Consider the following 57671-nt stretch of genomic DNA (forward strand, 5'->3'; position numbering starts at 1 on the left):
ATGCGTCATGATATCACGAGCATTTTTCCCACTGTACTGCAGCACATTCTTGATCATTCGCACTTCGTTTTCTTCAAGGTATCCCTGACTGCCGCACTCTTCTACCACATATTCAACCGCTTCCTGCACTTCTTCTTTGCTCTCCGGACTCTCTCCAGATACTATCTGCTTCAAATTTTTCCACAGACGCCTCTCTTCTTCCATCGTCTACTCCTTTACTATGTATGAAGCTCCAGACTGATTTTCAGTGCTTCATTAATTTTTTTCATTAGTTCTTGATCTAGATGACAAACCTGCTCCCTGAGCCTCTGTTTGTCGATTGTACGGATCTGCTCTAACAGTACGACTGAATTCTTTACCAGCCTGCATTTTTTTGCATCAATCTCAATATGCGTTGGCAGTTTCGCCTTATTCATCTTCGATGTGATGGCGGCACAGATGACTGTTGGACTATGTTTGTTCCCAATATCATTCTGTATGATCAATACTGGTCTGATACCTCCCTGTTCCGATCCGACAACTGGACTTAAATCTGCATAAAAAATATCCCCTCGTTTTACAACCACTCTATTCACACTCCGATTCTTCAAGATGCAAAAAGTATTTCCTCTTTTCTCGGATGTATTCTTTAGAGCTTTATTTTATTTAAGCAAAATAATCTACCTGTTCTTCAACCTTCCCATCCTGCACATAGACACGCGGGATCCGCTTCCCAAGATCACAGACAAACTCATAATTAAACCTGCCAGATAACTCGCTTAACTTTTCCACCGGAAGATACTCCTCCTGATCTCTTCCGATCAACGTCACCTTATCCCCAAATTTCACCTCTGGGATATCTGATACGTCCACCATGAACTGATCCATGCAGATTCTTCCGATAATTGGAGCTTTTTTACCGCGAATCAACACGTATCCGGTATCCGAAAGGCTTCTCGGATACCCATCACCATATCCGATCGGAATGGTCGCAATCCGCATCTGATGCTCTGACACAAAATCACCACCATAGCTTACCGGCGTCCCTGCCGGGATGTCTTTTACAAATGCAATATGGCTTTTCAAAGACAATGCCGGTTTTAACTGTACCTTTTCCTTATCGACTTCCTCCGAAGGATAGAGCCCATAAATTGCGATCCCGGCGCGTACCAGATTATAATCAGCCCTGCGAACATCTATAATTCCTGCACTGTTTGACGCATGAACATACGGGAAAATAACCCCTTCTTCTTCCAGTCTCTGTGTCATCCACTCAAACTTTTCCAATTGCATCATTGTAAACGTCTTATCTTCTTCGTCCGCTTTAGCGAAATGGGTAAAAACTCCCTCCAGCACTAAATTCGGAAGTTCTGCAATCTCCTTGATTTCTTCAATACTGCTTTCTTCGGCAGAAAATCCAAGTCTCGCCATCCCGGTATCCAGTTTGATATGTACATATGCCTGCTCCCCTTTTTCGACCGCCAGAGCTGAAATCGCCTCTGCCATCTCTTTTGTATAAACATTCATACGGATTTCATATTTCAACATCTCCCAATATTGATCTGGGAAAATACATCCCAACACCAAAATCGGCTTTTGAATCTCTGCCGCACGGAGCACAACCGCCTCATCTAATGTTGCCACGGCATATCCCCACACATAATCATATGATTCCAGCATCGATGCAACCTGCACAGCTCCATGCCCATATCCGTCTGTTTTGATCACAGCAACCATCTCAGTTCCTTCTTTGAGATTTTTTTTCATCTGTTCCATATTCCATGCTACTGCATCTAGATCTATCTTTGCATACACTCTGCTATAAGTTTTCATTTATCTGCCCCTTACTACTTTTTATTCTGTTCTTTTAACACTTTTCACGCAAAATCATCTCTGTGCTTTCCGCGGTCAGCACTTCTGCAATCCCATCAAGAATATCACTTGCCAGAACACTATAACTGCCTTTTTTCTTCTGTGCAGCATCTCCCGCCAAACCATGCAAAAACACCCCGAGTGTTCCCGCTTCATACGGCTCTATTTTCTGTGCAAGTAACCCCGTGATCATGCCGCCAAGGACATCACCGGCTCCCCCTTTTGCCATCGACTGATTGCCGGAAGTATTCACATATACTGGCCGTCCATCTCTTCCTACAAGTGTTCGTGCATCTTTCATCACACAGACAGACGGAATCGATCCGAGAAATTCCTGAAAATACCGAAAACGTTCTTCTTTTAATTCCTTCACGGAATGCCCGCATAGCCCTGCCATTTCTTTCATGTGGGGAGTCAATATACAATCCGGTGTCAATTTCTCAAAAAGTGCCCTGTCTTTTGACAAAATGTTCAATCCATCCGCATCGATCATGCACGGCTTTTTTACACAGCGAACGGTAGTTGAAAGAAGGTGCTGTGCGGTCTCACTCATCGAAAGTCCTGAACCGATTCCAACAACATCCGCCCATTCCAGCAGTTCCTTTAGCTTTTCTTCCTCATACCTTTCATATGTGGTAATGATCGCCTCCGGAAGCAGTTGCTGCAAGTTCGACTGATTCTCTTTTGCTGTATAAATCTGTACAAGTCCGGCACCTGTCAGATATGCCGCCTTTGCACTAAAGTAAGCAGCACCTGCCATTCCCGGACTTCCCACGATCAAAAGCACTTTCCCGTAGTTACCCTTGTGAGCATCCGGATCACGCGCAGGAAGCAGATTTTTCAAATCCGTCCTATCGTAAGTATAGCACACATCTCCCCTCTCATCATATACAGAAGGTTCAATTCCAATGGAGGCCGTCACAAGCTTTCCGACAAGCTTGCGCGCCATACCAAACAACATCCCAATCTTTTGAAATGCAAATGTGACTGTAAAATCTGCTGCGAATGCAATTCCCAGTACATCTCCGGTATCTGCCGAAAGTCCCGATGGAATGTCTACAGCGACTTTTATGGCATCCATCTGATTTAAGTTTTCAATCACATTATAATATGTCCCGGAAACCTGTCTTGATAATCCAATTCCAAAAATTGCATCCACGATCACCGTATAACAATCTTCTCCTACCCGTTCTTTTACAGGTACTCCATAGTGGACCGCGATCTGTTTCTGAAGCCTTGTCTCCTCTGTCATAGAAGATTCCTTCCCGACAAACCAGACATCCACAGCATATCCTTTTAGATGCAAAAGTCTTGCGACAGCAAAACCATCTCCTCCATTATTTCCGGAACCACAGACAACGAGCACCTTTTTTAAATCTAGTTGCTCAGACTCCATCATCTCCACAACAGAAAGTGCCGCCCGCTCCATCAGAACCATCGACGGCATGCCCATCTCTGTGATCGTCTTTTGGTCTCCCTGTTTCATCTGCGCTCCAGTCGGCAGATATCTCATATTATTCCCCCTCTCCCACTGCAAATGCAACAGCATAACAATCAGTATTCGTAATGGAAACATGTATTTTTACAATACCGGCAGATACTGCCGCCTCCTTTGCCCCTCGCAAAAGATTCACATAAGGTTTGCCTCTCTCATCCCGCAATACCTCGATATCTCCAGGACGAAATCCTGAAAATCCGGTTCCAAATACTTTCGCCACAGCCTCTTTGACTGCAAAATTGCCTGCTGCTTTGTCCATCTGCCCGCGAATCATCTCCTGTTCCCGCACGGAAAAACAACGCGTAAAAAAAGCCTGCTTTCCACACGCTTTCCTTACACGTTCTATTTCTATCATATCGGTTCCAACTCCAATGATCATCGTTTCTTATTCCTTTGCATTAAAGTAATTATAGCGATTTACATTGTAAGATAAACGCATTAAGCTTTCTGAAAGATGTACATTTTCCACAATAACATTCTTTGGAAGATTTAGATCAGTATGTGCAAAGTTCCAAATCGCCCTTACTCCGTTGTCTACAAGAAGTTCTGCCACTTCCACTGCTTTCGTCTTCGGAATCGTAAGTGCTGCAATCTCAATGTCATTGTTTTGTACAAACTCCGGAAGTTCTTCCATCATTCGAATCGGAACATCGCGAATCGTCATTCCTTTTAATGTTGGATTAATATCAAAAATTCCTTTCAGCAAAAACCCGCTTCTTTCAAATGCCGCATAATTTGCAAGCGCCTGTCCGAGATTTCCTGCACCGATGATCACAATATTATGTGTCTTATCGAGCCCTAAGATCTTACCAATCTCTGTGTATAAATATTTCACGTTGTATCCATAGCCCTGCTGGCCAAATCCACCAAAATTATTCAGATCTTGACGAATCTGGGAAGCGGTCACTTTCATTTTCTTGCTCAGGTCATTTGAGGAAATGCGTTCCACTCCATTTTCCAGAAGTTCGCCTAAATACCGATAGTATCTTGGCAAACGTCTGATGACCGCCTGAGAAATCTGTCTTTCTGTCACAAATGTTCACCATCCCCATTGTTTATTACATCTTATTATATAAAATTGTTCTAGTAAAGTCAAACTTTTCATTTCTTTTTAGTTGTATTTTCTTTGATATCCGCTATAATTGAAAAGAGAGTAAAGGAAGATTCTGGGGAAATGGTCACATTTTTTCAGCATGGAAATAACAACTCAACAATTGATTTAGGAGGAAACAACATGGTTTTAGCATGCCATAATCTAAAAAAAGCCTTTTTGGAGCAAGTGATTGTCAAAAATGGCTCTTTTCATATAGAAGAACACGAAAAAGCGGCGTTAGTTGGTTTAAATGGTGCCGGGAAATCAACCATCTTAAAAATGATCATGCGAGAGATTCCCGCTGATGATGGAGAAATCATCCTTGCCAAAGGGAAGACCATCGGATATCTTGCGCAGCATCAAGCGCTATTGTCCGGCAACACGATCTATCAGGAAGTAGAAAGCGCAAAAGCCGACCTGATTCAGATGGAGACACAACTTCGCCGCTTAGAAGAAGAAATGCAGAAAAAAAGCGGGGAAGGACTTGAGCAGCTTTTGCATACCTATCACAAATTAAGTGCAGCCTTTGAGCGGGCAGATGGATATGCCTACAAAAGCGAGATTATCGGCGTATTAAAAGGTCTTGGATTTGCAGAGACAGAGTTTGACAAATGTGTGGACAACCTCTCCGGAGGTCAAAAAACCCGAGTAGCTCTAGGAAAACTGCTTCTTACCAAACCTGATATTTTACTTCTTGATGAGCCTACGAACCACTTAGATCTGAATTCTATCGCATGGCTTGAGACTTACCTCTCAAATTATCCAGGTGCCGTACTTTTAGTCTCCCACGACCGCTATTTCATCAACCGCGTTGTAACAAAAGTCATTGAAATTGAATTTGGCGAGATTATGATGTTCAACGGCAATTATTCTGAATTTGCCGAGAAAAAGAAACTGATCCGGGAAGCGAAGTTAAAAGAATATCTGAATCAACAACAGGAAATCCGCCATCAAGAAGAAGTAATTCGAAAACTTCGTTCTTTCAATCGCGAAAAATCGATCCGCCGTGCAGAAAGCCGCGAAAAAATGCTTGAGAAAATGGATCGGATTGAAAAGCCATTGGAACATCATGCCGAATTGAAGCTTCATTTAGAACCGACCGTCGTCAGCGGAAATGATGTTCTTCGTGTAGAAGGGTTAGGAAAATCTTTTGGCACACACACGCTCTTTCAAAATATCAACTTTGAAATCAAGCGTGGAGAGCATGTTGCGGTCATCGGGGATAATGGAACCGGCAAGACAACCTTACTAAAAATTTTAAACGAAGTGATTCCTGCAGATCACGGAACCTTTACACTTGGTTCCAATGTCCATATCGGTTATTATGATCAGGAACATCATGTTCTGCACATGGAAAAGACTATTTTCGAAGAGATTTCTGACGACTATCCGTCACTGACAAATACCGAGATCCGTAACACTCTTGCCGCATTTCTCTTTACGGGAGAGGATGTCTTTAAACGGATCGGCGATCTCAGTGGTGGGGAAAGAGGACGGGTGTCTCTCGCGAAGCTGATGTTGTCGGAAGCTAATTTTTTGATTCTTGACGAGCCGACAAACCACTTGGATATTGCCTCAAAAGAAATCTTAGAACAAGCGCTTAACAACTACACTGGAACGGTTCTGTATGTTTCGCATGACCGTTATTTCATCAACCAAACTGCCACAAGGATTCTGGATCTCGTTAACCAAAGTTTTGTGAACTACATCGGAAACTATGATTATTATCTAGAAAAAAAGGAAGAGCTTACTGCCGCCTACACCGAATCTGCTGCGCAAACAGATGCTTCCTCTGAAGAAACAGCATCTGAATCGAAATTAGACTGGCAGGCGCAAAAGGAACTTCAGGCAAAAGAGCGGAAACGGCAGAATGATCTTAAAAAATTAGAAGAGAAAATTCAAAAACTGGAAGAGGCTTCCGCTAAACTCGATGAAGAGCTTGCAAAACCAGAGTATGCAATGAACTCAAAAAAGCTAATGGACATCACAAATGAAAAAGCCGAAATTGACACAAAACTATGGGATCTTTATGAACAATGGGAATCCCTCGCGGAATAAATAGTCGTCTGGTGTGCCATCCATCATGCTTACACTCCGCTCTTTCGGAAACGATTCATAAACAGACAAACGGAACGATTGCAACATACCTTTTTCTTGCAATCGTTCCATTTTTTATAAAACTGTATCTACTTCTCTATTTCTCACTGTATTGAGAAAGTTTCTCCGCGATTTCTTTAATAAACGCTTCGCTATTCAGCACGACTGGATTCGGAATCGATGTGATCATCGCAAGATCCTTCGTCATCTTTCCAGACTCGATCGTATCGAGCGTCGCCTGCTCCAGCTTTTCTGCAAATGCTGTCAGTTCTTTATTGCCATCCAGTTCTCCTCTCTTTTTCAACGCACCTGTCCATGCAAAGATAGTAGCTACCGAGTTTGTAGAAGTTTCTTCTCCTTTTAGGTGTTTATAGTAGTGGCGCTGTACTGTCCCATGTGCCGCCTCATACTCATAGTAACCATCCGGAGATACCAGCACGGAAGTCATCATGGCAAGAGATCCAAATGCGGAAGATACCATGTCACTCATCACATCACCATCATAATTTTTGCATGCCCAGATAAATCCTCCTTCCGATTTCATCACACGTGCCACAGCATCATCAATCAACGTGTAGAAATATGTAATACCTGCTTCCTGAAATTTTTCCTGATATTCTGTATCATAAATTTCCTGAAAAATGTCTTTGAACGTATGATCATATTTTTTTGAAATGGTATCTTTTGTAGCAAACCAGAGATCCTGCTTTGTATCCAGCGCATAGTTCATGCAACTTCTCGCAAAGCTTGTGATTGACTCGTCAGTGTTATGCATTCCCTGTATAATACCCGGTCCCGAAAAATCGTGGATCAGCTCTCGCATTTCAGTGCCATCTTCTCCAGTATAGACAAGTTCTGCCTTTCCAGCCCCCGGAATCTTCATCTCCACACCTTTGTACACATCTCCATAGGCATGTCTCGCCAGTGTGATCGGTTTCTTCCAGTTCCGAACACACGGCTCAATTCCTTTTACAACAATCGGCTGACGAAATACCGTTCCATCTAACATAGCTCGGATTGTCCCATTTGGACTTTTCCACATCTCTTTCAGATTGTACTCTTCCATTCTGGCAGCATTCGGTGTAATCGTCGCACACTTTACGGCAACCCCATATTTTTTTGTTGCATTTGCAGACTCTACTGTAACCCTGTCCTCCGTTTCATTACGGTATTCCAACCCCAGGTCATAATATTCTGTCTTCAAATCCACATAAGGCAAAATCAAATGCTCTTTGATCATCTGCCACAAAATCCTCGTCATCTCATCGCCATCCATCTCCACAAGCGGTGTCGTCATCTGAATTTTCTCCATAGTAAGTTCCTCCTTCCACAGCTCCATCCAAAACACTTGAGAAATATTCTGAATATCTTTTTGAATTTCAAATTATTCTAAATATTTTACATTTTAATACAGATTATGTCAATAATTATTTGCTCTTTTTCCTTTTGTTAGAAGATTTTTGTTTCATAGTATCTTAAAAATACTTTTATAGGCAAAAAACAAGGATGTTCATAGGAACACCCCTGTTTTGTCTATGTTTTCAATATAATTTCACAAAAACAATCGTTAGTCTTCTTTTTTGATTTTCTGAAGTTCCGTATTGATATATGCCATTACAGCCATCTTCTTTTCATCTCCACTGTTTGCACCCATATCCATTGCCGGACGGTCTCCCATAACTTCAAGCATCGATTTCTTAATATTAATTCCCATCGTACTGCTGAGACCATTTAACAGAACCTGGCATGCCTCTGTATTCTTTAAAATATCTTTCACAAGATCTTTCAAAGAAAAATATCCTTCTTTAAATTCCATCGGACGTACTACTGATAAATCTACATTGTCAAACCAGTTTGTTACACCTGCTACTTTATCATCTTCGCTTTCTTCAAAAATATAAGATGGATTTGCCTCTGCAACCTTTTCCAGAGTGATTGTATCCGTACAATTTCCGGCTTTTGCCACAATTGTTGTAAACCCTTCCTGTAACGGTACATTTTCAAATGTAAACACTTTATTTCCTGCCTGTTTCTCAATTACCCTTCCGCCGATAGAAAGTGTAACTTCCGGACAATTCGTGTAAACTTTGATTGTCACAGTGTCTGTTGTACGCTGTGCATAGCGCTTGCTGCAAATATGAACAAATTCTTCCTCTGTCCAATATGCCTTATACAGGTAAAATGCATCTTTGCGGATCAGACGATCAATTGTCATAAGACCTTTGTTGTTACGTCCTTTGACACCACCTTCATTTCTTGCATCACATCCAAAATCAAACATATTCCATACATGTGTTGCCCAAAGCCACGGACGTTCCTCAATGATTTTCGCCATATGCTCATGGTACACTGCCTGAAATTCTTCGCTGTAATCTCCGCCTTTTGGATTATCATTATGATATGTTGTAATTCCTTCGCATCCATATTCAGAAATTCCGATCGGTCTTTCTGGGTGCATCTCATGGAACGCATCCAGCCATGCCTCATTATCTTCCAGCTTTCCGCCATACCATCCGAAATAATGGTTATAACTTACCACATCGGTAATGTCATTTTGCTCATTTTCCATCGGAAGGTTGGACACTTGAGCCATCGTTGTCATCCTTGTATCATCCAGTTCATGGACAAGCGCATGTAGATCTTTCAGATTTTCTACCAGTCCCGGCACTTCTCCTCCAATCGTAATCTCATTTGAGATACCCCAAAAACAGATGGATGGATGATTAAAATTCTGGAAAATCAACTCTCTCATCTGGCTTCTGCAATTTTCGTGGGCATCCGGATCTGCGTTCATCGCTGAAATAAACGGAATCTCTGCCCAAATAATAAATCCTGCTTCGTCGCAAAGATCATAAAAATCCTGGCTGTGCTGATAATGTGCAAGGCGGATAGTATTTGCTCCCACTTCTTTGATCAACAGAATATCTTCGTAATGCTCCTCAAATGTCAATGCATTTCCAAGATCATATCTATCCTGATGTCTGGATACTCCGCGAAGCGGCATACTTTTTCCGTTTAAGAAAAATCCTTTTTGCGGATCCACTGTATATTCACGAATACCTATTCTCGTTTCAATTTCATCCAGTACTTCATTGTGTCGTACCAGTCTCGCAGAAACGGTATAAAGATATGGATCTTCGACTCCCTGCCACAGATGTGCATCAAGAAGCTCTACAGCTACCTGTGTCTCCTGTGTCGCCGGACGAACTGCAAATACTTTTGTCTCTCCATCTTCATCATAAATCTCAAACTCTACACGGTCACCTTCCAAAGGATTTGTCACATAAGAATGAATATCTACAAGCGCATTCTCTCCTTGGATTTTAGAGGAAACTTTGATACCCGGCGCTCCATAATAATCCAGGTCAAAGTGAGATTCATTTACAATCACGAGATTCACATCTCTGTACAGACCTCCATAAAATGTAAAGTCTGCCATCTGCGGATAAACATTTGATTTCGGTGCATTGTCCACGCATACGGCGATCAGATTTTCTCCGTTTTCATCTAATTGCTCCGTGATATCCGCACGGAAAATGCTGAATCCACCTTCATGACTGCACACTTTCTTTCCATTTACATAAGCCGCGCATACATTTGCTGCTGCCTGGAATTCCAGGTAAATGCGGCTATGCGGCTTCACTGTATATGGCCCTAATTCCTTTACATACCAGCAGGCTCCACGATAGTAGTCCGAACCCCCATCTTGCCCGTCATACTGGTTCCATGTATGTGGAAGATCGACTACTTCCCAACTTTCTTCGCACGCGGTTGGCAGTTCTTTCTGCTCTTTACTGAAATACCATCCTTCATTGATATTAATAATTTCTCTCACGTTGCTTCCTCCTTTTTCTTTCAAATGACTTATTCGGAAAGATTCTTCTGAAACTCCTTAATTCTTTCTTCTTGGTATTTTCCTGAATATGTTCCTGAAAGGAATTTTTCCAGTCCCTCTGACAGAAACCGCTCCCAGGAACTTTTTTCCTTTTTCACCAGAATCGGATAGTACAGCACTCCGTTGTCCTCCGCCGCTTTCTGGTCTCCCGGTGCATCACCAATCATCAGTACATGGTCTTTTTCATACCCTTTCTGTAAAAGCTGACCGATACAGTAAGCTTTTGTTCCTGCATCCTGCGCCAGCATAATGTCCGTATGCTCAATCAGGTTATGCCTTGTCCACTCTTCTCTGACTGCTCCTGCATTTGCAGAAGACACAATCGCTACATCTGCTGCAGCATGAGCAGCTGCAAGTCCTGCTTTCGCACCTTCAAATGGAAGATTTTCCTCTTCCGGAAGATTTTTAATTGCCACATTAACCCGCTCTGACCACTCCAGCGCCATCCGAAGTGACTTGCTCTCTTTCTGAGCAAGCACGTCCTCAATCGCACGGTTTGAAAGTTCTTTTGTTATTTCTGTCCAACGAAGAAATGTCTCCAGATCATCAATCTGCACATCATCGTAGGTTTCCTCTGCCTCTTTCAATGCGATCGCAAGTCCTTTGAACCGATTGATCCCTCTTGTCATTGTATAAAGATTTATTTCATTCCAACGTGCAAGAAGCTCTTGTTCGTGAGCATGGAGTCCCCAGACTTCGATCATACATGGGCCAAAACAGCGAAAATGCTTGATATCCATTGTATCCATTGCGCATCCGTCTGAATCGACGCAGATTAAAAAGTCATGTTTTCTTTCAAAAGAATCAAATATCGTTGACATCTATGCCTCCTAAAATCCGAAATACTCCATTGCGTTATTGTAACAAATATTTTCTACCATTTGTCCGAGGAATTCCATATCTGCCGGATATTCTCCATTCTCAACAAGATTTCCGATGTAGTTGCAGAGGATACGGCGGAAGTATTCGTGTCTTGGGAAAGAAAGGAAACTTCTTGAGTCTGTAAGCATTCCAACAAATGCAGACAGGAGACCAATCTGGCTCAATACGTCTAACTGTGCTTCCATACCGCGTTTCTGATCAAGGAACCACCATGCAGCACCAAACTGTACTTTTCCTTTGCAGGAACCATCCTGGAAGTTTCCAGCCATACTTGCAAGCATCTCATTATCTTTTGCATTCAGGCAGTAAAGGATTGTCTTTGGAAGTTCTGCATTGTAATCCATTGCATTTAAAAGTGCGCTTAATTCTTTTGCATAGCAGATATCATCGATAGAGTCAAATCCTGCATCCGGTCCTAACTTTTCAAACATTCTTGTAGAGTTGTTACGAACTGCTCCAATGTGAAGCTGCATTGTCCAATTTCTCTTGTGATAATGGCTTCCTAAAAATACAAGAACGTTTCCTTTAAATTTCTTGATCTCTTCTGCTGTCAGTTTCTCCCCTGCCAATGCTTTTTTAAAGATTGCATCTACTTCTTCTTCAGATGCTTTGATGTAGAGATTTTCATCTAATCCATGGTCGCTGACACGGCATCCAACTTCTGCAAAGTAGTTAATTCTCTCTTCCAGTGCTTTCTTTAATGTTTCGATGGAATCGATCTCATATCCTACAACTTCTGAAAGTTTTGCAATATATTCTGCAAAATCAGCTTTATCGATTCCAAGCGCTTTGTCCGGACGGAATGTCGGAAGTACCTGAATTTCAAATCCATCTTCTTTTAATGCTTTGTGGTATCTCAGATCGTCTGCCGGATCATCTGTCGAGCAAAGTACTGTGATATTCATCATGCGGAGAAGATTTCGAACAGAGAATTCTTTTGTATTGAGCATTTGGTTACACTTTTCGTAAATCTCTTTCTCTGTCTTCGGGCTTAACGGCTCTTCAATTCCAAAATAACGCTGCAATTCCAGATGTGTCCAGTGATACAGTGGATTCCCGAATGTATATGGAATTGTTTCAGCCCATTTGCTGAATTTTTCCTGGAAAGAAACTTCCTTTCCTGTCACATACTCTTCCTGGATTCCGTTTGTCCTAAGTGCACGCCACTTGTAGTGATCTCCCCCAAGCCAGATTTCTCCGATGTCGTTAAACACTTTATCTTCATAAATTTCCTGTACATTTAAGTGGTTATGGAAATCACAGATCGGCATTTTTGCCGCATGGTCATGATATAATACTTTTGCTGTCTCTGTCTCTAAGAGGAAATCTTTATCCATAAATTTTTTCATTTTTATTTTCTCCTTATCCTATCTTTTTTGTGCGCTCTGGAAGATTGTATGCTTGCCAAAGCATCTGTCATTTCACTTTTTCTATGATAAAGAACGCCAATGCAGAAAAACAGACTCTGCATGTTCTTCTGCATTGGCAATGTGTCTTTTCTATCTGATTACTATTATACGCCTGAGTAAGCAGAGAACCCTCCGTCTACCGGAATTACTACACCATTTACGAAGCTGGAAGCATCTTCGCACATTAAGTATAATAAAGTACCGATCAACTCTTCTGATTTACCAAAACGATCCATAGGTGTGTTTCTTAAAATCTTCTCTGTACGTGCTGTCGGTGTTCCGTCATCGTTAAATAATAATTTTTCATTCTGTTTTGAAACGAAGAATCCTGGTGCGATTGCGTTGCAACGAATTCCAACTTTTGAGAAGTGTACTGCAAGCCACTGTGTAAAGTTAGAAATAGCAGCCTTTGCTCCGCTGTATGCAGGAATCTTTGTCAGTGGTGTAAATGCATTCATGCTGGAAATGTTGATGATGCTCGCACCTTTTTTGTCCATCATGTCCTGAGCAAATACCTGTGTTGGAAGCAGTGTGCCAAGGTAGTTTAAGTTAAATACGAATTCTACTCCAGAAACATCAAGATCAAAGAATGTCTTCATCTGATTTAAATCTTCTTTGTGGAAGAATTCATTGTCTGTTGTTGCTCTCGGATTGTTTCCTCCTGCTCCGTTGATCAGGATGTCACATGTTCCGAAATCTGCAAGGATCGCATCTCTTGCTGCTTCGATGCTTTCTCTCTGAAGTACATTACATGCATATCCTTTTGCGATTCCTCCGTCTTTGACGATTGCTTCAGCATTTGCTTTTGCTGCTTCTTCGTTCAGGTCAAGAAGCGCAACTTTCGCTCCTGTCTCAGCAACAGCTGCTGCGAACATAGAACAAAGTACACCGCCGGCTCCTGTTACAACTACTACTTTATCTTTCAGATCAATTTGAAATGGAAGTTTCATATTTTTCCACGCTCCAATCTTTTTATTTTTTCGAACTATTTGTCTAATTTATCAAGGGTTTCCCAGATTCCTGTCATATACATTGCACCTAATGCTCTGTCATACAGTCCATATCCCGGTTTTCCAGTCTCTCCCCAGATCATTCTTCCGTGATCCGGTCTTAAATATCCTTCAAATCCAGCATCGTGATATGCTTTTAATATTTCAACGATATCTAATGATCCACACGGAGAATAGTGCGCACTCTCCTCAAAGGATCCGTCCTCCAGAATCTTAACATTTCTTACATGAGCGAAGTGAATCCGTCCCATTGCCGCATATTTTTTTACCATCTCTGCGTAGTTGTTAAATGTCGCACATCCAAGACTTCCGCTGCAAAGTGTCAGTCCGTGATGTTTATCATCGTAGAGACTTAAGAAACGATCAATGTTCTCCTCGCATGTAATGATTCTCGGAATTCCAAAAATAGACCACGGTGGATCATCCGGATGAATTCCCATGTTGACATCAAATTCGATTGCTGTAGGCATGATCTCGTTGATGAAATAAGCCAGGTTCTCCCACAGTCCTTCTTCACCAAGATCTTTGTACGCCTGGATCAGCTCTGCCATCTCTTCTGTTGAGTAGGAAGAATCCCATCCCGGAAGAGCCAATTTTGTCGGATCCATCTGTGCCACATGCTCTTTGTAGTATACAAGTGCGTTAGATCCATCCGGAAGTTCTCTGTCAAGCTGTGATCTTGTCCAGTCAAATACTGGCATGAAGTTGTAACAAATGCACTTCACGCCTGCTTTTGCAAGACGTCTGATGTTCTCTTTATAGTTCTCGATATACTGTTGATAGTTTCCTCTTCTCAACTTGATATCCTCGTGAACCGGAACACTTTCAATCACTTCCATCTCAAGTCCTTTAGCTTCTACCTGAGCTTTCAATTTCAGAATTTCTTCTTCCGGCCATACTTCTCCGACAGGAACACTGTAAACAGCTGTCACGACACCTGTCATTCCCGGAATCTGACGAATATTGTCCAGAGTTACCGGATCGTCTGGTCCATACCAGCGAAATGTCATTTTCATACACATTTCTCCTTTCGTTTCATTTATATATTTTATTATGCGTTATAAGGAACGCAAAATATCTCTTCTCGTACCGACAGGCAGCCATATTGCTGACTGCCGGATGTATCTAGCGCAAATTATTTTGCTGCTCTTTTATCTAATTCTTCTCTGATTTCTTCCAGTTTCTTCTTAGAAAGAGGATACCAGAAAATCAAGATCAATGCAATGATAAGATATCCGATTGCCGGAACACCTGTTGCCACCGCATAGATAGAGTTCTTTACAGCTTCTGTCTGGTCAATACCTGCACCTGACTGATATCCGATCAGTGCAAGCGCATATCCGCCAAGTCCTCCTGCAAGAGCCTGTCCAAGCTTTCTTGCAAAAGAGTAAACGCCATAAACAGTACCACCATCTTCAGAACCTGTCATCACAGTCTGGTAATCAATGATGTCTGTGATAAATGCCCAGATCATCAAGTTAAAAAGACCGCTTCCAAGGTTTCCTAATAAAATGATTCCGCAGAATACCCATGGATTTTTAATCTTTGCAACAAATAAGAATACATATACTGCAGATGCAAAAAGTAATGCCACACTAGATGCTTCTTTCTTTCCAAATCTCTTAGTAATTTTACCAGAAAATGGAGCTAAAATCAATGTACATGCAGTACCTAATAAACTTGCAATTGACATTGCCTTTGTATTTTTGAAGTAATCCTGATACAGATATACGTTCATAGACTGTGCAAGAAGCATTGCAAGAAGTAATACGATTGCCGCAACAATGATAGATACGAGTGCACGGTTTCCAACAAGTCCTTTTACAAGGTCTTTTGCAGAAGCCTTCTTTTCTACTGTTTTTGTCTCTGTCACAACACGCTCTGTAGACCATTTGTAACAGATTGTGTAGCAGATGAATGCACATACAGCGAAAATAAGTGAGAGAATAAACATACGCTCCCCAACTAATACCTGATTTCCCGCCTCATCTTTTACGTATACGATCATCGGCGCTACGAATCCAACGATAACTCCTGCAAGTGCTGCACCCACGCTTCTGAATGTAGAAAGCTGTGCACGTTCTACCGGATCAGTAGAGATTGCGGAAGCCATAGAACCATATGGGATATTGATTGCTGTGTAACAGAAGCTTCCCCATAAAATGTAAGTTACAAAAATATAGACAATCTTCAGTGCATACGGAAGGTTTGCTACCCATGGAATAAATACAAGTACTCCCGCAAGGATTACTGGAATACGCATTCTTCTGATCCATGGACGGTATCTTCCTTCCTTTCCAGGTTTGGAACTATCTACAATTCGTCCCATTCCAATATCTGTGAACGCATCAACAAAACGCGCTACTAAAAACAAAGTTCCTACCACACCTGCGTTGATTCCCAACACGCTTGTGTAGAACACCATTAAAAATTGACTAATCAGAATAAAGAAGAAATCGTTACCAAAGTCTCCACACATGTAAGCGATTTTATCTTTGATTCCGAAAGGTTGATTGTTGTTTGTTGAACTTGCCATTGTCATCCTCCTAAAATCTTTTTCTTTCGGCATGTTTTGCTTTTTGTTCCTCTCCCAGCAACAAGCAGATTTTGGTATACACCTGTGTAACTGTCGGATGGGCAAAAAGACTTTTAGCATTCGGTCTGTCCTGACCTTGTTATTACTTTAACACATATTTTTTTTGAGCGAGAGTAGAATTCTCATTGATTTTCGTACTATTTTCATGTATTTTATTATTATATAGAATAATTTTAAGGAGATGAGTATGAAACAACCGAATATTTTTGCATTCCTCACAGACCTTTTGTACGCTACACTCAAAGTGCACTCTGCCGTCCTGATACCTCCATTTGAATCTTTGGAGCAGATTGACTTCGGACTGCGCAGAAAGATTTGGAGCGATTTTGACTACCAGACTCTACTCTACGGAGCACCAAATGTAACATTTGATAATTCTATTTATTTCATGGAAGATAATTTTTATTCACATTATATCATTTTTAAGCACCCTGAGATTGCCAACAGTTATTATTATGTAGGCCCATTTCTCACCCGAACTGCGGACGATACCTTTCTTTCGGAAATTCTTCAGAAAAATCAGCTTTCCGAAAATATGCGTGATTCGCTCCGTACTTACTATGACACAATTCCACAGTTGGAAATGCGAACGATGATCGCCACACTCAACACAATAGGCAGTTATCTATACGGCGGCCCAGAATCTTACCTTGTCCATTTCATCACTGAAAACTGGGGAACAAATGACGTAAGCTACGAATCTTCTTCCACGCCGGAACTCTATCTTTCCATGGATGTCATGGAAGAACGTTACCGGATGGAGAACGAACTTCTAGAAGCGATTTCCAGAGGAGACCGGAGAAATGCACTAAAGTCTTTTCACGCATTTAGCTGCACTCGCTTTGAGAATCGGACAAAAGATCTTCTGCGTGATGCTAAGAATCGACTTGTAATCTTAAATACGCTGTGCCGAAAAGCAGCTGAAAAGAGTTTTGTCCATCCTATCTATTTAAATGAAATTTCGACATCTTATGCCTTACAAATTGAAGACTCTTCTTCTGTTGAAAATTTAAATGCCTTGATGCTCGATATGATCCGGAGATATTGTCTGCTTGTTCAAAATCAGTCCATGATGAATTATAGCCCCGTCATTCGCAAAGCATTAAATTATATCCATTTTAATTTGCATCATCCACTCTCATTAAAATCAATTGCAGAAGTGCTGAATGTAAATCCAAACTACCTGTCAACCATTTTCAAAAAGGAACTTGAAATTACATTGACAGAATTTATCAACCAGCAAAGAATACACATTGCAGTGAAATTATTAAATACCACCGATCTGCAAATTCAGGATGTGGCATGGAATGTAGGAATGAATGATGTCAATTATTTTACCAAACTGTTCAAAAAGGCGGTTGGTGTAACCCCAAGCTGCTATAAGAAAAATATCAAGCGGACCACACCTTATGATAATCAACCTTCATCTATCACACAGATTTTAATATAACAATGGAGCGGGAATTTTTCAATCCCGCTCCATCTATCTTTTATTCTTCTGTCGCAAACAATGCATTTACAAACTCATCTGGATCAAATTTTTGAAGATCCTCGATATGTTCTCCGACACCAATATATTTCACCGGAATGCCAAGTTCTGCCTGGATTGCCACAGCAATTCCCCCTTTAGCTGTTCCGTCTAATTTAGTCAAAACAATTCCTGTAATATCTGCTGCTTCTTTAAATTCTCTTGCCTGTGCGAGCGCATTCTGTCCGGTTGTTCCGTCCAATACAACAAGTGTTTCACGATATGCTTCCGGAAATTCCCGGTCAATGATCCGATTGATCTTTTTTAACTCTTCCATCAGATTTTTCTTGTTGTGCAAACGCCCTGCCGTGTCACATAGCAGTACATCCGCCTTTCTTGCTTTTGCAGCCTGTACTGCATCATAAACAATCGCCGCCGGATCTGCTCCTTCCTGACCTCCGATCATATAGGCATCTGCTCTTCTCGCCCACTCGGTAAGTTGTTCCCCTGCTGCTGCACGGAAAGTATCTGCCGCTGCTAAAACAACTTTCTTTCCTTCTTCTCGAAGTTTTCCTGCAAGTTTTCCAACTGTTGTCGTCTTTCCAACACCGTTTACTCCGATGACAAGAACAACGGAAGTACGATTTTCAAATTCATATGCCGTATCTCCGATGCTCATCTGCTCTTTGATACTGTCAATCAGAAGCTGCTTGCATTCTGCCGGCTCCTTAATATGGTTCTCTTTTACCTTCGCCTTCAGATCTTCAATGATCTGCATCGTCGCATGGATTCCCAAGTCTCCCATGATCAGTATCTCTTCCAGTTCTTCATAGAAATCTTCATCAATACTTGAAAATCCATTAAAAATGCTGTCAATTCCTGATACAATGTTATCTCTTGTCTTTGCAAGTCCAGATACCAGTCGTTTAAAAAATCCTTTTTTTTCTCCCATATCTATTTCCTCCTACTTTTCTAACTCATCTTCCAAAAGATTTACCGACACCAATGTCGATACCCCTTTCTCCTGCATCGTAATTCCGTATAGACGGTCTGCCGCTGTCATCGTACCACGCCTGTGCGTAATTACGATAAATTGTGTATGTTTGGTCAGTTTATGTAAATACTTTGCAAAACGCGTCACATTCGAATCGTCAAGCGCAGCCTCAATCTCATCAAGAAGACAAAATGGGGATGGCTTTAAATTTTGGATAGCAAACAAAAGTGCAATGGCCGTCAGCGCCTTTTCTCCACCAGAAAGCTGCATCATATTTTGCAGTTTTTTCCCTGGCGGCTGTGCAATAATGCGAATACCCGCTTCTAGAATGTCTTCGTCTTCTAACAATTCGAGCGTTCCCTTTCCTCCGCCAAAAAGCTGTTTGAATACACTGTCGAACTCCTTTGCGATCTTTGCAAACTGTTCTTCAAATTGTTTCCGCATCGCAATATCCAGTTCTTCAATAATCTGAACCAAAGTCTTTTCTGCCTCCACAAGGTCATCATGCTGTCCTTTTAAGAATTCGTAGCGCTCAAGCACATTTTTGTAATCCTCAATCGCATTGACATTGACTGTGCCAAGCGCCTTGATCTCTGTTTTTAATCTTTGAATTTCTTTCTTTAGAAGCACAGGATCAATCAGCTCTTCTTTTCTCATTTCCAGTGCATGAGAATAGGTCAGTTCATATTCTTCCCACATGTAATTCATCAACTTTTCAGTCTGCTCTTCCAAAGCAGTCTTTTTGCTGTCCAAGCGAAAAGTTTCTTTGTCCAGATCAGAAAGATGACGGGATAATTCTTCCCGGCTCTGGAAAATTTCTTTCTGTACAAGCTGAAGTTTCTCTTTCTGCTCCATATAAGACGTCAGTTCCTCTTTTGCTGCATGAAGTTCTTCACTCAGCTGTACGATCGTTTGACGTAGTTTTAAAATCTGCCCTTCCCGATCCGCAATCTCATTTGCCGCATGTTCTTTTCCGGCTTGAAGTGTTTCCTCCTCGTGTGATCTGCGAAACATTTCTTCTTCCATTCGTTTCACATTTTCCTGCAAAAATAGATTTTTTTGATCCAGTGCAGCACTCTCGAGATGTGCTGCCTCTGCACTTTTCAGATAGATTGCTTCCTTCTCTTTCTTCTGCTCAACTTCTTTCTGCAATTGTTGGATTCTGCGCTGAAATTCTTTCTCAAGTAATTCAGACGTTTCAAGTTCCATCTGGATTGACTCTTTGTTTTCAAAAATTTCTGCCATTTGACGTTCCAGCCGCATTCCCTCCTGATGAATATCGGTAAATGCCTGGCTCGTTTCTCCCTGTCGCTCTTTTGCCTGTGCAAGATTCATCTTTACCGTATTTTGTTTCACATACAGGTTTTGAAGAATTTCTCGATTTTTTTCAAGATCTGCATAGCAAGCTGTCCGCTTCTCTTTATCCCGAATCACAGCAGATTGCATCTGCTGCATCTCCTGATACAGCCTTCTTACCGCTTTCTCATACTCTTCAATCTCGCGCCTTCTACTCAAAAGATTGCTTGTATTTTTAAAAGATCCTCCTGTCATGGAACCGCCGGGGTTCATCAGTTCTCCTTCCAGTGTCACAATCCGCAGAGACTGTCTGTATTTTCTTGCCAGTGCAATTCCATCCTCAATGGTATGAACAACAACTGTTCTGCCAAGTAAATGGTCAATAAGTTTTTGATACTTAGGATCTGCTGCTACCAGTGTGCTTGCAAGTCCTATAACCCCTTTCTCTTGTAATGCCTCTGGTTGTCGAATCCCGGAGGTTCCGTTGATTGCAGTCAATGGTAAAAAGGTCGCACGTCCATACTTGTTCCTTTTCAGAAAATCGATCATGCGTTTTGCAGTCTCCTCACAATCCGTAACAATATTCTGAATGTTCCCCCCAAGCGCTGTCTCAATCGCGATCTCATAGGTTTTATCAACTTTGATCAAGTCCGCCACTACCCCAAGAAGCCCTTTTTCTTCCTCTTTTCGTTCCATAATTTTGCGGATACTTCCTCCATAACCATCGTACCGCTCCGTCAAGTTTCTAAGAGATTCCAGTCTTGACTTCTCTCTGTGAAATGTTGTCTGACCGATCTGCAATTGCTCATTTTGATCTTTCAGTTGTTTTTGAAGCTGTTCGATCTCATCTTCCAGACGATTGCTCTCCGCCTGATGCTTTTCGATTTCCGCCTGGACTGCAAGAAAATCTTCCTCATATTTCTTTAATTGTGCTTCCTGCTCTCCGGAGTTACTTTTCATCTCGATCAGTCGCTGATTCATCTGCGCCCTCTGAACTTTTGTCTGCTCCATCATCGTATCATAATGTTGCAGCTTTGCTTTTGTTGAAGCACGATTTTCCAATAACTGCATCGTATCATTTTTCTTTTCTTCTACCGCCACAAGAAGTTCTGCAATCTGCGTCTGGATTTCCTTTAGATTTTCTTCTGCCTGACGCTCTTCTCTCTTTGCGCCAGAAATCTTTTCTCCCAATTGCTCCTGCTCTTTTGCGAACGCTGCTTTCTGTTCCTGATACTCTTTTAATTCTTTTGTAATTGCCAGAAGACGCTGATCATAATGGCTATCGCTCATCTTCGCAGTCCGGATCTGTTCCTCCAATACCTGGATCTGACTTTCCGTCTGCTGTTTTGCCAATGTTTTTTCATCTCGCTTTGTGCGACACCCATCCATCTCCAATTCAGCTTCAGCAAGTTTCTGTTCTTGTTTCTCATAGGCATGTTTCAACGCTTCCTGCTTTTCCTTTGCTTCTGTCAGTTCTCTGTTGGCATCATCAAAAGATCGCTGAGCGGTTTCCATCTGTTCTTTCAGCCGAATCGTATCCATTAAAAACATATTAATATCATAAATTTTTAATTCTTCTTTTTTCTTCAGATAGATTCTAGCTGTTTCTGACTGCCTTCTCAGTGGCTCCACTTGTTTCTCAAGTTCTGACAAAATATCATTGACACGAACGAGATTCTGTCTCTCGTCTTCCAGCTTTCTGACAGAAAGATATTTTCGTCTCTTAAATTTGACAATCCCTGCCGCTTCATCAAAAAGCTCTCTCCGCTCTTCCGGCTTTCCACTTAAAATCTTATCAATCTGGCCCTGCCCGATGATCGAATATCCTTCTTTCCCAATCCCAGTGTCATAAAAAAGCTCATTCACATCTTTCAGCCTGCAAGCAGTTCCATTGATCAGATATTCACTTTCCCCAGAACGGTATAACTTTCTTGTGACAGTCACTTCATGATAGTCAACCGGGAGCTGATGATCCGCATTGTCCAATGTGATTGCAACCGAAGCATAACTTAAGGGTCTGCGGTTCTCTGTCCCTGAAAAAATAACATCCTGCATCGATCCTCCACGCAGCTGCTTTGCCCTCTGCTCTCCAAGCACCCAGCGCACTGCATCAGCGACATTACTTTTTCCACTTCCATTTGGTCCTACAATCCCTGTAATTCCATTATGGAACTCAAACAAAATCTTATTCGCAAAAGACTTAAATCCCTGCACTTCGATACTTTTTAAATACATCTTCCACCTACTGTTCTTTCTTTCTCAGCATCAAAATCGTCTGATATGCCGCCTCCTGCTCAGAAGCTTTTTTTGTTCTTCCACTTCCGGTTCCGTAGCATTCCTCTCCAATGTAGGCAGACGTTGTAAAAGATTTGTTATGGTCTGGACCTTCCTCCTTTTCAAGCACATATCTTACATTTTCTGTAAATTTCGCCTGAACCATCTCTTGAAGGATAGTCTTGCTATCATAAAAGAGCTTTTTGTTTTCCAGATCTGACAAAATAAATTTTTGAATGAACTCTTTTGCACTAGCAAAACCACCATCTAAATAAATCGCTCCGATCAATGCCTCCACAGCATCCGAAGTAATTGAGTCTCGCTGCCGTCCACCAGTTGCTTCCTCACCTTTTCCGAGTAAAAGATAGCTGCCCAACATCAATTCCTTTGCAACAAATGCAAGCGCAGGCTCACAGACAATGCTTGCCCTCGTTTTCGTCAATTCACCTTCCGGCATAGAAGGATTGTCAAAAAAGAGTGCTTCACTCGTTGTAAGTTCTAATACTGCATCTCCGAGAAATTCCAACCGTTCATTGCAGTCTTGCTTTTTCATATGTTTTTCATTTGTATAAGAACTGTGCATCATCGCCTTTTGAAGCAATTCTTTTTTCTGAAATGTATAACCGATTTTCTTTTCTAATTCCTTTAATCTCTGCATTCTGATTCTCCTCTGATAAAACGAAAAAGCCCGGAAGGGCTTTCTCATTTATAAAATAATAGAAATATCGCCTGCTGTTAGTTTGTAGCATTCTTGATCTGTTCTACTGCATCCCCAACTGTTACAATGCTTTCTGCATCTTCATTTGCGATTTCAATGTCAAATGCTTCCTCAATCCCCATAATGATCTGGAAAATATCCAGCGAATCTGCTCCGAGATCATCTACAAACGTTGTATCCATTGTAATCTCATCCGGATTTACATTTAATACGTCCACAATAATTTCCTGTAATTTTTCGAATTCCATAACTTGATTTCCTTTCTGTTATTCCACTTGATTTTTAGGATGTTGTTTCGTCTTTTTGCTTTTCTTCTTTCTGAATATGCTCTCTGATCTTCTCGTTGATCCTCTGTTCTTTGAAGGTCACACACTGTATGATAGAATTGGAAACTTCCTTTGCCGAAGAACTTCCATGCGTCTTCACGACAAGTCCATTCAATCCGAGAAGCGGTGCCCCACCATGTTCACTGACATCAAACGATTTCAATGTCTGCTTCAAAGCTGGTTTTACTAACAGTGCACCAATCTTACTTCTCAATGTAGACATCATCCCTTTTTTTATCTGGCTTGTGAGCGTTGCTCCGACACCTTCGTATAACTTCAAGATAACATTCCCAACAAACGCTTCACAGACAATTACGTCTGCCATCCCATGTGGAATCTCTCTTGCTTCAATGCTGCCGATAAAATGAATATCCTTACATGCCTTTAACAGTGGGAATGTTTCTTTTACAAGTGCATTTCCTTTCTCTTCTTCCGCACCGATATTAACAATTGCGACTCTTGGCTTCGCTATTCCCATCACATTCTCCATATAAACAGATCCCATTTTTGCGAACTGCACTAAATGTGACGGTCTTGCATCCACATTTGCCCCACAGTCAATCAAAAGAGAGACGCCCTTTTCTGTTGGAATCAACGGTGCAAGCGGCGGACGCTCCACGCCTTTAATTCTTCCAACAATCAGTTGTCCTCCGACAAGAACTGCACCAGAATTTCCAGCAGAGACAAAAGCATCTGCCTCTCCCTTCTTTACAAGATTCATCCCAACAACAATCGATGAATCCTTCTTCTTGCGGATTGCCATAACTGGCGGCTCTGCCGTCTCGATTTTTTCAGTGGCGCCGACAACCTCGATCTGCTCCTTCGGATATGTATACTTGTCAAGTTCCTCCCTGACCACAGCTTCCTGTCCGACGAGAAAAACTTTAATGTCCTGACGTCTGCTGACGGCATCCACAGCACCTTTCACCATTTCACCAGGTGCATGATCGCCGCCCATTGCATCCAGAACTACTTTTGTTAAATCAGCCATATTCATTCCTCCCAGCATTACTATTAATAATATTACTAGACATCTCTGCAAAAATCAATATAATTTTTTGTACTTTCCTCTATCACAAAAATCGCTTTATGTTTACCCATAAAGCGATTTTTTGTCACAGGATCGTTTCGTTCCCTGTCTGTTTTATTTTCTTTTTCTATTCCTAGATTAATCTAAATTAAACCAGTCAGCATATCCAAGTTTTTCCAGGTTTGCTTTGCTGATCTTTAAGCTTTCAAATGGATCTCTTCCATAAGTTGCATCCTGCTCGATTAAGAAGTACTCGCTTCCTCCTGCAAGACCTGCTTCGATACATTCTTTTACCGGAAGAGAACCTTCTCCAACTTCTGCAAATTCTACATTGCTTGTAAATGCAGCCATAAATGTTTCAGGATCAAATTTTCCTTGTGGAAGTTTTACTTCACCGATTCTGTAATCTTTTAAGTGAAGCAGACGAATCCGTCCGTCATATTTCTTAATAAATTCTACCGGATTTTCTCCTCCTCTGTGAATCCAGTGGATATCTAACTCAAATCCCATATGTTTTGTATTGTTCTTGATGATGTCTAATAAGTATTCTCCATCATATTTTACAAACTCTACATGATGATTGTGGTAGTATAAATCAATTCCATGTTCTTTTAATCTTCCAGCAACCTCATCTGCACGTTTTACAAAATCAAGCGCTTTTTCGCGGCTTCCCATACATGTCATCGGAAGCATACCGATACGAAGCATGTCGCAGTTTAATGTCTTACAGTCAGCTACGATTTTGTCAAAATCTGTTGTAAGGTATTCTCCAGGCATTCCTGGCATCATCGGCTCTAATGCTGCGCTGAGCGCTGCAATCTTAATTCCGAATTCTTCGCATGCTTTTTTCATTCCTGCTACGTTTTCTTCTGTCATCGGAACCTGAGATACTTCCACACAGTGATATCCCAGCTCTGCACATGCTTTTAATGTTCCATATGCACCTAATTCTGCAATTTTATCTTTGATTGTACTCATCTGAATACCAATTAATCCTTTTTTCATCGATGTTCCTCCTATTATTATAAAAATAATCTGTTATCTTTTTTCGTCATACCACAGCCTGATAAAAATGACGTTTTTACATGAGACATTTTATCGCACAATCACATAACTGTTTGTTCGTCCAGACTCCTGGATTGCGTCAATCAGCTGAATGCTCATCTTTGCATCCTTCACTTTGATATAGTGATCTGTTCCATCCTCAAGGCATTTGTAGAATCTGGCAATCAGTTTACTATGGCTCGCACCATAATAAAACTTGCTTCCAGGCATCTTCTCATCCTCGATCAGTTTTTTCTGGGTACCATCCTCTTGCACTTCATAAAGTACATTATCCCGAATCAAAAATTCTCCTCGTTCGAGCTGAACTGCAATCTGTACAGATTCATTTTTATGATTAGCGTTTGTTGCAAAAAACAGACCTCTTGCACCATTTTCATATTCCAGTCTCGCAGTCACAGTATCTTCAACTTCAATTCCATAATCTAAAAGCTGACCTACCGAAGCATGTACCCCTTTGATAGTTCCACCAAGAAAATATAAAAGATCCAGTGTATGCACAGACTGATTAATCATACATCCGCCACCGGCAGTTTCCCATTTCCCGCGCCACGGTTTGATGTCGTAATACTCCTTTGCGCGATACCATGGGACAATTCCTCTTGTTCCTGTAACTTTTCCGTATTTTCCACTATCAATCAGCTCTTTTAACATCTCCACACTCTCATTCAAGCGATTCTGGAGACAAATTCCAATATGAAGCTCTGGATGCTCTGCTTCTAATTTTACATATTCTTCCGCTTCTTTTGTCGTAAGCGCTACCGGCTTTTCACAAAACACATTGCATCCCATCTCAGCTACTTCTTTGGCAACCGGATAGTGCAGGTAGTGCGGCAGACAGATATGGACACAGTCCGGCTGTGTCTGTTTTACCATTTCTTTGTAATCTGTAAAGAAAGGGACACCTTCCGGAAGCCCTTGATTGGCCTCCGGATTGATGTCGCACAGTCCGCAGAGTGTTATTTCCGGATTCGCAAGAATACCCGCAATATGAATTTGGGAAATATCCCCTAATCCAATGATCGCTGCTCTCTTCATCCTAACTCCTCCCATTTTCAATTGTGAAATTAACGTGTTGGGAATTTTCCTTCCTCTGCAATTTTCTTATTTAATTCAGCAAGATATACATCTTCGTCTACAGGAAGTTCTACTTCTTTTCCTAACCAGCTTGACAGAAGTGTTGCATTTGCAAGGTTTACTCCATTGATTCCGTCTGCTCCAGGAGCTAATAACGGTGTTCCTTCGATGATGTGTTTTGCAAAATCTTCCATAACAGTTGTGTGCTGTACTCCCCATCCATCTGTGTTCTCAAATGTTTCGATGTCGTACAGTCCGTCTGCTCCTGAAGAATTTCCCTGAGTCAGTTTTACAAGTTCCATCATAGACATTGTATCATTTAATTCTTTTTCTGATTTTTTCAGACGGTATACAGTTGCTTTCTTGCTGTCTTCCACAACAATCTTTCCACCGTCTAAGTCGATCTCAAAACGGTCTGTTCCGATTGGATCATGTGTACATGTGATAAAGCTTCCTGTTGCTCCGTTTGGATATTCTGTAACGATTGTTACATCGTTGTCAACGATAATATCTCTGTGAGCTCCGCAGATGATCTTTGCATATACTTTGCTTGGAACTCCACACATCCACTGCCATAAGTCTAACTGATGAGGAGCCTGATTTACAAGGACACCTCCACCTTCTCCGCCCCATGTAGCTCTCCAGTCACTCTGACGGTAGTAGCTGTCCGGACGCCACCATGAGTTGATGATCCAGTTAGAACGACGAATTTCTCCAAGTTCTCCGGAAGCAACGATTTCTTTTACTTTCTGATATAATTTATTTGTACGCTGATTGAACATGATTCCGAAAGCTACCTCTGGGTGAGCTGCTGCACACTCGTTCATCTCACGAACAGATTTTGCATATACCCCTGCTGGTTTCTCTACAAGTACGTTCATTCCATGTTCCAGACAGTAAATTGCGATTTCTGTATGTAAGTAATGTGGAACAGTTGTGATTACTGCATCGACTGTTCCAGAAGCAACCATCTCTTTCCAATCTTTGAAGAAAGGAACTTCCGGATATTTTTCTTTGCACATTGCTTCCTTCTCAGGATCGATATCACAAAGTGCTCCTAATGCACAGTGCGGCGGGCATTCTGGTGCCGGCATTCCTGGGAATCCACCCTTTCCTGATAAAAATCCTGCATACGCGCCACCTTGCGCACCAATACCAATTAAACCAAATCTTACTTTTTCCATGTTTATATTCCTCCTTAGTTTGATTTCTCTATGGAATCTAAAATATCTATTAAAGCATGATACTGCATGGAGTAACCTTCTGCACCATCTTTTGCTTTATTTTCTTTAATAATATTTTCCGCATTTTCTGTCTCAAGAGACTGAAGTGCATCAAACAGTACCAGGTGCGGCTCCAATGTCAGGAAGCCTTGATAACCTTCCTCTTTGATCGCTCTTTTTAAGATTTCTGCAATCTTTCCTTCACCTGTTCCACAAAGGACATTCTCCTTATCTGTTGTCACAGCATCTTTAATATGGATGTATGCGACATGGTCACGGAGCAATTCCCAGCATTCCATTGTATCTTCCCCACACTGTACGAAATTCGCAAAATCAAATACTGATTTGAAATGCGGGCTTCCAAGTGCATCTAAAATGATTTTGCATCGTTCTTTGATATCACCATAAATATCTTTTTCATTTTCATGGATCATAACAACACTATATTTTGCTGCGATCGCATCAAACTTCTTTAATTTTTCAATAACAATCTCTTTGTAATCATCGGCATTCTTTCCTTCTGGAATAAAGAAGCTAAACATGCGAATATATTTACAATCAAGCACTTTACAGATTTTGCAGAGTTCTTCCATCTGCACAAGCTGTTTTTCAAATGCTTCTTCATCATCTACGTTAATCTTACCAATCGGAGATCCCAGAGAAGAAACTTTTACATTTGCTTCCCGCAATCTTGGCAGAAGCTTTTCCTCAACCTCTTCTGCTGTATAATCTGCGATGCCTTTCCCGTCTGCTGTTCTAAGAGAAATGTACTCCATTCCAAGAGAAGTCACAACACGAAGCTGTTCATCAAAATCCGGACTAATTTCATCTGCAAATCCAGAAATTAAAATATGTTCCATTTCTTCCACCTCTTTCTAAAATTTTAAATCAATACTTTTCCATTATCATCCGGCTGCATCGGAATGACAATCATTAGATCCACAAGCGTCATTGCAAGCGGAAATCCAGTCCAGCATGTCAACAGGTAGATAAGTGCTGTCTTATACTGATGTGTATAGAAGCGGTGTCCCCCCATCCACCCTGTGAGCACTGCCAGCCATATGTATGTTTTACGGCTTACCAGCCGCTTTTCTCTGCTGTTGAGCAGGTTATGATACCACCCTGCGAACTTTTGCAGCAAAGTCTCCTTTTCTTCAATACCATATGCCTCTTTTGTTTTCTGTAATTCATTTTCTAACTCTAAAAACTTTTTAATGTCTTCCGGACTGTCCAGTCTTTCCTTTTTTTTCATGTCTGTTACCTCCCATGGGAAAGACTGTCAGCCAGGAATCCTCCCCCTTTTAACCAATTCTTTGTAAATATTATTTCTTTGTCATTGCTTTTGCTTTGATTGCTGCAATTTCTTCCTGAATCTCTTCCATCTTTTCTTTTGTAAGTGGATAGAATTTCATTGCGATCAAGTTGATGATCCATCCGATCAATGGTGCTCCGATAAAGCATGCCATTGTCACCCAGAAGATTCCGTCACTGTATGGTGTAGACTCTACCGGAAGTTCCTTTGTGAAACCGATTGCTGCAAACATCAGCGCAACAAATGTAGCCGCAAGTGATGAGATGATTTTATCAACAAAACTAAACAGTGTTCCCATAAGTCCCGGAACATATCTTCCCGAACGATATACTTCATAATCTGCACAATCTGCCGTCATCGGAATAACGATGGATGAAGCAATACTCATAAATCCTCCCAGTACAATATACAGGAAAATAAATGTCAGTCCAAATAAGCTCCAGTTAGCTGGAGACCATGTAGCCGGATTCAGCAAACCTTTGATACCGTTTACAATTGGAAGCTTCATAGATGTTGGATCACCGAGCCACATTAACAAGAAAATTCCAAGTGCTGATGCGATTGATCCCATTGTTCCGATTACAAGAGCTTTCTTTTGTCCTAAGTTTCTTCCAATATATCCCATACCAAGGATTGTCAAAAGGCAAACCGGAATGGATGTTAATGCAGATACAGAACCGTAAAGCGCATAATTACCACAAATAACACCAAACATTGTAATCATAATTGTCGCATTGTTTCTCATTGACATACTAAGTTTGTCTGAAGAAGCTGATGCAACAAGCATCTGAATCGCACGGTTATGTGCGAGCACATCCACATAATCTTTAAATCCGACTTTCACAACTTCTCCAGTTCCAAAATATTCCTGACGGTCTTTTCTCCAAAGACCAATTACTGCCAACACTGCACAAACTGCCGCGATACAACCAAACAGTAATTGAAGGTGGTGGAACATTTCTGGGTTATAGAATGCAGAAAGCGTTACTTCTCCAGCATCGTTTGTTACGTTAAATTTCGGAATCAAAGTACCAGAAATATAAATCGGAATAATCATTGTCAATGCTACAACATTATACACAGAATCGAACATAGCAAAGATTGGTCTTTGCTTTGGATCGTTTGTCAAGCAAGACTGCGCTGATTTTGTAACAACACACTGGCAAGTATATCCGATGATATAAACCATATAAACTACAACAAAAAATGGAAATCTTCCAGCTTTTGGAATACTCGGTGTCACATTAAACAGGATAAATGAAGATACAAACAAAATAATCTGTCCGACTACAATAAATGGTCTATTTTTACCAAACTTTGTATTTGTCTTATCTACAACAAAGCCAACAAATGGGTCAGTCACACCATCCCAAATTCTCATAACAGTAACAAATGAACCCGCTAAAACTGCTCCTACTCCGACAATACCAATCAGATAATAACTGATATATCCCATCAATGCCATATAAATATTTGTGGAAGTATTATTCAATGCATAGAATGCTATCTCCCATAATTTCGCACGGTGGATACCGTTTTCTTCTAAAGGTTTTTTCATTCTTATTTTCCTCTTTCTTTCATTTCTCAAATCAATGAAAATACTCAAGGCAAATGGTATTTTAGAGTTCCCTTTCTATTATTTACTCGTCCCTCCTTATGCTGACATTCTAACATGTATTCGCAAAAGAAATAAGTAAAATTTTGTCTGAAATAAGGAAAATTGTTATTTTTTTGACTTGCAATGTAAAAAAACAACAGAAACCCCTTTGTTTCTGCTGCTTTTTTGTAGCTTTTGTATTTCCTTATTCTACATTTTTGTTGCTGAAAGCACTTTTTCACGATATTTTGTCGGAGTCATCCCGGTGATCTTTTTAAAAACTTTGCTAAAGTAATTCACATCGCAGATTCCCACCCGGAAAGCAATGTCCTGGATTTGCATAGAGCTTGTGTTTAAATAGAGAATGGCTATTTCTACTCTGCGCTGATTGATATATTCCGTCACCGTCTGCCCCATCTCCTTTTTAAACACCGTGGAAAGATAACTTGCATTCACATTGAGCTCTTCCGACAGATTTTTCAAAGAAACCCCTTGACTGATATTCAGTTCAATATAATTCATCGCCTTTCGCACAAGCGGTGTATATTTCTGAAACGAATAATTTTGTACTAACATACAATATCTTCGAATCATTTCCCGATTAAAATGGCTGTACTCTGCACGAGTGCAAACTGTCTCTATCTTTTTTGCCAACGCACAGGACACCTTGTCAATCAAATAAGGATGTACTCCTCCCATCTCAGCCGCTTTTCGATAAAGCGTATTTGCAGTAATCAAAAAATTCCTGTAATTCCTGCTTGCTTCTTTAAAGCGATCTGCAATGCGAAAACTGGACATTCTGGCCGTTGCATTCAGAGCCGCATCAATATTCCCCTGGGAAATTGCTTTCATAAGATCATTTTCAATTTTGTAGCGTTCTTCAATCAAGTTCGCCGACAAGTTTGACTCTTCCTGATTTTCCGGCGCAGTAAGCTCTTCTGTCCATGTAAAGTGATCCAGATAACAGATTTCCAGTTTCCCTTCATTTTTGTATAGCATACGTATGATGGATACCAGACATTCTTTAAACTCTTGATAGTTTGGCAGAATCGGCATTGCCTGATAGTATTCCTGAAGTTCCCCCATATAAATTGTAGGGATTTTATGTGTCTGCACCAGTTCATTCAGCCAGTTCTCTTCTACCTTTTCATTTTGATATGGTCCGATCAAACAGTAGTTTCCCACACTTCTCTCTTCTTCCGGCAGACAGAACATACAGTATTCCGTTTCAAAAACATCCTGCAAGACATACAGTTTCCTGCTCTCACAAGTGTCACAGACATACGCTGCAATCTTCTCATAAGTATTCTGATTCCCAAAAATCTTTCTGATTCCTAAATCAAACTTCGTGATGTCATCTTCTTTTGAAGAAATCAATGTCAGATTTACATTAAAATTTTCCAGAAAGGCTTCAAGGACTTTCCATAAATCAACCTGCATATGCTTCCTCCTCTTTCTAAAGCAAAAAAAGAATGGAAAAAAAGGAGGCTGATTCCCAACCTCCTTTTCAACCTTATCCTCTTATTATTGAGCGATAATTTCTTTTTTGTTATAAGATCCACAAGCTTTGCAAACTCTGTGAGGCATCATTAATTCTCCACACTTGCTGCATTTTACCAAATTCGGAGCGCTCATTTTCCAGTTTGCTCTTCTTTTGTCTCTTCTTGCTTTTGAAGATTTATTCTTTGGACAAATTGACATAGGTTACACCTCCTTAAAATTCTTAAACACATCGCGGATAACTGACATTCTAGGGTCAAGACTTGTGTCTTCACAGTCACAAGTTCCCTCATTTAGGTTTTGACCACATACGTTGCAAATTCCTTTACAGTCTTCACAACATAGAATTTTCATCGGCCATCCTATCAAAATCTCATTATAGAGTAATTTGTCTACGTCAAGATTATATCCGTCAATATAATTCTTTTCTTCTGCTGTTTCATCGTGCGCTTCTGATTGATTCAATTCGTTCAGATTCACATCTTTCTCAAACTCAATCAAAAATTCATACGGCACTTCTTTCAGACAGCGATCACACGGAATCGAAATCACAACCTTTGTTTTCCCGGAAATAAGTACCTGACGGTTCTTCACATGCCGGATCACAAACTCTACTGGCTCTTTCTCTATAATTGGAAATCTCCCAGCCTTTGTGCGAAACTCTTCCAGTTCCATCTCTGCATTCAGACGCATCGTCTTATCTTCTGCTGTCACGACTTTCAATAGGCTGATTATCATAAAACAATTCTCCTATTCACACCTCAATTATTATATCACGTTCAACGCGTTTGTCAATGCTTTTATATGACAAAAATAAGAAAAAAGTCTGGCACAGACTTTTTTCTTATCTTCCTTCCACAAAATAATCAGAAATTAAACTAAGGCAACTGTCTCACGAGCAATCGCAAGTTCTTCATTTGTAGGAACTACAAGCACTTTTACTTTCGATTCTGGTGTAGAGATAATGATTTCCTGTCCGCGTTTTCCGTTCAGCTCTTCATCAATCTCAATTCCAAGATATCCTAAATATTTGCATACCATCGTGCGAACGATTGCTGAGTTTTCTCCGATTCCAGCTGTAAATACGATATTATCTACTCCGTTCATTGCAGCTGTATAGCTTCCAACATATTTTGCTACTCTGTACGCAAATACATCCAACGCAAGCTCTGCAATTTCATTTCCGTCTGCTGCCGCTTCACTTAAATCTCTGAAGTCGCTTGATAAGTTATTAGAAAGTCCATATACTCCTGATTTTTTATTCAGTACGTTCATAAGTCCGGCAATGTCAAGATTTTCTTTCTTTGCAAGGAATTCCATGATTGCAGGATCAATGTCTCCAGAACGTGTTCCCATTACAAGTCCTTCCAACGGTGTAAGTCCCATAGAAGTATCCACGGATTTTCCATTTTCCACTGCACAGATACTTGCTCCATTTCCTAAATGACATACGATTGTCTTTGTCTCATCGTAAGCTTTTCCAACGAGTTCTGCAACTCTCTTTGATACAAAGCTGTGGCTTGTACCATGGAATCCGTAGCGTCTTACTTTGTATTTCTCATAATACTCATATGGAAGTCCATACATATATGCTTTGCTTGGCATTGTCTGATGAAATGCTGTGTCAAATACAGCTACCATAGGAACTCCCGGCATTAATTCACGGCATGCATTGATTCCGATCAGGTTTGCAGGATTATGTAATGGTGCAAGGTCGTTACATTCTTCAATTGCTTTTAACACTTCGTCATCGATCACTACAGAACTTGCAAATTTCTCTCCGCCATGTACAACACGATGTCCAACCGCATTGATCTCATCAAGGCTCTTTACAACACCTGTCTTCTCATCTGTCAAGGCATCGATTACAAACTGAATAGCCTCTGTATGTGTCGGCATTGCCTTATCAGATGTTGTCTTTTCTCCACCCTCTGGCTGATAGGTCAGCTTTCCGTCGATTCCGATTCTTTCACAGAGTCCTTTTGCAAGAACTCCTTCTGATTCTGAGTTGATCAGCTGGAATTTCAAAGAAGAACTTCCACAGTTGATTACTAAAATATTCATGTTTCTTTCCTCCGTTTGGTTATGATATTTTATTTTAACAGAAGAAATGCTACCACTTTTACATTTCTCCTGTCTAATGCACTTTTATTCTGCTGCCTGAGCCTGTACTGCTGTGATTGCAATTACACCCTCAATGTCTGCTGCGCTGCATCCGCGTGACAGATCATTAACCGGCTTTGCAATTCCCTGTGTGAGCGGTCCATATGCTTCTGCTTTTGCAAGTCTTTGCACAAGTTTGTATCCGATATTTCCTGCATCTAAATCCGGGAAAATCAGTACGTTAGCATGTCCTGCCACTTTGCTTCCCGGAGCTTTTGATTCACCAATTTCCGGAACGATTGCTGCATCTAACTGAAGTTCTCCATCCAGCATTAATTCTGGAGCTGCCTCTTTTGCAATCTTTGTTGCTTCTACAACTTTATCAACATCTGCATGTTTTGCACTTCCCTTTGTAGAGTGGGAAAGCATAGCAACTTTCGGTTCTGCTCCAACTAATGTACGGAAAGATTCTGCTGAAGAAATTGCGATTGCTGCAAGTTTTTCTGGATCTGGGTTCTGCTCAAGACCAGAATCTCCAAAGATAAATGTTCCGTGTTCTCCCATCTCACAGTCTGGAACAACCATAACAAAGAATGCAGATACTAATTTTGTGCCTGGTTTTGTCTTTAAGATCTGTAAGCATGGTCTTAATGTATCCGCTGTGGAGTGGCATGCTCCGGATACCATACCGTCAGCATCTCCCATTTTCACCATCATTACTCCATAATATAAATAATTTGTCAGAAGAATCTCTTTTGCCTGCTCCTCTGTCATTCCTTTTTTCTGTCTCAGCTCTACGAGTTTTGCAATATATCCAGCTGTTCTCTCATCTGTTGCAGGGTCTACGATCACTGCTCCCGTAAGATCAAATCCAGCTCCATTCTTCTCGATCTCTTCCTTGCTTCCGACAAGAATCAGATTTGCTGTGCCTTCTTTTAAAACAGCTTCTGCCGCTTCATAAGTTCTTTTGTCTTCTGTCTCCGGAAGTACGATTACTTTTTTGTCTGCTTTTGCTTTTGCTTTAATTACATCAATAAATCCCATGATTTATGACCCCTTTCATTTTTCTCATATATCTTATTATAGCGCAAATGCTTTTTGTATACAAGCTTTGTTAATTATATGTCAATAATTCTCATTTTTTGCTAATTTACACTAATCTTCCGAAATTTTTCCCAAATTAGATATGAAAAATCCTTGTCACAATCGCAAAGTACACAAGAATTGTACCTGTATCCACTAAAGTTGTAATCAGCGGCGCTGCCATAATCGCCGGATCTAATCCACATTTTTTTGCGACCAGCGGAAGAACACACCCTACCGTCTTAGAAAGCAGGATCGTTGCAATCATTGTCAATCCGATCGCAAATGCAAGAAGCGGATCGCCATACATAATGATCACGCGAACTCCATTCACCATCGACAGACAGAGTCCTACAAGAAGCGCTACCCGTATCTCCTTGAACAACACTCGGAAGATATCCTTAAACTCAATCTCTCCTACTGTCAGACCGCGGATGATCAATGTAGAGCTCTGTGATCCACAGTTTCCTCCTGTTCCTGTCAACATTGGAATAAACGTATTTAAAATCGGCATCACTGCAAGCGCTGCCTCAAAATGTCCTAAAATCAAACCTGTGATCGTTGCCGAGAGCATAAGAAACAGCAGCCATGGAAAACGGTTTCTGGCATGTTTCCAGACAGACGTACCAAAATAAGACTCCTCATTCGGAACCACACCTGCCATTACACTCATATCTTCTGTCGCCTCATCCTGCAGAACGATCATCGCATCATCGACCGTGACAATTCCTACCATGCACATCTCCTGATCCAACACAGGTATCGCGATCAGTCCATATTTGTGTATTGTATTTGCCACATCTTCTTTGTCGTCTAATGTTCTGACAAACAGCGGGTTGGTCTCCATGATTTCTTCAATCACCTTATTTTCACCTGTTGTCAGAAGATCTTTGACATCCACACTTCCAATCAGCTTTCTCTTTTCTGTCACATAACAAGTATAGATCGTCTCTTTATTGATTCCGACCTGCCTGATTTTTAAAATTGCTTCTGCCACCGTCATCTCTTTTCTCAAAGCGATGTACTCTACATTCATGATACTTCCAGCGCTGTCATCCGGATACTGGAGTAACATATTGATCTGCTTTCTCGTCTCCTCATCTGTCACAAGCAAAAGACGATCCACCACATTTGCAGGCATTTCCTCCAGTACATCGACCGTATCATCAATATACATCTCTTCCATGACTTCCTGTAATTCCGAATCCGTCAGTGCATCGATCAACACTTGACGCATCTCCGCATTCATATACGAAAAAGTCTCTGCTGCCTCCTCTTTTGGGAGAAGCCTGAAAATCAATACAACCTGTTTATCTGTCAACTCTTCCATGATCTCTGCGAGATCCACAGGATACATATCTTCCAACTCCAGCTTCAACTGTTTAAAATCACGCTGTTCAAGTAGTTCTTCAATTCTTTCTTCTGGCATATGCACCCTCCCTCTTCTCTTTTTTACCCTGCTTTAAATAAATCGCACTAATTTAAGTGTATCGACTTCTCCCTCGATTGTCAAACAAAAAATATTATAGTATAATTCTGAAATACGATTATAGAAAGGGAGAACCAACAATGAAAATCGCAGGTCTTATCACCGAATACAATCCGTTCCACAACGGACATCTCTATCACATTCAAAAAGCAAAAGAACTGACGGATGCCGATTACCTGATCGTCATCATGAGTGGAGACTTTGTACAGCGCGGCGGTCCCGCAATTCTTCCAAAAGATGTCCGCACGCAGATGGCTCTTCAATGTGGTGCTTCTCTTGTTTTAGAACTTCCCGTCCGCTATGCCACAGGCAGTGCAGAATTTTTCGCCTTTGGGGCTGTATCTCTTCTAGACGCGCTTGGCTGTGTTGATTTCCTTTGTTTTGGAAGTGAATGCGGTGAGATTGAAAAGCTTCTTTCGCTCGCTCAATTTCTTTTGGAAGAGCCCGCCAGTTTCAAAGAAGCACTCCAGGCATCGCTAAAATCTGGCCTTTCTTATCCTGCAGCCCGAAAAAAAGCAGCCTTGCAGACACTCAACGACCAAGCGCTCTGCAATATTTTAAATGAACCAAACAATATTTTAGGAATTGAATACCTAAAAGCATTGAAACGACGAAAGAGCCCCATCCGTCCACTCACGATCCAGCGGCAAGGAGCACACTATCATGACGCTGTTCCTCATGAAACTTTTAGTTCTGCCTCTGCAATCCGCAAACTTTTTCTCTCCCAAGGAGAAGATGCCCTTTCTACCCTTGTCGGGCATGTTCCCGAGACCGTCCATCTACTTTGCAAAGAGGCATATAACATTCGCTTCCCAGTGTGTTCCAACGACTTTTCTCTCTTGCTGAAATACCGACTGCTACAGGAAACTGCAGACTCCCTCGTGCATTGGCAGGATATCTCTTCACCGCTTGCAAACCGGATCATCCGATGCAGAGATCAGTTCCAAAACTGGGAACAATTCTGCGAGCTGTTAAAAACAAAGGAGCTTACCTACACGCGCATCAGCCGTGCTCTTCTCCATGTCTGTCTGGAAATTCCGGACCCTGATAAGAGTGTTCCCCCTCTTTATGCGCGTACACTGGGATTCCAAAAATCAGCCACCCCGCTCTTTTCACTCCTGAAAAAGGAAAGCCGTATCCCTCTGATCACAAAGCTTGCTTCTGCCGCGCTCACATCCAAAGCTGCCGAAGATATGATTCAAGAAGACGTTCACAGCGCTAATCTCTATGAATCCGTCGTCACAGACAAATTTCAGAGGCCTTTTCACAACGAATACAGACAATCCATTATACGCCTTTAAAAGGCAAAAAACTTCGCCCAGCCAGGCTCTCAAATCTTTTTAGATTCTCAGTTGCCTTGCAGGGCGGAGTTTTTTTACTATCATTCTTCCTCTATTCGTATTATTTTCCCATCACTTTTGTACATGCGACTGCCATTGCTCCCGGCCCGATGTGACACGCCACACTCAGAGACAATTTGTCCATATGTACCTCATATCCCGGAAATCTGCTCTCGATCTCTTCTTTCCATTTGGCAGCATCTTCCTCTGAACAGGTGTACGCAGCCTGGAGATATACCTTTTCCTTTCCAAAACGTTCCTTAATGTCTTTCTCCAGCGCATCTAACATCGCTTTTTTTGCCTGCTTCCATCCACGCACTTTTGCAAACGCATCGAGTTTCTCGCCTTGAATCTGGAGAACGGGTTTTAAATTCAGCACCGTTCCGATTGCCGCTGCCGCCGCAGTGATCCGCCCTCCCTTTTTCAAGTATTTCAAGGTATCTACGGTAATGTAAATACTCGCATCCAGTTTTTCTTCCTCCAAACGCTCCTGGATTTCCACTGCGCTCTTCCCTTCTGCTGCAAGTTCCATTGCATCCAAAACAGACTGTCTCTGCGTCACAGAAATTCTCTGGTTATTTACTACGCGCACCCGGCCGTCATAATCTGCTGCAAGCGCCATCGCAGTCTCACACGAACTGCTCAATCCACTGGACATCGGAATGTGTACAATCTCCTCGTACTCTTCCAAAAGGCGATCCCATAATTCCATTATTTCTCCCGGCGCCGGCTGAGAAGTCGAAATATCAGAATCTTGTGTCAAATGCTGATAAAATTCTTCCTGCGTCAGCGTAATGTCTTCCAGATATAATTTCCCATCTATAAAAAACGGCATCGGTATTACTTCTATCCCCAGACGTTTTGCCTGCGCCTGCGTAATCCCGCTGTTACTGTCTGTTACAATTGCTATCTTTTTCATACATCTCTCCTTCTTGCCATTAAACAGTGATAATATCTGATGGCACATCTCTCCTTGCGACTTCCATCCGGAAATCTCCCGGTTTGTACGGAACATCACTTAACAGCACTTCCATTTTCACCGTCTCATATGCCAGTTCCGAATAATTATTTTCTTTGCTCAAATGTCCAAGCAGGACATGTTTCAAATTCTCATGCAAAATATCACAGAGAAGGCGACCTGACAATTCATTTGACAAGTGTCCTCGATTTCCCAGAACTCTCTGCTTCAGATAGTACGGATAACTCCCCACTTCCAGCATATGAATATCATGATTTGCCTCTAAAAGAACCGCATCCAAATTTTGTAGCTTTGACACGGTATATTCATCATAAATCCCAAGATCCGTCGCCACTGCAACCGATTGCCCACCTTGCTCGATCCGGTACCCGGACGGCTCATTCGCATCATGAGAGATCGCAAATGCTTCCACACTCAAATCTCCAAGCGTAAATTTCTGATCTACATCAATCTCATGAAACAGTCCGTCAGGAATCTCTCCAAGTTTTTTGTATTCCCTGACTCCTCGAATGGTTCCTGGTGTAGCATAGACAGGAATCTCATATTTTCTGCTGAACACACCAAGTCCCTGAATGTGGTCAGAATGTTCATGCGTAAGTAAGATTCCATCCAGTTCCTCTCCTTTGATCTCCAGATTTTTCAATCCTTCTTCAATTCGTTTCTTACTGATTCCCGTATCAATCAGAAGATGCGTATGATCACTTCCCACATAAATACAATTTCCACTGCTCCCGCTTGCTATACTGCATAATCTCATCGTGACTGTATCTCCATTTTTTCTAATATCTCCTTTATCTGTCTCTTTGTTTCTTCCAAAGATTCACTATTATCAATTACTCTGTCGCACTTCTGGAAGAAAAGCTCATCTGGATTCTGATTTTGCATAATCTCTTCGCACCGCTCCTCTGTATACCCTCTAGCCTCTTTCAGGCGCTGTACGCGGATACTTTTTTCTGTATAAATATACCAGACCTCATCACAGATTTCCTCATAATGCTCCTCCAATAAAAGTGCCGCCTCAAAAATCAAAAGTGTTGTGCCCTTCATACGTTCTGATTGGATCCGTTCTAAAAAATCCCGCTTAACTTCTGGATGGATCATCTGATTTAAAAACTGTAATTCTTCTGCATCTGCAAATACAATCGCTCCAAGCTTTTTTCGGTCGATTTCTTTTTCGTCATCAAGAACCTCCGCCCCAAAGTGTTCGACAATTCTCTCATAACAGCGCTCCCCCGGCATTTGTAGTTTATGCGCCATCTTATCTGCCTCGCAGACAGTCGCCTGATAATTTTTTTCTAAAAACTTCAGCACTTCACTTTTCCCGGATCCAACACCTCCGGTAATCCCGATAATCTTCATGCTATTTTGCCTCATACCAGTTTCGTCCTGTGTGCATGTCCACTTCCAGCGGAACATCCAGCTGTGCCGCCTGCTCCATCTGTTCCTTCAGAATTTTCTTCACATCTTCCACTTCTTCTTCATATGCCTCGATCAGAAGTTCATCGTGTACCTGCAACACCAGTCTTGATTTCATCTTTCGTTCCGTCAATTCCCGGTGTACTCCGATCATTGCAATCTTTATCACATCTGCTGCTGTTCCCTGGATCGGAGCATTCATTGCCACACGCTCCCCGAAAGACCGCTGCATAAAGTTGCTTGATGCAAGTTCCGGTACCGGACGTCTTCTTCCAAACAGTGTGACAACATATCCCATCTCTTTTGCATGGGCGACTGTGTCATCTAAAAACTTCTTAATCCCCGGATAGGTCTCAAAATAGCGATCAATATATTCCGAAGCCTCTTTTCTCGTAATACTTAGGTCCTGACTCAGTCCAAAAGAGCTGATTCCATAAACAATTCCAAAGTTTACCGCCTTCGCATTTCTCCGCTGAAGTTCTGTCACCTCATCAAACGGTGTGTGGAATACCTGAGAAGCAGTAATCCGGTGAATGTCCTTCGCTTCGCGATAGGCATGGATCAATTCTTGATCCCCCGAGCAATGTGCAAGAATTCTAAGCTCAATCTGTGAATAGTCTGCATCCACAAATACATACCCCTCTTCCGGAATAAAGACTTTCCGGATCAGCCTTCCAAGTTCCATCCGAACCGGAATGTTCTGGAGATTCGGTTCTGTACTGCTGATTCGTCCAGTTGCAGTGATCGTCTGATTAAACTTACCGTGAATTCTTCCATCGGCACAGATATAATTCGCCAATCCATCTGCATAAGTCGATTTTAATTTCGTAAGCTGGCGATACTCTAAGATCTTCTCGACAACTGGATATTCCGGTGCAAGCTTATCAAGGACATCTGCTGCCGTTGAATAGCCGGTCTTCGTCTTCTTCCCATGTGGCAGTTTCAGTTTCTCGAATAAAATCACGCCAAGCTGCTTTGGCGAATTGATATTGAACGCTTCTCCTGCCTGCGCATAAATTTCCTTTTCCAACTCTACAATCTTTGTCCCAAGCTGCTCTCCATAAAAACGGAGTGCCTCCGCTTCCACGCGCACACCAGCCTGTTCCATTGCAAATAAAGTAAACAAAAGCGGCATCTCAATGGTGCGGAATAGTTCTTCCGTCCCGCTCTCTTTCATTTTTTCTTCCAGCACAGCTGCCGCCGCCCAGATTACATATGCTTCGTAGCAGCTTCTGCAATAGCCTTCTGTCTTCTCATCGATAAGCAGTGACAAATGCTCTGCGGCCACGTCCAGCCACGTATAGTCGCTTTTTAACGGATTTAGCAGATACGCTGCAATTCCGACATCAAAGCACGACTCAGGATCTTCTATCCTCACATAGGAAAGCGCTGCTTTCACATCAAACAATGCAACAACCGTTGTCTTAGCCAATGTTCCCACAAGCGAAAACAGGTCTTCCATCGTAAGCTCTCCCTCTGCCACAATCGTGTAGATTTCTTTCTCACTAAAAGCAAGTCCTACACTTCCAAATCCGGAAGAATGAGAAAACAGCGGTACTGCATCTTTTTCTTCTTTCCCGAAGCTTACTCCGACAAAAGTTTCTTTTCCTGCACGGGCAAACAGTTCTTCTGCCTGCTGTTTATCTGTCACACGGACAAATGCATTTTCTATCTGATTTCCCTTTGCTTCCACATCGAATCTGCCGAGCAGATTTTTAAACTGAAGTTTCTGGAAATACTCATAAGCTTCCTCGGTATATAGATTTCCGATTTTTGCCTCTGAAAGTTCGTAAGAAATCGGTGCATTTACTTCAATCGTGGCAAGGATTTTGCTCATCTGCGCCTTGTCATAATGTTCCTTTAATGCTTTTGCCGCACGCGGTGGCTTCAGTTCCTCGACATGTGCATAAGCATTTTCCACAGACCCATACTCTGTGATAATCTTTGTCGCAGTCTTCTCTCCAATACTCGGCACTCCCGGAATATTGTCTGAGGCATCTCCCATCAGCGCTTTCAGATCAATAAATTCCTGCGGAGTTACCTGATACCTTGCTTTCACGTCCGCGGCATAATAATCTTCAATCTCTGTCTTTCCCTGTTTTGTCTTTGGAATCCGTATTTTGACATGATCCGTAGCAAGCTGCAGTAAATCTCTATCCCCCGACAAAATCGCCACATCCATTCCTGCACGCTCTCCGATCCCCGCGATTGTCCCAAGCAGATCATCCGCTTCCAGGCCTTCCTGCTCTACAATTTTTATCTTCATCGCACGGAGTACTTCTTTCATCACCGGTACTTGCTGTCTCAACTCCTCTGCCATTGGTTTTCTCGTCCCTTTATAGTCCGAGAACATCTTATGGCGGAAAGTAGGAGCATGGACATCAAATGCGACGGTCAGATAGTCCGGGCGCTCTTCTTCTAATATTTTAAATAAAATATTCAAAAAACCATAAATAGCGTTTGTATGAAGCCCCTCTGCATTCGTCAGATCAGGGACCCCATAAAACGCTCTGTTTAAAATACTATGTCCATCTATTAATACAATTTTTTCACTCATTCTTCTCTCTCCGTTTCGGTGTCTCGTTCTTATTTATCATACACCAAATCAGATCGTTTTAAAAGAGATTTTATTTTTTCATCAACCGGGCGATCGTTTTTTCTAATGCTTCAAACGCTTCCTCTGGATCTTCCACCAACTGTACCGTCTCTTCCATCGGACACATGCCATCCTTTGTCCTGTTCTCAATATACGGCACAAGGGTTTCAAATTGATATGGAATCTGATGCTTTTCAAATATACTAACAGCACCCTCACTCATAACTCTTCCAAATACGGCTTGAACTTCTCCGAGAACCGCCAGAAGTGCTGCAGCCTTTCCAACAACCTTGTCCGCAATTACAGATCCTTGAAATGCTCTTCTGTCTGCGCGCAGCTCCACCATAAGCGGCTTGATCCCGATGGCATCCGAACACCTTACCGCTCCATCTTCCGATAAGATTACACAGCTTTTCTGCTCCTCTTTCAGAATCGTAACCGCATTCCTCAGTTGTTCTTCGATCTTCTGCTCCTTACTCCTCACCTCTGTCTCGTTCAATCATCCATCCTCCCTTTTTTAATGTAAAATAGAAAAGTGGGATTACCGTGATCTGAAGGATCATCCCCGGAATTCCAGATACAATCCCTGCCATAAACGCTCCCATATTGGCAAACGGGAAATGGAATCCCAAAAGCTTAACACCAATGATCAAGGAACATCCATACAACACTCTTCCAAGGATCATCGCGCTGAGCAAAGTGAAATACACATTCATTTTTCTGATAAAAATTCCAGTGAAAATTCCGTAAGCCACAAGTTCCACAAGCATAAAATAAAGTTTAGGTACCGGCGGCATCCCGGTAAGCATAGAGCTTACGAGAGGGACAATCAGTCCAATCAGCCCGCCATAGCAAGGTCCAAGCAAGATTCCGGCAATCATCACAGGAAGATGCATCGGCAAAAATGCCATGCCCACTCCTTGCCCAAATACATGGAATGCCTGCGGCAGTACAAGTCCAACGGCAGTCAAAAGACCGCCGTATATCATCTTTTTTGTTCTCATCAACTTATTCCTAACAGCAGAGTTCGCAGATTACCTGTGCGAAAATTTTAGCGCTGAGCACCAACTCATCGACAACTGCAAATTCATCCGCACCATGCATTCTATTATCCGTTCCCGGCATCGAGCATCCGAAAGCGACACCTCTTTCCAAGTGATGTACATAAGTACCTCCTCCGATTGCCAGGCATTCTCCTTTCTGTCCGGTATATTCTTCATAGCACGCAAGCAATGTCTGAACAAGAGGAGAATCTGCCGGAACATGATGCGGCGGATTCTGTGTCTCATTTAATAATGTGATCCCATCTTCTTCCATTCTTTCTTTTACGACATTTAATACGTTCTCTGTTGTACCGCAAATCGGAATCCGGCTGTCAAAGATTCCATCCAGTCCATCTTCATTTAACTCTAGAACACTAAAATTCATTGTGAGTTTCCCAGAAAGTTCATCTTCCAGATTGATACCAAGCGCCTCCGCCTGATGATCTCCGGACGGGAACATCCGATGTAATTTTTCTACTGCATCTGTTGTACTGCATGCTGCAAATGGAAGCATACATAATAATTCCAGAAGTGCTGTCAATGCATTCTTTCCTTCTTCCGGCTTAGAAGCATGTGCGCCTTCTCCCTCTGCATGGATGATCACAGTTCCTTCTGATTCCTCACAAGTAAAGACAACGCCAGTTTTCTTTTGTACCTGCTCTGCCTTCTCCAGAATCTCTGCGCTACCAATTCCAACTACACTTGCAGTAGCTTTTCCCGGAACAATGTTGACGATCTTGCCGCCAGAAACACTTAAAATACGTGGAGATACCTCTTCTGTGTCCCATTTTGCAACAAAATGTCCATTCAGACTTCCCTTCTCAATATTGATCACCGGGAAATCTGCATCCGGCGAAAATGTCATCGGTGCTTCTTTCTCTACCGCGTAGTAATGTGCGATATCACTGCTTCCACACTCCTCGTCAGTTCCAAGAATCAGACGTACATTTTTGTTTAATGGAATGCCAAGTTCTTTCACTGCACGCATTGCATACATTGCCGCAATTGCAGGTCCTTTGTCATCAGCACTTCCCCGGCCATACACTCTTCCATCTTTGATAACTGGCATGTACGGTTCTGTCACGCTCCATCCGTCACCTGCCGGAACTACGTCAAGATGTGCCAAAATGTCCAACTGCTTTTCCATGTCGTTTAAATCTGCTGTTCCGACATAGTTTTCATAATTTTTCACTGTAAATCCGTATCCTTCTGCCATCTCAAGTGCTTCTGCAAGTGCTTTCGCCGGTCCTTCCCCAAACGGACAATCGATGGCTGCTTCCCCTTTTGTACTATTGATTCTGATCAAACGGCAGATATCTGCGAGCATTTCCTCTTTGTGTGCGTCTAAATAAGCTTCAATCTGTTCTCTGTATTGCATAAATCTCTTCCTTCCCTTCTTCTGACTTATAATGAAATCGCAGAGATAAACTCTGGTATTCCGGGCAATGGCAGATTTCCTGTCATATGCCGCACTTTGTGTCTTATTATACTGCACTTTGGGGGATACTACAATCTTTTTTAAAAATTTCGCTTTGTTTCTTAATGCATACGACTTCTGATTTTCCATATATTAGAATAACAATATCTTTCAGGAGTTTTCTATGTTCAAAAAACAGTATCTGATTTCTGCTTTCAAACTATGTTTCTTATTCAGCGCCGCATTTTGTATCGGCACCATGACTGCCCATTTACAGAAACAACAGTCTTTGAAGGCAATCCCCACAGCTGCCGACGGTAACTGGGGACTAAGTTTTCCCGAAGAAGGAAAAACACCAACCGGGAATGCCACCTCCGGAGAACTTTCAAAATACAATGCATTTTATGCCGGAAATCCCGATAAGAAAATAATCTATCTTACTTTTGATGCAGGATATGAAAACGGAAATACTGTTCCAATCCTCGATGCGCTAAAAAAGCATCATGTCCCTGCAACTTTTTTTGTCGTCGGAAATTTTCTAAAAGAAAATCCGGATTTAGTGAAACGCATGCAGCAAGAAGGACACATCGTTGGGAATCATACATATACCCATCCTGACATGTCTAAAATCTCTACAAAAGAAGCATTCGAAAAAGAGCTTGGAGAACTGTCGACACTTTACCAGAAAACAACCGGAGAAGAAATGACAAAATTTTACCGCCCGCCACAAGGAAAATATAGCGAAGCCAATCTACAGATGGCAAAAGAGATGGGGTATCACACCTTTTTCTGGAGCCTCGCCTATGTAGACTGGTATCAGGATCAGCAACCGACCAGGGAAGAAGCATTTGAAAAACTACTCGGCCGCATCCACCCTGGTGCGATCGTCCTCCTCCACAGTACTTCCAGCACAAATGCCTCTATCTTAGACGAACTGCTCACAAAATGGGAAGAGATGGGATATACTTTCGGCTCTCTAAACGACCTGATCCAGACAACATAGTTTCATTCACACTCAAATCCCCACATCTCAACCTGCCTACTGTTTTTCTCTGAAACAAATTACTTCTTTAACTGAAAGGCGATTCTTTCTGTGCCGTCTGCCACTTGGATCTTTCCACATTTGACAAATCCATTCTTTTCCAGCAGGCGCTGCATAGGCAGATTCGCCTCATGTGTATCCACTCGAATTTCCTCGCTTTGCTCAATGCTCCATTGCAGGCAAAACATGCCCGCTCCCTTTCTTTCTCCGCTGGATGCCAGCCGGTGCAAGACATGATAGGGAGACTGGTTCAACCACTGTCCATCCCATATTTTCTCATAAGTTGGATCTGGTCCGCCACACAGGCTAAAGACTGCCACAATAGCTTCTTCCTCCTTACAAACGTACTGACACCCTTGTTCAATTTCTTTTAGAATCAATTCTCTGGAAGGGTAACCCTTGTCCCATTGTGTCGCATTTCCGTTTTTTCTCATAAATGCACGTGCCTGCTCATATATCCTCATAATTTTATCGATTTCTTCTGCTTTTCCTCTTCTAATCTGCATCTGTTCTTCCTTTCTTCTCAAAGAAATAGGAATGTGTCTGACACATTCCTATTTCTGCTATTGATATTCCGTACAATCTGTCTTTGACTATCGTCCGACAGATTTCTTACTACTGTAACCTTGTCTGTACCAACTATCTTGCAGCTTTCTTATGTCCGTTCTCTACCACATCTGTCCAGCCAAGCTCTGGCTGATAATTCTGTACTTCTTCACTCTTCTTTAAATCAAAGTACTTTTTGCTGGCACCGATCTTATCACAGATCTTAAAAAATCCGAGTTCCAAAAGGTTAAAGAACTTATGGAACGGTTCAATTTTGTAATCTACATGCCCTTTCATAAAAAGCGCAGCCACAATTCCAGTCAATACAACAGTAGTCATTACAATGATACTCTGAATATGATTCAACATTGCCTTCAACCCCTTTTCTTTTCGTTTTCTTTATTTTAATTCTATTTACCAAAATAGTCAATTATTTTTATTACTTATTTATAGTTTTCTATTATTTTTAATTATCTTTCTAAAATACACTGTTTTCTCTAACTTACAAATTACATATGACCGCTTGCGTCCCCCGATTGCAAGTGTTTTTCTATGCAAAAAATCCAGACTACTTAAAGTAATCTGGATTTTACTGCCGATGGCCGGACTCGAACCGGCACGGATCGCTCCGCATGATTTTGAGTCATGTGCGTCTGCCAATTCCGCCACATCGGCTCTTTTACCTCGGTTCATCTCTCAGAACCGAGATTTATCATAACACACTTTTTTTTGAATTGCAAGTCCTTTTTTCTATTTTTTACTTATTTTATCAATTTTTTTCCAATTTCAAAGCAATCAAACGTCGCATAGTAATCCGCCGGCGTCTCTGCTCTCCGGATCATCTGTACACTTCCGTCTTCTTTCAACAAAAGTTCTGCCGATTTCAATTTGCCATTATAGTTATATCCCATTGCAAATCCGTGTGCACCAGTATCATGGATATAAAGCAGATCTCCAATATCGATCTTTGGAAGCATGCGATCAATCGCAAATTTATCATTATTTTCACAGAGTGATCCCGTCACATCATACTTATGGTCACATGGCGCATCCTCTTTTCCCATAACTGTAATATGATGATAAGCCCCATACATTGCCGGGCGCATCAGATTTACCGCACATGCATCGCAGCCAATGTATTCCTTATGCGTATGTTTTTCATGGATTGCCCTTGTCACAAGTGCACCGTACGGCCCCATCATAAATCTGCCAAGTTCTGTATAGATTGCAACATCTCCCATACCTGCTGGCACAAGTACTTCCTCATATACTTTTCTGACCCCTTCCCCGATCGCATGGATATCGTTCGGTTCTTGATCCGGGCGATACGGAATTCCAATTCCACCAGACAGGTTGATAAATTTAATATGGACTCCTGTTTCTTTCTGCAACTTCACTGCCACTTCAAACAAAACTTTTGCAAGCATCGGATAATATTCATTTGTCACTGTGTTGCTTGCAAGAAAGGCATGAATTCCGAAGTGTTTTGCCCCTTTTTCTTTTAAAATTCGGAATGCATCAAACAGCTGCTCTGTCGTCATTCCATATTTCGCATCTCCAGGATTGTCCATAATATCATTGCTGATTTGAAACAGCCCACCCGGATTGTACCGGCAGCTGATGGTCTCCGGGATATGTCCGATTGCCTTCTCCAGAAAATCAATATGGGTAAAATCATCCAGATTGATAATTCCTCCCAACTTATCCGCATAGACAAATTCTTCTGCCGGAGTTGCATTGGAAGAAAACATAATATCTTCTCCCACAGCTCCGATTGCTTCCGACATCATCAATTCTGTATAAGAAGAACAGTCGCACCCACATCCGTATTCTCTTAAAATCTGAATTAAAAATGGATTAGGTGTTGCCTTGACCGCAAAATATTCTTTATATCCCTTATTCCAAGAAAAAGCTTCCTTTAGTGCTCTCACATTTTCACGGATTCCTCTCTCGTCATAAATGTGAAACGGAGTCGGATAGATTTTTGCAATCTCTTCCAGTTGCTCTTTTGTCACAAATGGTTTCTTCGTCATCGTTTCTTCTCCTTTTCTATTGCAGAGAAGGCATGACCGAACAGCTGTATACCGTCTTGTCATGCCCTCTCGGACTATTTTATTCCACTACAGCGATTCTCATCATATTACTTACGCCGTCACGTGATTTTTTGATCGTTGGGGACGGAATTCCCGCTGTCATTACGACAATATCACCCGGCTCCACAAGTCTCTTTGCTGTCACAAGATCGATCGCATCGTTACAGATGTCTTCTGTTGTGTTGTATTCAATCGATTTTACTGGTGTTACACCCCAGTAGATCTGCATTTTTCTCAAAGTTTCTTCATACGGTGTCACACCGATAATATCTGCCTTTGGTTTGAACTTAGACACTACTCTTGCTGTTGCACCAGTTACAGACGGTGTGATAATACATTTTGCCGAAAGATTCATTGCAGTTGCCACAGAAGAATATCCAATCGCACTAGAAATTCCTTTCTTTCTATGCTCCTGCGCTTTTTCAAGAAGCACATCATAATCAAGATGTTTCTCTGTATTTTCAATAATGTGCACCATCATCTGTAAAGCTTCCACCGGGTATTTTCCCTGTGCTGTTTCACCTGAAAGCATCACTGCATCTGTTCCATCGTAAACAGCATTGGCAACATCTGTCACTTCCGCTCTTGTCGGACGCGGATTACGGATCATGGAGTCTAACATTTGTGTTGCAGTGATTACCGGCTTATAGTTATCATTACATTTCTTAATCAGCATTTTCTGTAAGTACGGTACTTTCTCTGCCGGGATTTCCACACCGAGATCTCCTCTCGCAACCATGATACCGTCTGCACAGTGAATGATCTCATCAATATTTTTGATTCCTTCTGCATTTTCAATCTTCGCAATAATCGGTATATGTGGTGCTCCACACTCTTTTAATAATGCTCGGATTTCCAGAATTCCTTCTGCGGAGCGAACAAAGGATGCTGCAATAAAGTCAATTCCCTGTTCCACACCAAAAATAATATCTTCACGGTCTTTCTTCGTAAGTGCAGGAAGACGTACCGGAACATTTGGAACATTGACACCCTTTCTTTCTCCAAGCTCTCCTCCATTTAACACTTTACAAGTGATTTCATTTCCGTTGATGGTCTTTACTTCTAACTCAATCAATCCATCGTCGATCAGGATTCTCTTGCCTGGTTCTACATCTTCTGCAAGTCCATCATACGTGATAGATACTTTTTTTGCATCTCCTTCAATTTCTTCTGTTGTCAGTGTAAACATCTCTCCTGCTTCTAACATTACCTTCTTTCCGTCTTTCAGCACACCTGTACGGATCTCTGGTCCTTTTGTGTCGAGCAGAATCGCAATCGGCTTCCCAATCTCCTCACGAACAGATTTCAGAAGATCCATTCTTCCTTTCTGCTCCTCGTGAGAGCCATGCGAAAAGTTAAAGCGTGCTATATTCATGCCTTCTTCCGCGAGACGCTTCATCATAGCTCTATCGTTCGTATTTGGTCCCATCGTACATATAATTTTTGTCTTTCTCATCTTTTACTTTTCCTTTCTTATCTCACTTCAGTCTCAAAATCATTTGACATGCTCATGCGTAAATAAATGATCCTGGCAATATTCGTAATCGCCATTGCACTTTGTACAATACCGAAACTCCAGATTCGGATCGTCCAGTTCTGTTCTGCCACACACAGCACATCTGTGTCTTGCTCCATTGGCATAAGTGTGTTCTGCCCGGTGCACTTGTTTCTTATATGCTTGTTTCCTTCTGATTTCTTTTGGTGAGTAAGCCTTCATATTCCTTGATGATACATAGAAGATCAGGAAATTCAAAAGAGATACGAATGCTGCGATTGCGTCTGCTTTATACATAATTCCAAAGACCCCTCCTGCGTAAGCCGGAAGAATTCCCTGCAAGATCGTGAATGCAAAAAATGCCCCATCCAGCAATGCCAGATATTTGACCTTAATCGGAATGACAAAGAACAACAAAAACTCTACATTCGGATACAATGCCGCAAAGGCAAAAAACAGTGACAGATTCAAGTACGAAGTCCCGATTGGGAATGAAATTCCTGTCAGGAAGTATACGATCAGCGCCGCAATCAAGTGAAACAATACCCCGGTAAAAAAGTACAGATTAAACCGGAACGCTCCCCATGCCGCCTCTAGATTCTGTCCGATCATGTAATACAAATACAATGCAAAAACAATAAAAATCGGGCTTCCGTCTGGTGGCTGAAGCAAAAATGTCACAATTCTCCAAATCTGCCCATGCAGAATTGCGTTAGCATTCAGGCTCAGATACTCCATATAAAAACCAGGTGCGATCAGGTTCAGAACGAAGCCAACCGCATAAAGGATGATAATGTAATGCATCAGATTGTGTATTGCATATCTTTCAAATTTACGTTCTAGTTTGTTGATCCAATTCATATGAATAACTACTCCTCTTGACCTTTCTTAAAATTTACTCATACTAATTGTACCTGCAAGCTCCTCTTTTGTCAATTCTAACAGTTTATTATTTTTTCGTTGTATTTTGCAAATTGTTGTCATATAATGAAAATTGTTTTTTTAAGCAGACTATATTTTAATAGGTTAGAACAGACCTTATTTCTTCTAAAAGGAGCAATATTTATGAATTACAAACAACTATATAAACTGGGAATCGACATCGGTTCTACTACTGTAAAGATTGCAATTCTTGATACAGAAAATAATGTACTCTTTTCTGACTACGAGCGTCATTTTGCCAATATTCAGGAGACCCTTTCCGATCTTCTCGGGCGAGCGCTTTATAAACTCGGTCCAATCTTAGTGTCTCCTGTCATGACTGGTTCTGGCGGGCTGACACTTGCCAATCACCTGGAAGTTCCTTTTGTACAGGAAGTCATCGCAGTCTCTACCGCTCTCCAGGACTACGCACCTCAGACCGATGTTGCGATCGAGCTCGGTGGAGAAGATGCAAAAATCATCTACTTTGAAGGCGGAAATGTCGAACAGCGCATGAACGGAATCTGCGCCGGTGGTACTGGTTCTTTCATTGATCAGATGGCTTCTCTTCTGCAGACAGACGCTACCGGATTAAATTCCTACGCAAAAAATTATCAGGCGCTCTACTCCATTGCTGCACGCTGTGGTGTCTTTGCGAAATCAGATATCCAGCCTCTGATCAATGAGGGCGCTACAAAAGAAGATCTCGCCGCTTCTATTTTTCAGGCAGTGGTAAATCAGACGATCAGTGGGCTTGCCTGCGGAAAACCGATCCGCGGACATGTCGCCTTCCTTGGCGGTCCTCTCCACTTTTTGTCAGAGCTGCGAAATAGCTTTATCCGCACTCTAAATCTCGACGATGAACATATCATCGCACCGAAGCATTCCCACTTGTTTGCTGCGATTGGGTCTGCACTTAACTCCAAGGGAGATCACGAAACCTCTCTGACAGCCCTTCAGGCAAGACTGGCGGAACATATCCATATGGATTTTGAAGTAGAACGTATGGAACCACTGTTTGCAAGTGAAGCAGAGTATCAGAACTTCAAGACCAGGCACGAACGACATCAGGTTCCTGTACTTGATCTCTCCTCCTACAAGGGAAACTGTTTTCTCGGGATTGATGCAGGATCTACCACAACAAAAGCGGCACTTGTCGGCGAAGACGGAAATCTTCTTTACTCTTTTTATCACAGCAATGATGGTGATCCGTTAGGAACAACGGTCAAGGCAATTAAAGATATTTATACAAAACTTCCAGATGGGGTTAAAATTGCCCACTCCTGCTCCACAGGATACGGAGAAGCCCTTATAAAAGCCGCCCTTTTACTTGATGAGGGTGAAGTGGAGACTATTTCCCACTATTATGCTGCCGCTTTTTTCAATCCAGATGTCGATTGTATTTTAGATATCGGCGGACAGGATATGAAATGCATTAAAATCAAAAATCACACTGTGGACAGTGTACAGTTAAATGAAGCTTGTTCTTCTGGTTGCGGATCCTTCATTGAGACGTTTGCGAAATCTTTAAATTATAGCGTGGAAGACTTTGCACATGAAGCACTTTTTGCCAAGCATCCGATCGACCTTGGAACACGCTGTACTGTTTTTATGAACTCAAAAGTCAAACAAGCACAAAAGGAAGGGGCATCTGTCTCGGACATTTCTGCCGGACTCGCCTATTCTGTCATCAAAAATGCACTGTATAAAGTTATCAAAGTATCAGATGCCAGTATGCTTGGGAAAAACATTGTCGTACAGGGAGGTACTTTCTACAACGATGCCGTGCTCAGAAGTTTTGAAAAAATTGCAGACTGCGAGTGTATTCGACCGGATATCGCAGGAATCATGGGCGCTTTCGGCGCTGCTCTGATTGCCCGCGAGCGTTTCAATGAAAGTAAAGGAACAACCATGCTTCCGATAGAAGAAATTGAAGCGCTTACATACAGCACAACAATGACAAAGTGCCGCGGATGCACAAATAACTGCCGGCTTACTGTCAACCGTTTCAGCGGCGGAAGAAGTTTTATTACCGGAAACCGTTGTGAACGCGGACTTGGAAAAGAGAAAAAAGAACAGGAACTCCCAAATTTATTCGCATACAAAAGCGAACGTTGCTTCGGCTATGAGCCGCTTTCCGAACAAGAAGCCGTACGCGGAACGGTCGGTCTCCCTCGTGTCTTGAACATGTATGAAAATTACCCGTTCTGGTTTACTTTCTTCCATGAACTGAAGTTCCGCGTTGTGCTCTCGCCACCGTCTAGCCGTAAGATTTATGAACTCGGAATCGAATCTATTCCAAGTGAATCTGAATGTTATCCGGCAAAACTGGCACATGGACATGTGGAATGGCTGATCAATCAGGGAGTGACCTTTATTTTCTATCCTTGCATTCCTTATGAACGGGAAGAATTTAAAGATGCAAACAATCATTATAACTGCCCAATGGTTACATCCTATGCTGAAAACATCAAAAATAATATGGATGCAATCACCAATGGAACGATTCACTTTAAAAATCCATTCCTCTCTTTCAAAAGTGAGGAAGTGCTGTCCAAGCGGCTCATAGAAGAATTTTCAAAAGAATTCCAGATTCCAGAACAGGAAATTCGCCATGCAGTAAAAAAAGCATGGGACGAACTTGCCGCCTGCCGGGAAGATATCCGAAAAAAAGGAGAAGAGACGATCGCATGGCTTGAAAAACATCATAAGAGGGGAATCGTTCTTGCCGGACGCCCATATCACATTGACCCGGAAGTCAATCACGGAATCCCAGAACTGATCAACTCCTACGGGATTGCTGTACTTACAGAAGACTCCGTCTCACACTTACACAAAGTAGAGCGCCCTCTGATCGTCATGGATCAGTGGATGTACCATTCCCGCCTCTATGCTGCGGCAAACTATGTCAAGACAAAAGATAACCTGGATCTGATCCAACTTACTTCTTTTGGATGCGGACTAGATGCAGTAACTTCTGATGCGGTCTCTGATATTCTGACAAACTCAGGAAAGATTTATACTTCCCTGAAGATTGATGAAGTCAATAACCTTGGAGCTGCCCGCATCCGTATCCGATCCTTGATCGCAGCGATCCGCGTTCACGAAAAGATGCACACAACCCGTACGATCCAGCCATCTTCCATCCAAAAGGCAGTATTTACAAAAGAGATGAGAAAAGACTATACGATTCTCTGTCCGCAGATGTCTCCGATCCACTTTGACCTTTTGGAGCCGGCAATCCGCTCCTGCGGCTACCAACTGGAAATTCTTCCGAATGATAATAAAGAAGCGGTCAATGTGGGTCTAAAATACGTCAACAACGACGCATGCTATCCGTCACTGATCGTTGTCGGACAGATTATGGATGCCATCTTATCAGGAAAATATAACACCGATAAGCTCGCTGTGATCATATCGCAGACTGGTGGTGGCTGTCGTGCTTCGAATTATATTGGCTTTATCCGGCGGGCACTCAAAAAAGCCGGCTACCCTCACATTCCGGTCATTTCCCTGAATTTGAGCGGCCTTGAGAGCAACCCTGGATTCCAGATCACTCTCCCTCTTGCAATGAAGGGAATTTATGCTGTTGTTTTGGGAGATGTCTTCATGAAATGTCTGTACCGTGTCAGACCATACGAAGCAGTCCCTGGTTCTACCAATGCGCTTCATGAAAAATGGAGAAAGAAGTGTAAAGAATTTTTATCTGGTGGTTATCCATCCAGGCGAACTTTCTCATCGCTGTGCGCACAGATCATACATGAATTTGACGAACTTCCGATTCTCGATAGAAAAAAACCGCGTGTTGGAATCGTAGGAGAAATCCTTGTAAAATTTCTCCCTGCAGCCAACAATCACCTTGTGGAACTCTTAGAACAGGAAGGCGCCGAAGCTGTTGTTCCGGATCTCTTGGACTTTTTTGCCTACTGCTTCTATAACAACAATTTCAAAGCAAGCCACCTTGGAATGAAAAAATCTTCGGCCACAAAGGGAAACCTTGGAATTCACGCACTGGACTGGTTCCGGGCACCGGCTTCTGCTGCCTTTGCAAAGAGCAAACGTTTTTCTGAACCAGCAAAGATTTCAGATTTGGCAGCAATGGCACAAGACATTGTGTCTGTTGGAAATCAGACTGGGGAAGGATGGTTTCTGACCGGAGAAATGTTAGAACTGATCCATAGCGGTACTACAAATATCGTCTGTGCGCAGCCATTTGGCTGCCTCCCAAATCATATTGTTGGAAAAGGTGTCATCAAAGAGCTGCGACACCGCTATCCGCTTGCAAATATTGTTGCCATCGACTATGATCCAGGCGCAAGTGAAGTCAACCAGCTGAATCGGATCAAACTGATGCTGTCTACCGCACAAAAGAATCTGGAGCGAAAGGGGCTATCGGTTAATACCGATTTTTAGGCTCTAAATCTTAAAATACGAATCTCCCATAGAAATCAGTATTTTTAATACTTGAACTTCTTTAGGAGATTCGTATTTTTTTCTTTTCTGTATGTATTTTAGGACGCAAAAACCCCTTGACTGCATTTTTAAAAGCATCCTTTTTCTAAGCAGTCTTTTCTTCGGTTTTTCCTTCAAATTTCTTGATCTCATCATGAAGAAAACGATGGTATTTATTTATATTTCTTCCAATCGCATACAGCATGAATTCTTTGTATACTTTTTCTGCTGTCCGGTAATTAAAACGGCGAAAACCGTCATTTTCTTTGATGTCTCCAAAATGTCCTTCCGTCTGAATGGAACGGATCTGCCGGTTCAAAATCCCCTTCCCGCTCTGGATATTTGCATGGGATTCTTCTTTTAAAACTTCCCATTGTTCATTGATCTTCATGACTTTATTTTTCTCTGCATCTTTTTCGGCATTATATTTATAGAGACATTTTGCTTTATATCCACAGCCACTACAATCTGCACATCCATACACCTCAAATGTTTGTGTATAACCAGACTGTTCTTTTTTCTCAGTCCTGATATGATGAAGTTCTCTTCCATCATGACAGACGTAATAAAGTTCATCCTCAAAGATCTGCGTTTTCATGTTGTAATACTTCCCAATATCTTCTGTGTACGCACGTGTTTTCCGTTTTTCATGATCCTGCAGCTTAATATAACTGGTGATTTTATGATCCCTTAAGTACAGAAGATTCTTTTCACTACAATAACCACTGTCGGCAGTTACTTCTTCCAAAATTTCTCCAAATGCGTTTTTATGCTTTTCTAACACAGGAATCAATGTATTATAATCTGTCCGGTCATTACTTACATATGCCTGAACAATGAAATAATTCTCTACTGCTACCTGAATGTTATATGCTGCTTTTAGTTGTCCATTTAGCATATGGTCTTCTTTCATTCTCATAAAGGTAGCTTCTAAATCTGTCTTGGAATAACTGTTCCTGTCTCTTCCCATGATCTCAAAGCATTCTTTGTATCCCATCAGGCGTTCACCGCAGGCTTCCAGTTCCTCATATAATTGCTGGATTTCCGGTTTTTTCTTTCCTTTTCCATAAACAAACTCGATCTGTTCCTGCTCTACAATCTGAAGAAGATTTTTCTGGAGTTTCACAATCTCCAACGGAGAACAATTGTCAATTTCGATGATGGTATTATTGGATAACTTTTTATGTTTTGTCAGTTTTCGTTTCCGGTTCTTTTCAATGACATCTTTTACTTTCTCTATTCCTTCAATTACAAACATATGAGCATGAGGAATGTCATATTTGATACTATACTCATTTTCGTCGATTAGAACGTTATATTTCTGATACAACGAATCAATGGTATCCAGCAATCCTGCAAGATGATAATTGAGCGTTCCTCTCCAGACAAACGTATAGCGGTTTGCATTTGCTTCTATTTTAGTCCCATCAATAAAAAGCGACTTTAGG

48 protein-coding genes and 1 tRNA gene (2 of these 49 running past the window's edge) are annotated in these 57671 nt (G+C 41.7%); 5 read left to right on the forward strand and 44 right to left on the reverse strand.

What is annotated here, in order from left to right:
• The 6 genes from ACGG81_RS07695 to ACGG81_RS07720 form a co-directional block, all read right to left on the reverse strand.
• A protein-coding gene (locus tag ACGG81_RS07695) for a hemolysin family protein (RefSeq protein ID WP_009261948.1) crosses the window boundary here: on the reverse strand, positions 1-204 show its 5' end (the start). 645 nt of this gene lie to the left of the window's left edge; only the first 204 of its 849 coding nucleotides appear in the window; its start codon is at positions 202-204; its stop codon lies beyond the left edge, outside the window.
• Positions 205-218: 14 nt separating this feature from the next.
• Positions 219-566, reverse strand: coding sequence for a type II toxin-antitoxin system PemK/MazF family toxin (locus ACGG81_RS07700; protein ID WP_120091228.1), 348 nt, complete (start codon positions 564-566; stop codon positions 219-221).
• A gap of 79 nt (positions 567-645) precedes the next feature.
• A complete protein-coding gene (gene alr, locus ACGG81_RS07705) occupies positions 646-1812 on the reverse strand; it encodes an alanine racemase (protein WP_016440569.1) in 1167 nt (388 codons plus the stop codon).
• Positions 1813-1846: 34 nt separating this feature from the next.
• Positions 1847-3364, reverse strand: a complete 1518-nt coding sequence (locus ACGG81_RS07710; protein ID WP_390107686.1) for an NAD(P)H-hydrate dehydratase — start codon at positions 3362-3364, stop codon at positions 1847-1849.
• Position 3365: 1 nt separating this feature from the next.
• Positions 3366-3728: a holo-ACP synthase gene (gene acpS / locus ACGG81_RS07715; RefSeq protein WP_009261951.1), complete on the reverse strand. Its 363-nt coding sequence runs from the start codon at positions 3726-3728 to the stop codon at positions 3366-3368.
• Between the two features lie 6 nt (positions 3729-3734).
• Entirely contained in the window at positions 3735-4382 is a 648-nt protein-coding gene (locus tag ACGG81_RS07720; RefSeq protein WP_008975417.1) for a redox-sensing transcriptional repressor Rex, read from the reverse strand.
• A 201-nt stretch (positions 4383-4583) separates the two neighbouring features.
• On the opposite strand from ACGG81_RS07720, the gene ACGG81_RS07725 reads away from it, so the two are divergent.
• The gene (locus tag ACGG81_RS07725) at positions 4584-6500 is read left to right on the forward strand and encodes an ABC-F family ATP-binding cassette domain-containing protein (protein ID WP_117577239.1); all 1917 of its coding nucleotides are present in this window, start codon (positions 4584-4586) and stop codon (positions 6498-6500) included.
• Between the two features lie 136 nt (positions 6501-6636).
• On the opposite strand, the gene ACGG81_RS07730 is transcribed toward ACGG81_RS07725, so the two are convergent.
• The 7 genes from ACGG81_RS07730 to ACGG81_RS07760 all read right to left on the reverse strand — a co-directional run bounded on the left by ACGG81_RS07730 (position 6637) and on the right by ACGG81_RS07760 (position 16271).
• Positions 6637-7851, reverse strand: a complete 1215-nt coding sequence (locus ACGG81_RS07730) for an NADP-dependent isocitrate dehydrogenase (RefSeq protein ID WP_009261953.1) — start codon at positions 7849-7851, stop codon at positions 6637-6639.
• Positions 7852-8106: 255 nt separating this feature from the next.
• The gene (locus ACGG81_RS07735; protein WP_390107691.1) at positions 8107-10374 is read right to left on the reverse strand and encodes a glycoside hydrolase family 2 TIM barrel-domain containing protein; all 2268 of its coding nucleotides are present in this window, start codon (positions 10372-10374) and stop codon (positions 8107-8109) included.
• 29 nt (positions 10375-10403) lie between these two features.
• A complete protein-coding gene (locus ACGG81_RS07740; protein ID WP_270196095.1) occupies positions 10404-11255 on the reverse strand; it encodes an HAD hydrolase-like protein in 852 nt (283 codons plus the stop codon).
• A 9-nt stretch (positions 11256-11264) separates the two neighbouring features.
• Positions 11265-12665, reverse strand: a complete 1401-nt coding sequence (gene uxaC, locus ACGG81_RS07745; protein ID WP_009261957.1) for a glucuronate isomerase — start codon at positions 12663-12665, stop codon at positions 11265-11267.
• Positions 12666-12829: 164 nt separating this feature from the next.
• Positions 12830-13675 (reverse strand): SDR family oxidoreductase, encoded by an 846-nt coding sequence (locus ACGG81_RS07750; protein WP_008975409.1) that lies wholly within the window; start codon positions 13673-13675, stop codon positions 12830-12832.
• 35 nt (positions 13676-13710) lie between these two features.
• A complete protein-coding gene (gene uxuA / locus ACGG81_RS07755) occupies positions 13711-14751 on the reverse strand; it encodes a mannonate dehydratase (protein ID WP_009261958.1) in 1041 nt (346 codons plus the stop codon).
• Between the two features lie 119 nt (positions 14752-14870).
• Positions 14871-16271, reverse strand: coding sequence for an MFS transporter (locus ACGG81_RS07760; protein WP_009261959.1), 1401 nt, complete (start codon positions 16269-16271; stop codon positions 14871-14873).
• Between the two features lie 247 nt (positions 16272-16518).
• On the opposite strand from ACGG81_RS07760, the gene ACGG81_RS07765 reads away from it, so the two are divergent.
• Positions 16519-17781 (forward strand): helix-turn-helix transcriptional regulator, encoded by a 1263-nt coding sequence (locus ACGG81_RS07765; RefSeq protein ID WP_390107695.1) that lies wholly within the window; start codon positions 16519-16521, stop codon positions 17779-17781.
• A gap of 40 nt (positions 17782-17821) precedes the next feature.
• Here ACGG81_RS07765 and ftsY read toward each other — a convergent pair whose 3' ends face one another.
• The 17 genes from ftsY to mgtE form a co-directional block, all read right to left on the reverse strand.
• Positions 17822-18751, reverse strand: a complete 930-nt coding sequence (ftsY, locus tag ACGG81_RS07770; RefSeq protein ID WP_009261961.1) for a signal recognition particle-docking protein FtsY — start codon at positions 18749-18751, stop codon at positions 17822-17824.
• Between the two features lie 12 nt (positions 18752-18763).
• On the reverse strand, positions 18764-22324 hold the full coding sequence (gene smc, locus ACGG81_RS07775) for a chromosome segregation protein SMC (RefSeq protein WP_390107697.1): 3561 nt from the start codon (positions 22322-22324) through the stop codon (positions 18764-18766).
• A 7-nt stretch (positions 22325-22331) separates the two neighbouring features.
• The gene (rnc, locus tag ACGG81_RS07780) at positions 22332-23021 is read right to left on the reverse strand and encodes a ribonuclease III (RefSeq protein WP_009261963.1); all 690 of its coding nucleotides are present in this window, start codon (positions 23019-23021) and stop codon (positions 22332-22334) included.
• Between the two features lie 77 nt (positions 23022-23098).
• On the reverse strand, positions 23099-23329 hold the full coding sequence (acpP, locus tag ACGG81_RS07785) for an acyl carrier protein (RefSeq protein ID WP_008975401.1): 231 nt from the start codon (positions 23327-23329) through the stop codon (positions 23099-23101).
• Between the two features lie 34 nt (positions 23330-23363).
• Positions 23364-24398: a phosphate acyltransferase PlsX gene (plsX, locus tag ACGG81_RS07790; protein ID WP_120091219.1), complete on the reverse strand. Its 1035-nt coding sequence runs from the start codon at positions 24396-24398 to the stop codon at positions 23364-23366.
• Between the two features lie 177 nt (positions 24399-24575).
• A complete protein-coding gene (locus ACGG81_RS07795; protein ID WP_120091218.1) occupies positions 24576-25442 on the reverse strand; it encodes a sugar phosphate isomerase/epimerase in 867 nt (288 codons plus the stop codon).
• 90 nt (positions 25443-25532) lie between these two features.
• The gene (locus ACGG81_RS07800; protein WP_120091216.1) at positions 25533-26537 is read right to left on the reverse strand and encodes a Gfo/Idh/MocA family protein; all 1005 of its coding nucleotides are present in this window, start codon (positions 26535-26537) and stop codon (positions 25533-25535) included.
• Positions 26538-26566: 29 nt separating this feature from the next.
• Positions 26567-27760 (reverse strand): Gfo/Idh/MocA family protein, encoded by a 1194-nt coding sequence (locus ACGG81_RS07805; RefSeq protein WP_008975397.1) that lies wholly within the window; start codon positions 27758-27760, stop codon positions 26567-26569.
• Between the two features lie 14 nt (positions 27761-27774).
• Positions 27775-28659, reverse strand: a complete 885-nt coding sequence (locus tag ACGG81_RS07810) for a sugar phosphate isomerase/epimerase (protein ID WP_120091215.1) — start codon at positions 28657-28659, stop codon at positions 27775-27777.
• Between the two features lie 23 nt (positions 28660-28682).
• Positions 28683-29051 (reverse strand): TM2 domain-containing protein, encoded by a 369-nt coding sequence (locus ACGG81_RS07815; RefSeq protein WP_009261968.1) that lies wholly within the window; start codon positions 29049-29051, stop codon positions 28683-28685.
• A 70-nt stretch (positions 29052-29121) separates the two neighbouring features.
• On the reverse strand, positions 29122-30669 hold the full coding sequence (locus ACGG81_RS07820; protein WP_320852321.1) for an MFS transporter: 1548 nt from the start codon (positions 30667-30669) through the stop codon (positions 29122-29124).
• 249 nt (positions 30670-30918) lie between these two features.
• A complete protein-coding gene (locus ACGG81_RS07825) occupies positions 30919-32148 on the reverse strand; it encodes an AraC family transcriptional regulator (protein WP_008975393.1) in 1230 nt (409 codons plus the stop codon).
• 84 nt (positions 32149-32232) lie between these two features.
• Complete coding sequence (gene rpmF / locus ACGG81_RS07830; RefSeq protein ID WP_008975392.1) at positions 32233-32409, reverse strand: 50S ribosomal protein L32; 177 nt, start codon at positions 32407-32409, stop codon at positions 32233-32235.
• Between the two features lie 3 nt (positions 32410-32412).
• Positions 32413-32946 carry a YceD family protein gene (locus tag ACGG81_RS07835; protein WP_008975391.1) on the reverse strand — a complete coding sequence of 178 codons (534 nt, stop codon included), beginning with the start codon at positions 32944-32946 and terminating at the stop codon, positions 32413-32415.
• A gap of 135 nt (positions 32947-33081) precedes the next feature.
• Positions 33082-34272 (reverse strand): acetate kinase, encoded by a 1191-nt coding sequence (locus tag ACGG81_RS07840; protein ID WP_008975390.1) that lies wholly within the window; start codon positions 34270-34272, stop codon positions 33082-33084.
• Positions 34273-34356: 84 nt separating this feature from the next.
• On the reverse strand, positions 34357-35355 hold the full coding sequence (gene pta, locus ACGG81_RS07845; RefSeq protein ID WP_008975389.1) for a phosphate acetyltransferase: 999 nt from the start codon (positions 35353-35355) through the stop codon (positions 34357-34359).
• Positions 35356-35491: 136 nt separating this feature from the next.
• Positions 35492-36823 carry a magnesium transporter gene (gene mgtE / locus ACGG81_RS07850; protein WP_008975388.1) on the reverse strand — a complete coding sequence of 444 codons (1332 nt, stop codon included), beginning with the start codon at positions 36821-36823 and terminating at the stop codon, positions 35492-35494.
• 140 nt (positions 36824-36963) lie between these two features.
• On the opposite strand from mgtE, the gene ACGG81_RS07855 reads away from it, so the two are divergent.
• Positions 36964-38184 carry a nucleotidyltransferase gene (locus ACGG81_RS07855; RefSeq protein ID WP_270602386.1) on the forward strand — a complete coding sequence of 407 codons (1221 nt, stop codon included), beginning with the start codon at positions 36964-36966 and terminating at the stop codon, positions 38182-38184.
• A gap of 100 nt (positions 38185-38284) precedes the next feature.
• On the opposite strand, the gene ACGG81_RS07860 is transcribed toward ACGG81_RS07855, so the two are convergent.
• The 7 genes from ACGG81_RS07860 to pepV all read right to left on the reverse strand — a co-directional run bounded on the left by ACGG81_RS07860 (position 38285) and on the right by pepV (position 45635).
• Positions 38285-39142 carry a DegV family protein gene (locus tag ACGG81_RS07860; RefSeq protein WP_016438599.1) on the reverse strand — a complete coding sequence of 286 codons (858 nt, stop codon included), beginning with the start codon at positions 39140-39142 and terminating at the stop codon, positions 38285-38287.
• A 19-nt stretch (positions 39143-39161) separates the two neighbouring features.
• Positions 39162-39959 carry an MBL fold metallo-hydrolase gene (locus ACGG81_RS07865; RefSeq protein WP_119987154.1) on the reverse strand — a complete coding sequence of 266 codons (798 nt, stop codon included), beginning with the start codon at positions 39957-39959 and terminating at the stop codon, positions 39162-39164.
• On the reverse strand, positions 39956-40618 hold the full coding sequence (gene coaE, locus ACGG81_RS07870) for a dephospho-CoA kinase (RefSeq protein ID WP_119987157.1): 663 nt from the start codon (positions 40616-40618) through the stop codon (positions 39956-39958). The genes ACGG81_RS07865 and coaE overlap by 4 nt, the downstream gene beginning before the upstream one ends.
• Positions 40563-43175: a DNA polymerase I gene (gene polA / locus ACGG81_RS07875; protein ID WP_390107705.1), complete on the reverse strand. Its 2613-nt coding sequence runs from the start codon at positions 43173-43175 to the stop codon at positions 40563-40565. The genes coaE and polA overlap by 56 nt, the downstream gene beginning before the upstream one ends.
• A gap of 70 nt (positions 43176-43245) precedes the next feature.
• The gene (locus tag ACGG81_RS07880; protein ID WP_390107707.1) at positions 43246-43713 is read right to left on the reverse strand and encodes a DUF1893 domain-containing protein; all 468 of its coding nucleotides are present in this window, start codon (positions 43711-43713) and stop codon (positions 43246-43248) included.
• Complete coding sequence (locus tag ACGG81_RS07885) at positions 43688-44218, reverse strand: ECF transporter S component (RefSeq protein WP_009261976.1); 531 nt, start codon at positions 44216-44218, stop codon at positions 43688-43690. The genes ACGG81_RS07880 and ACGG81_RS07885 overlap by 26 nt, the downstream gene beginning before the upstream one ends.
• A gap of 10 nt (positions 44219-44228) precedes the next feature.
• A complete protein-coding gene (pepV, locus tag ACGG81_RS07890; RefSeq protein WP_009261977.1) occupies positions 44229-45635 on the reverse strand; it encodes a dipeptidase PepV in 1407 nt (468 codons plus the stop codon).
• 223 nt (positions 45636-45858) lie between these two features.
• Here pepV and ACGG81_RS07895 point away from each other — a divergent pair, with 223 nt between their 5' ends.
• Positions 45859-46677, forward strand: coding sequence for a polysaccharide deacetylase family protein (locus ACGG81_RS07895; protein ID WP_009261978.1), 819 nt, complete (start codon positions 45859-45861; stop codon positions 46675-46677).
• Positions 46678-46736: 59 nt separating this feature from the next.
• Here ACGG81_RS07895 and ACGG81_RS07900 read toward each other — a convergent pair whose 3' ends face one another.
• The 6 genes from ACGG81_RS07900 to ACGG81_RS07925 form a co-directional block, all read right to left on the reverse strand.
• Complete coding sequence (locus tag ACGG81_RS07900) at positions 46737-47222, reverse strand: GNAT family N-acetyltransferase (RefSeq protein WP_390107712.1); 486 nt, start codon at positions 47220-47222, stop codon at positions 46737-46739.
• A gap of 133 nt (positions 47223-47355) precedes the next feature.
• Positions 47356-47631 carry a hypothetical protein gene (locus tag ACGG81_RS07905; protein WP_009261979.1) on the reverse strand — a complete coding sequence of 92 codons (276 nt, stop codon included), beginning with the start codon at positions 47629-47631 and terminating at the stop codon, positions 47356-47358.
• Positions 47632-47855: 224 nt separating this feature from the next.
• Positions 47856-47937 (reverse strand) — tRNA-Leu (locus ACGG81_RS07910).
• Positions 47938-48023: 86 nt separating this feature from the next.
• Positions 48024-49295 carry a diaminopimelate decarboxylase gene (locus ACGG81_RS07915; RefSeq protein WP_016438591.1) on the reverse strand — a complete coding sequence of 424 codons (1272 nt, stop codon included), beginning with the start codon at positions 49293-49295 and terminating at the stop codon, positions 48024-48026.
• Between the two features lie 79 nt (positions 49296-49374).
• Positions 49375-50811 (reverse strand): pyruvate kinase, encoded by a 1437-nt coding sequence (gene pyk, locus ACGG81_RS07920; RefSeq protein WP_119987171.1) that lies wholly within the window; start codon positions 50809-50811, stop codon positions 49375-49377.
• A gap of 39 nt (positions 50812-50850) precedes the next feature.
• The gene (locus ACGG81_RS07925) at positions 50851-51711 is read right to left on the reverse strand and encodes a rhomboid family intramembrane serine protease (protein WP_119987174.1); all 861 of its coding nucleotides are present in this window, start codon (positions 51709-51711) and stop codon (positions 50851-50853) included.
• Between the two features lie 204 nt (positions 51712-51915).
• Between ACGG81_RS07925 and ACGG81_RS07930 the strand changes: the two genes are divergently transcribed.
• Entirely contained in the window at positions 51916-56184 is a 4269-nt protein-coding gene (locus ACGG81_RS07930; RefSeq protein ID WP_390107716.1) for an acyl-CoA dehydratase activase-related protein, read from the forward strand.
• Positions 56185-56329: 145 nt separating this feature from the next.
• Here the strand turns inward: ACGG81_RS07930 and ACGG81_RS07935 are convergent, their stop codons facing one another.
• Positions 56330-57671 carry the 3' portion of an IS1182 family transposase gene (locus tag ACGG81_RS07935; RefSeq protein WP_390107718.1) on the reverse strand. It continues 461 nt past the right edge of the window, so only the last 1342 of its 1803 coding nucleotides appear in the window; its start codon lies off the right edge, out of view — the gene reads right to left on this strand; it ends in the stop codon at positions 56330-56332.

The sequence above is a fragment of the Faecalimonas umbilicata genome (genome assembly GCF_042846195.1).
Taxonomy (GTDB): domain Bacteria; phylum Bacillota; class Clostridia; order Lachnospirales; family Lachnospiraceae; genus Faecalimonas; species Faecalimonas umbilicata.

What these genes read in the sequence shown, in the direction of transcription:
- ACGG81_RS07815 (WP_009261968.1), bottom strand. Translation starts at nt 29,051, where the DNA reads ATGAAAAAAAAGGAAAGACTGGACAGTCCGGAAGACATTAAAAAGTTT.
- plsX (WP_120091219.1), bottom strand. Translation starts at nt 24,398, where the DNA reads ATGGCTGATTTAACAAAAGTAGTTCTGGATGCAATGGGCGGCGATCAT.
- ACGG81_RS07800 (WP_120091216.1), bottom strand. Translation starts at nt 26,537, where the DNA reads ATGAAGAGAGCAGCGATCATTGGATTAGGGGATATTTCCCAAATTCAT.
- pta (WP_008975389.1), bottom strand. Translation starts at nt 35,355, where the DNA reads ATGGGATTTATTGATGTAATTAAAGCAAAAGCAAAAGCAGACAAAAAA.
- pepV (WP_009261977.1), bottom strand. Translation starts at nt 45,635, where the DNA reads ATGCAATACAGAGAACAGATTGAAGCTTATTTAGACGCACACAAAGAG.
- rpmF (WP_008975392.1), bottom strand. Translation starts at nt 32,409, where the DNA reads ATGTCAATTTGTCCAAAGAATAAATCTTCAAAAGCAAGAAGAGACAAA.
- ACGG81_RS07750 (WP_008975409.1), bottom strand. Translation starts at nt 13,675, where the DNA reads ATGAAACTTCCATTTCAAATTGATCTGAAAGATAAAGTAGTAGTTGTA.
- ACGG81_RS07795 (WP_120091218.1), bottom strand. Translation starts at nt 25,442, where the DNA reads ATGAAAAAAGGATTAATTGGTATTCAGATGAGTACAATCAAAGATAAA.
- ACGG81_RS07825 (WP_008975393.1), bottom strand. Translation starts at nt 32,148, where the DNA reads ATGCAGGTTGATTTATGGAAAGTCCTTGAAGCCTTTCTGGAAAATTTT.
- ACGG81_RS07900 (WP_390107712.1), bottom strand. Translation starts at nt 47,222, where the DNA reads ATGCAGATTAGAAGAGGAAAAGCAGAAGAAATCGATAAAATTATGAGG.
- ACGG81_RS07885 (WP_009261976.1), bottom strand. Translation starts at nt 44,218, where the DNA reads ATGAGAACAAAAAAGATGATATACGGCGGTCTTTTGACTGCCGTTGGA.
- ACGG81_RS07765 (WP_390107695.1), top strand. Translation starts at nt 16,519, where the DNA reads ATGAAACAACCGAATATTTTTGCATTCCTCACAGACCTTTTGTACGCT.
- ACGG81_RS07810 (WP_120091215.1), bottom strand. Translation starts at nt 28,659, where the DNA reads ATGGAACATATTTTAATTTCTGGATTTGCAGATGAAATTAGTCCGGAT.
- mgtE (WP_008975388.1), bottom strand. Translation starts at nt 36,823, where the DNA reads ATGCCAGAAGAAAGAATTGAAGAACTACTTGAACAGCGTGATTTTAAA.
- ACGG81_RS07820 (WP_320852321.1), bottom strand. Translation starts at nt 30,669, where the DNA reads ATGAAAAAACCTTTAGAAGAAAACGGTATCCACCGTGCGAAATTATGG.
- ACGG81_RS07835 (WP_008975391.1), bottom strand. Translation starts at nt 32,946, where the DNA reads ATGATAATCAGCCTATTGAAAGTCGTGACAGCAGAAGATAAGACGATG.
- ACGG81_RS07855 (WP_270602386.1), top strand. Translation starts at nt 36,964, where the DNA reads ATGAAAATCGCAGGTCTTATCACCGAATACAATCCGTTCCACAACGGA.
- acpS (WP_009261951.1), bottom strand. Translation starts at nt 3,728, where the DNA reads ATGATCATTGGAGTTGGAACCGATATGATAGAAATAGAACGTGTAAGG.
- alr (WP_016440569.1), bottom strand. Translation starts at nt 1,812, where the DNA reads ATGAAAACTTATAGCAGAGTGTATGCAAAGATAGATCTAGATGCAGTA.
- ACGG81_RS07730 (WP_009261953.1), bottom strand. Translation starts at nt 7,851, where the DNA reads ATGGAGAAAATTCAGATGACGACACCGCTTGTGGAGATGGATGGCGAT.
- uxuA (WP_009261958.1), bottom strand. Translation starts at nt 14,751, where the DNA reads ATGAAAATGACATTTCGCTGGTATGGACCAGACGATCCGGTAACTCTG.
- ACGG81_RS07860 (WP_016438599.1), bottom strand. Translation starts at nt 39,142, where the DNA reads ATGAAAAAGATAGCAATTGTAACAGACAGTAACAGCGGGATTACGCAG.
- pyk (WP_119987171.1), bottom strand. Translation starts at nt 50,811, where the DNA reads ATGAGAAAGACAAAAATTATATGTACGATGGGACCAAATACGAACGAT.
- ACGG81_RS07805 (WP_008975397.1), bottom strand. Translation starts at nt 27,760, where the DNA reads ATGGAAAAAGTAAGATTTGGTTTAATTGGTATTGGTGCGCAAGGTGGC.
- ACGG81_RS07925 (WP_119987174.1), bottom strand. Translation starts at nt 51,711, where the DNA reads ATGAATTGGATCAACAAACTAGAACGTAAATTTGAAAGATATGCAATA.
- coaE (WP_119987157.1), bottom strand. Translation starts at nt 40,618, where the DNA reads ATGTTCCGCTGGAAGTGGACATGCACACAGGACGAAACTGGTATGAGG.
- acpP (WP_008975401.1), bottom strand. Translation starts at nt 23,329, where the DNA reads ATGGAATTCGAAAAATTACAGGAAATTATTGTGGACGTATTAAATGTA.
- ACGG81_RS07930 (WP_390107716.1), top strand. Translation starts at nt 51,916, where the DNA reads ATGAATTACAAACAACTATATAAACTGGGAATCGACATCGGTTCTACT.
- ACGG81_RS07895 (WP_009261978.1), top strand. Translation starts at nt 45,859, where the DNA reads ATGTTCAAAAAACAGTATCTGATTTCTGCTTTCAAACTATGTTTCTTA.
- ftsY (WP_009261961.1), bottom strand. Translation starts at nt 18,751, where the DNA reads ATGGGAGAAAAAAAAGGATTTTTTAAACGACTGGTATCTGGACTTGCA.
- ACGG81_RS07725 (WP_117577239.1), top strand. Translation starts at nt 4,584, where the DNA reads ATGGTTTTAGCATGCCATAATCTAAAAAAAGCCTTTTTGGAGCAAGTG.
- ACGG81_RS07710 (WP_390107686.1), bottom strand. Translation starts at nt 3,364, where the DNA reads ATGAGATATCTGCCGACTGGAGCGCAGATGAAACAGGGAGACCAAAAG.
- uxaC (WP_009261957.1), bottom strand. Translation starts at nt 12,665, where the DNA reads ATGAAAAAATTTATGGATAAAGATTTCCTCTTAGAGACAGAGACAGCA.
- smc (WP_390107697.1), bottom strand. Translation starts at nt 22,324, where the DNA reads ATGTATTTAAAAAGTATCGAAGTGCAGGGATTTAAGTCTTTTGCGAAT.
- ACGG81_RS07740 (WP_270196095.1), bottom strand. Translation starts at nt 11,255, where the DNA reads ATGTCAACGATATTTGATTCTTTTGAAAGAAAACATGACTTTTTAATC.
- ACGG81_RS07865 (WP_119987154.1), bottom strand. Translation starts at nt 39,959, where the DNA reads ATGAGATTATGCAGTATAGCAAGCGGGAGCAGTGGAAATTGTATTTAT.
- rnc (WP_009261963.1), bottom strand. Translation starts at nt 23,021, where the DNA reads ATGCAGAGATTAAAGGAATTAGAAAAGAAAATCGGTTATACATTTCAG.
- ACGG81_RS07760 (WP_009261959.1), bottom strand. Translation starts at nt 16,271, where the DNA reads ATGGCAAGTTCAACAAACAACAATCAACCTTTCGGAATCAAAGATAAA.
- ACGG81_RS07915 (WP_016438591.1), bottom strand. Translation starts at nt 49,295, where the DNA reads ATGACGAAGAAACCATTTGTGACAAAAGAGCAACTGGAAGAGATTGCA.
- ACGG81_RS07905 (WP_009261979.1), bottom strand. Translation starts at nt 47,631, where the DNA reads ATGTTGAATCATATTCAGAGTATCATTGTAATGACTACTGTTGTATTG.
- polA (WP_390107705.1), bottom strand. Translation starts at nt 43,175, where the DNA reads ATGAGTGAAAAAATTGTATTAATAGATGGACATAGTATTTTAAACAGA.
- ACGG81_RS07840 (WP_008975390.1), bottom strand. Translation starts at nt 34,272, where the DNA reads ATGAATATTTTAGTAATCAACTGTGGAAGTTCTTCTTTGAAATTCCAG.